Below are 57,671 nucleotides of genomic sequence, written 5' to 3' on the forward strand. Positions count from 1 at the left end.
CGGCGACAAAGACCCGACACCCAACACCCCCCCCCCCCCCCCCCCCCGCACCCCCCCCCCCCCCCCCCCCCCCCCCCCCCCCCCCCGCCGTCCGCTCCCCCGGCGACCCGCCGGCCGCGGCCCCCTGGGGCCCGCCGGGCGACCCTCCCGGGCCCGTGGGCACCCCCTCCGGCCCGGCCCGCGCCGGGCCCGCGGAGGGGCCGTCACGGGCCGTCCGCGAGCACACGGCCGGTGACCCCGCTTCCACTTGCGAGCCGTCCGACGTCGTAACCAAGTCGTGTCTTTGCGAAATTCGCGCGACATCTTGCGGACATCTATCGGGTTAAGTACGTTGAGCCAACCCGAAACGGCGGCGTGCAACTGCGCCGAGCATCACGTGCACCATGTGCCGCGGGGGTCCCAGATCGCAGTCCAACGACGCGCAGTGGTTCAGGGGAAAGGGTTTTGAACATGAGCAGAATCGGCTACCGCAGACTGGTGGCGGTCGCGCTGGTCGCGGGCATCGGATTGTCCGCTGCCGCGTGTTCCAGCAGCGACGACAAGAAGGATGACCCGGGAACGAAGGCCAGCAGCAGCTCCAGCAGCGCCGGCACCCCCTTGGACCCGAAGACCAAGGTGTCGATCACGGTCGACTGTGAGCCGCCGACCACGAAGAAGGCCGAGCGCCAGCAGTGGATCGACGACGTCGCCGAGTTCAACAAGACGTACCCGAACGTCACGGTCAACAGCAAGGACGCGTTCCCTTGCGAGGACCCGGCCAAGTTCACCGCCCAGCTCCAGGGCGGTAGCCAGACCGACGCGTTCTACACGTACATGACCGACCTCCAGCAGGTGCTGGACGCCGGCCAGGCGGCCGACATCACGGAATACGTCAACGACAAGACGGTCCCGAACCTCAAGGACATCGACCCCGGTGTCCTCGACGTCCTCAAGGACGGCGGCAAGCTGTACGGTCTGCCCACCTCGAACTACCAGATGGGCCTGATCTACAACCGGAAGATCTTCAAGGACGCCGGTCTGGACCCGAACAACCCGCCCACCACGTGGGAAGGCGTCCGCGCCGCCTCCAAGCAGATCGAGGACAAGCTCGGCAGCAAGGGCATCCACGGCTTCATCGAGAACGCCGGCGGCAACCAGGGCGGCTGGCACTTCACGTCCGAGCTGTACGGCCTCGGCGGCACCATGGTGTCCGAGGACGGCAAGAAGGCGACGTTCAACGACGACAGCGCCAAGACCCTGCTGACCACGCTGCACGACATGCGCTGGACGGACAACAGCATGCCCGCCACCCCGGGCAAGGAGTGGGGCGACGTCCAGAAGGCGATGGGCACCGGCGTCGTCGGCATGTACGTCGGCGCTCCCGACGACATCCCGCTGGTCGTCCAGCAGTACAAGGCCAAGTTCGAGGACCTCGGCATGGCCCCGATCCCCGGCGGCAAGACCTCGCTGTTCGGCGGCGCCGACTACATGTTCAAGAAGTCGGCCTCCCCGGACCAGATCAAGGCCGGCATCGCCTGGATCAACTTCAAGTACCTGACCCTCGAGAAGGGCCAGTTCAACTACCCGCGGAACAAGACGGACGGCCTGCCCGTCGGTCTCCCGCAGCCCTTCTTCTTCACCGGCGCGTCGAAGGAGAAGGACAACTCCACCAAGGCCGCGAACGCGACCGTCCCGGTCGAGAACTTCAAGACGTACGTCGACGCCCAGGTGCCCGTGAAGCCCGAGCCGCCGAACGCCCAGAAGATCTACACCGTGCTCGACACGGTGATGTCCGGTGTTCTGACCAACAAGAACGCTGACATCTCCAAGCTGCTCTCCACTGCCGAGTCCCAGGTCAACAGCCTCCTGGCCGCCTCTCAGTAACGACAGCCCGCGGGGGCCGGTCCGGCGACCGGCCCCCGCTCAGCGGTACCGGCCCGACGCATCACTTCAGTCGAGGAGCACCCATGGCGGCGACAACCGTCCCCGAGAAATCGAGTAGGCGCCACGCCGGGCGTCCCGTTGGTCAGCCCGATGGAACGCAGCGCCGTTCCGGCCTGAGCCGTAAAGTCCGGCAGAACGTCCAGGCGTACGGCTTCCTGATCGGCGCGGTCCTCTGCTTCGGGTTCTTCTCGTGGTACCCGATGGTCCGCGAGTTCATCATGAGCTTCCAGAAGACCAAGCGCGGTGTCACCACCTGGGTGGGCTTCGACAATCTCAAGCAGGTCTACCACGACCCGTATTTCTGGACGGCCTGGCGCAACACCCTGCAATTCACGGTGTACGCGCTGGTGATCGGCTTCATCGTGCCGTTCTTCGTGGCGATCCTGCTCAATGAACTGCGGCACGCACAGGCGTACCTGCGCATTCTGGTGTACCTGCCGGTGATGCTTCCGCCGGTCGCCGGTGTGCTGCTGTTCAAGTACTTCTACAACCCGGAGTACGGGCTCTTCAACCACATTCTGAAGACCCTGCACCTGCCGACCTCCGCATGGCTGGACTCGTCGCACACGGCGATGATCTCGGTGGTGATCGCGGCCACCTGGATGAGCATGGGAAGCGCCACGCTGATCTATCTGGCCGCGCTCCAGAACATCCCCGGCGAGCTGTACGAGGCCGCCGACCTGGACGGAGCCGGGCTGTTCAGCAAGATCTGGCACGTCACGATCCCGCAGACCCGCATGGTGCTCTCACTCATGCTGCTGCTCCAGATCGTGGCGACCATGCAGGAGTTCACCAACGTCTATCTGCTGACCGGCGGCAACGGCCCGGAGAACTCCACCACGACGGTCGTGTACATGGTCTACCAGTACGCGTTCCGCTACAACAATTTCGGAAGCGCCGCGGCGCTGGGCCTTTTCCTGCTGCTGGTGCTGGCCGGATTCTCCGGTGTGTACGCGCGGCTGAGCCGGAACAGCGACTAGGACGGAAGACGGACATGGCAGCGTTCACCCAGCAAAACCGGACCCTGATCTCGTCGGCCGCTTTGAGCCGACCGCGGGCGAAATTCGTCTACTGGACCGTGCTGAGCCTGGTCATCCTGGTCTTCACCCTGGTGTTCCTCGGCCCGCTCTACTGGATGGTGACCGGCGGCTTCAAGTCGGCCCAGGAAGTCCTGGCGAATCCGCCGACGCTCTTCCCGAAACACCCGAAGGCGAGCAACTACTCGGACGCCTGGAGCGAGCTGAAGATCGCCCGGCTGCTCTTCAACACCTTCTATTACGCGTTCGGCGCGCTGCTGCTGCAACTCGTCTTCGACGTGGCGGCGGCGTACGCGATCTCCAAGCTCCGGCCGGTGCTCGGCAATCTGATCCTCGGCATGATGCTCGCCACGCTGATGATCCCGGCGGCGGTGCTGATCGTGCCGCAGTACATGACGGTCCTCGACCTGCCGCTGCTGCACGTGAACCTGATCGGCACCCCGTGGGCGATCTGGCTGCCCACGGTGGCCAACGGCTTCAACATCTTCCTGCTGAAGCGATTCTTCGACTCGATTCCCGAGGACCTGATGTCCGCGGCGAAGATCGACGGCGCCGGGCCGCTGCGCACGCTGTGGTCGATCGTGCTGCCGATGTCGCGTCCGATCCTCGGCGTCGTGTCGATCTTCGCAGTGGTCAACGTCTGGAAGGACTTCCTCTGGCCGATGCTGGTGGAGCCCGACCCGAAGAACCAGCCGATCAACATCGGCATCAACTCGCTCTCGCAGGGCGTACCGCAGAACGTGCTGATCGCCGCGCTGGCCATCTCCGCGGTGCCGACCCTGCTGATCTTCCTGCTCTTCCAGCGCAACATCATGTCCGGCCTGACCGCGGGCAGCCTCAAGGGCTGACGGGTCACCGGACCGCAAGCCTTCCGTAACGCACCCCCAAGCACTCCGCCGCCGGCCTCTATGCCCACATCCCCGCCTCCGGGGCCGGCGGCGGGGTCCCACCTGCCCGAAAGGACGTTGACGTGGCAGACACCCCTCAGCCCGAGGCCGACGAGAACTGGTGGCGCGGCGCGGTCATCTACCAGGTCTATCCGCGGAGCTTCGCCGACAGCAACGGCGACGGCACCGGAGACCTCGCCGGGGTGCGTTCCCGGCTGCCCTACCTGGCCGAGCTGGGCGTCAACGCCCTCTGGTTCAACCCCTGGTACCCGTCGCCGATGGCCGACGGCGGATATGACGTGGCCGACTACCGGGACATCGACCCGGTCTTCGGCACGCTCGCCGAGGCCGAGAAGCTGATCTCCGAGGGCCTGGCGCTGGGCATCAGGACGATCATCGACATCGTGCCGAACCACATATCGGCGGCCCACCCGTGGTTCCGCGAGGCGCTGGCGGCCGGTCCCGGATCGCCCGCGCGCGACCGCTTCTGGTTCCGCCCCGGCCGCGGTGACGACGGCGAGCTGCCGCCGAACAACTGGCCTTCGCAGTTCGGCGGCCCGGCCTGGACGAGGACGACCGACCCGGACGGCACGCCCGGCGACTGGTTCCTGAACCTCTTCGACTCCGAGCAGCCCGACCTCAACTGGAACCACCCGGACGTCCGGGCCGAGCACGAGGACATCCTGCGGTTCTGGTTCGACCGCGGCGCGGGCGGCGTACGGATCGACTCCGCCGCGATGGTCGCCAAGGACCCGGAGCTGCCCGACCTGAGCAGCGACCCGGCCGCCCCGCACCCGTACATCGACCGGGACGACCTGCACGAGATCTACCGCGGCTGGCGGCGGATCGCCGACGGATACGACAACACGCGGATCCTGGTCGGCGAGGTGTGGCTGCCGGACGCGGTGCGTTTCGCGCACTATCTGCGGCCGGACGAGATGCACACCGCGTTCAACTTCGACTTCCTCGCCTGCCCCTGGGCGCCGGAGCAGCTCCGCAAGTCCATCGAGACGACGCTGGCCGCGCACGAGCCGGTGGGCGCGCCCGCCACGTGGGTGCTGTGCAACCACGACGTGACGCGTACGGTCACCCGCTACGGGCGGGTCGACACCGGCTTCGACTTCGCGACCAAGGCGTTCGGCATCCCGACCGACCTGGAGCTGGGCACCCGCAGGGCGCGGGCCGCCGCGCTGCTGACCCTGGCGCTGCCCGGATCCGTCTACCTCTACCAGGGCGAGGAGCTGGGGCTGCCCGAGGTCGAGGACATTCCGGCGGCCAAGCTCCAGGACCCGATGTACCTGCGGTCCGGCGGCACCGACCCCGGCCGGGACGGCTGCCGTGTGCCGCTGCCCTGGTCCGGTGACTCCTCGCCGTTCGGCTTCAGCCCCGAGGGTTCGGCGGAGCCGTGGCTTCCGCAGCCGGCCGACTGGGCGGGGCGCACCGCCGAGATCCAGTCCGCCGACCCGGCGTCGATGCTCTCGCTGTACCGGGCGGCGCTGCGGATTCGCAGCGCGGAGGCCGGTCTGGGCGACGGTCCCATGCACTGGCTCGACTCCGACCCGGGCGTCCTCGCCTTCAGCCGCACCGACGCGTTCGTCTGCGTCGTCAACCTGGCCGACACCCCCGCGGAGCTGCCCGCGCACAGTGAGCTCCTGCTCACCAGCGGACCTCTCCTCGACGGCCGTATCCCCGCCGACACCGCCGTCTGGCTGCGCCGCTGAAACGATTTTCTTGCGAGGGACGGTAAGCCGATCTTCTCCGGGGCGCGGCCCCGGCCGGTTCCCTGACCGGGGCGGTACGCCGAATTTTTGAGGGGCGCGGGGGAACCGCGCGGCCAGCCACCAACGGGCCGGTGGCCCGGAGACAACCGATCCGCCCCGCGGGGGCCGGTGGTGACCTGCGGGAGCACGGTGGCTGAGCGCGCGGTTCCCCGCGCCCCTTGGGGCCTGCCCTGCACCGCGAGGTGGCCGGGCGGTGGCCGCGCGGTTCCCCGCGCCCCTTCGGGGCCGACCCCCTGGGCACGGGCACCCCGGGCGACATCTCGTCGCATTGACGATTAAGATGAGGCCATGCCTCAACTACGCCTCGCCCTGAATCAGATCGACTCCCGCGTCGGCGACATCGCCGGGAACACCGAGACCGTCGTGCGCTGGGCCCATCACGCGTCCGCGCGCGGAGCGCACCTGGCGGCGTTTCCCGAGATGATGCTCACCGGGTACCCGGTGGAGGATCTGGCGCTGCGCGCCTCGTTCGTGGACGCGAGCCGCGCGGCCCTGGTGGCGCTGGCGAAGCGGCTGGCGGACGAGGGCCTGGGCGAGCTGCCGGTGGTCGTGGGCTATCTGGGCCGCAGCGAGAACGCGCGGCCGAGGTTCGGGCAGCCCGCGGGGGCGCCGCAGAACTGCGCGGCGGTGCTGCACGGCGGCGAGGTGGCGCTGCGCTTCGCCAAGCACCACCTGCCCAACTACGGGGTCTTCGACGAATTCCGGTACTTCGTGCCGGGCGACACCATGCCGGTGATCCGGGTGCGGGGCGTGGACGTGGCGCTGGCGATCTGCGAGGACCTGTGGCAGGACGGCGGCCGGGTCCCGGCGGCCCGCGCGGCCGGCGCCGGTCTGCTGCTGTCGGTCAACGCGTCGCCGTACGAGCGGGACAAGGACGACACGCGTCTGGACCTGGTGCGCAGGCGCGCGCGGGAGGCGGGCTGCACGCTGGCGTATCTGGCGATGGTCGGCGGCCAGGACGAGCTGGTCTTCGACGGTGACACGATCGTCGTCGGCGAGGACGGCGAGGTGATCGCGCGGGCCCCGCAGTTCGCCGAGGAGTGCGTGCTGCTCGACCTCGACCTGCCCGCCGCGCCCGGGCGGGCGCCGTCCGGGCGGGTGGCCGACGGCCTGGAGATCCGCCATGTGACGCTCTCCGAGGCGCCGGTCGAACCGTATCCGGCGGAGTTCACCGGCGGCGAGGCCGAGCGGCTGACCGACGACGCCGAGATCTACGGCGCGCTGGTCACCGGCCTGCGCGCGTACGTCGAGAAGAACGGCTTCCGCTCGGTGCTGATCGGTCTGTCCGGCGGCATCGACTCGGCCCTGGTGGCCGCCATCGCGGTCGACGCGATCGGCGCGGCGAACGTGTACGGCGTGTCGATGCCGTCGGCGTACTCCTCGGACCACTCCAAGGGCGACGCGGCGGAGCTGGCCCGCAGGACCGGCCTCAATCTCCGTACGGTGTCGATCGCCCCGATGTTCGACGCCTACATGGCGTCGCTGTCGCTGACCGGCCTCGCCGAGGAGAACCTCCAATCGCGGCTGCGCGGCGTCACGCTGATGGGGATCTCCAACCAGGAGGGCCAGATCGTGCTCGCGCCGGGCAACAAGAGCGAGCTGGCGGTGGGGTACTCGACGCTGTACGGCGACTCGGTCGGCGCGTACGGCCCGATCAAGGACGTCTACAAGACGACCGTCTTCCGGCTGGCGCGCTGGCGCAACGCCGACGCCGAGGCGCGCGGCGAGACCCCGCCGATCCCGGAGAACTCGATCGCGAAGCCGCCGAGCGCGGAGCTGCGCCCCGGCCAGGTCGACACCGACTCGCTGCCGGACTACGACGTCCTCGACCGGGTCCTGGAGATGTACGTCGACCGGGACCAGGGCCGCGAGGCGATCATCGCGGCGGGCTTCGACGCCGAGTTGGTGACGCGTATCCTCAAGCTGACCGACACCGCCGAGTACAAGCGGCGGCAGTACCCGCCGGGCACGAAGATCTCCGCGAAGGGCTTCGGCAAGGACCGCAGGCTGCCGATCACCAACCGCTGGCGCGAGGGCGAGCAGAGCTGACCAACACCGCCCGGTGACCGCCGCGTTCGGCGCGCCGGAGCCGCGGGCGGCCGGATCACGCGCAGGATCGTCCTGACGGAGCCGAGCCGCGCCCCAGCGCCCGGCGCACCGGGAAGGGGACGCGGAAGTGGACGACGAACGCGAGCACCCGGCCGCGAAGGGCCCGGCGCCCCAGCCGGGCGCCCAGGGCCCGCCGCCCGGCCCGTACGCCCGTCCCGCGGACGACGGCGCGCCGCCCGGTCCGGCCCGGCGGCGCGTGCTCCACGCGGCCGTCGCCGGGGTGGTCGGCGCGGCGGCGGCCGGGTGCGACAGCGGCTCCGCCGCGGTGCGCCGCACCCCCACCAGCGGCCCCACCGCCGTCCGGCGGGCGGGCACCGACGACTGGCGGATCCGCTCGCTGGGACCGCCGGACGCGATCGAGGGGTACGCCGACAGGGTCAGCGTCCGGCCCGGTGAGCGCGTAGGGCTGTACGTGTCGACGACCGCGCCCGGCTTCCGCGTCGCCGCCTACCGGGTCGGCTGGTACGGCGGGTCGCAGGCCACGCGGGTATGGACGTCGCCGCGGACGGCGGGGCACCGGCAGCCGGGGCCCAGGACGTCCGGGTCCACCAGGACCGTGACGGCGGGCTGGGAGCGCGGCCTCGACGTCCCCACCGACGGCTGGCCCGAGGGCGCCTATCTGCTGCTGCTCACCTCCGACGACGGCCATCAGCGGTACGTCCCGCTCGTGGTCCGCTCGGCCGCGGCCACCGGCCGGACCCTGATCATGCACGCGCCCGCGACCTGGCAGGCGTACAACGACTGGGGCGGCTACAGCCTCTACAACGGCCGGGACGGCGGCTACGGAGACCGGTCGCTTGCCGTGTCGTTCGACCGGCCGTACGCGAAGAACGGCGCCGAGAAGTTCCTGGTGTACGAACGCGCCCTGGTGGTCCTCGCCGAGCGGCTCGGGCTGCCGCTGGCGTACACGACGGGGATCGACGTCCACCGCGACCCCGGCGTGCTGCGCGGCGCGACCACGGCCGTGGCGCTCGGCCACGACGAGTACTGGACGCCGGAGCAGCGCGCGCACGTCACGGCGGCGCGGGACGCGGGCACCAATCTGGTCTTCCTCGGCGCGAACACCTGCTTCCGGCGGGTCCGCCTCGAAGCCGTCCGGGGCGGCGAACCACGCACCGTGGTCTGCTACAAGACCGATTATCAGAGCGACCCCGGCCTCGCGCGCGACCCGGCGAAGCCGACCAACGACTTCCGCGCCCGGCCCGCCCCCGACCCCGAGTCCTCGCTGACCGGCGTCATCTACGAGGGGTATCCGACCGACGCCCCGTACGTGGTGGAGAGCGCCGACCACTGGCTCTTCGCGGGCACCGGCGCCGCGCGGGGCGACCGCTTCGCGCACCTGGTCGGCGTCGAGTACGACCGGGTGGACCCCGGCTACCCGACCCCGGCGCCGATCGAGGTCGTCGCCCACTCGCCGCTGGTGTGCGACGGCCGCGCCAGCCACTCGGACTCGGCGTACTACACGGTGCCCGGCGGCGCGGGCGTCTTCGCCACCGGGACGATGCGCTGGGTCGAGGGGCTGATGGCGGGCACCGGTCTGATGGGCCGCGACCACGGCATGGACGAGCGCACCCGGACGTTCGTCACCAAGGTCACGGAGAATCTGCTGACCGGCTTCGCCGCGGGGCGGGCCGCCGCTTCCCGGCCCGCCCCGCGGGCGAACGTGAGCCGGCTGTACGGGACCTGAGGCGGGCTCCGCGGGAGCGCGCCGCGCGGGCCGGGGGCGGGGACTCGGTACGCAGCGCCGTGGTCACCACGCGGCCCGCGACGGTGAGGAAGGCGAGCCCGGCCAGCGGGTAGCAGGCCGCGAGGAGCATCTGGGCGGGGTTCTCGCGCAGTTCGGGGCGTCCCCGGCCGTGCGGGAGGGCCCAGAGCGCGTACGAGCAGAACACCAGGACGGCCGCCGCCGCGCCCCAGACCCACCGCCGGTCGTGGCGGCGTACCCCCTCGGCGACGAGCAGCACGGCCATGGGCACCGCCCAGACCCAGTGGTGGGTCCACGACACCGGGCTGACCAGGAGGGCCGTCACACCGCAGGAGACCGCGGCCCACGCGGCGGCGAACGGCAGCCGGTCCCCGGCCGTGAGCGCGCCCACCGCGACGGCCAGTCCCGCGAGGGCGACGGCGAGCGCGACGCAGAGCCAGAGCGTGCCGGGGTCGCCGCTGTGCGTCAGCCGGGCCAGGACGCCGCGCAGCGACTGGTTGGCGACCTCTTCGGCGTAACCGGCGCGGTCGGGCGAGAAGACGTCCTGGGTCCAGTAGCGGACCGAGTCGTGCGGGAGGGCCAGCGCGGCGACTCCGACGGTGGCCGCGAAGGTCCCGGCCGCGACCGACGCGCGGCGCAGATACGGGGTGCCGCGCCCGCGGGTGGTGAAGGCGGCCAGGGCGAGCAGCGCGACGAACAGCACCGGGGTGAGCTTGATGCCCGCGGCGATGCCGATGCCGACCCCCGCCCACCTGCGGTCGGCCCGGCAGGTGAGGTCGGCCAGCACCAGCACGGCGAGCAGCAGATTGACCTGCCCGTAGCGCAGGGTCGCCCAGACCGGCTCGCACCACACCACCAGCGCGGTCAGGAGCAGCGCGGACGCCACGGTCGGCCGCCGGTCGACCAGCCGCAGCGACAGGGCGGCGAAGGCCACCGCGAGGAGCAGATTCGCCACGGTCGCGGCGGTGCGCATGGCGCCCACGTCCAGCCAGGTCAGCGGGACGAACAGCAGTCCCGCGAACGGCGGATACGTCATCGGCAGTCCGTCGGCGCGCAGCGAGTACAGGTCGCCGCCGGTGCGTACCGTCCAGCCCGCCGCCCGGTAGACCATCACGTCGATCATCGAGACCCGCACCAGGCGCTGCACCAGCCACACGCCCGCGACGGACAGCAGGCACCACCCGGCGGCGACGGCGGCCCGGGCGGGGGAAAGCCACTCACGCCACCCGCGTCTGCGCGCGGCGGCGGACATCGGTTCTTGCATGGCGACACCCTCACGGCAGCGGACCGGGCGCCGGCGACGAGCACCTGCGGGTCACGCTCGCGCAACCGCCGCCGGGCCGCCACCTCGGTGCGCCATCCGGCGGAGCGCGCCGAGTCGCGGGAAAGCCGTGTGCGGAGGGCTACGGCACCTGGAGGCGGGCGGCGACCGGGAGGTGGTCACTGCCGGTCTTCGGCAGGGTCCAGGACGCCTTGGGCTCGATGCCCTTGACCATGATCTGGTCGATCCTGGCCATCGGGAAGGACGCGGGCCAGCTGAAGCCGAAGCCGTTGCCCGCCGCGCCCTGCGTGGAGCGCATCTGCGAGGTGACCGAGGCCAGCGCCCGGTCGTTCATGGTGCCGTTGAGGTCGCCGAGCAGCACCACGCTGTGCAGGTTCTCGCCCGCGATGGCCCGGCCGAGCGCGTCGGCCGCGTTGTCGCGCTGTCCCGCGGTGAATCCGGCGTTGAACTTCACCCGCACGGACGGCAGATGCGCCACGTACACCGCGACCTGGCCGTCCGGGGTCTTCACCGCGGCCCGCATGGCGCGGGTCCACCCCATCTTGATGTCCACCGTGCGCACCCCGGACAGCGGGTACTTGCTCCACAGTCCGACCGTGCCCTGCACCGAGTGGTACGGGTAGGCGGCGGCGAGGTCGCGGGCGTAGCGGGGCGCCTGGCTCTCGGCCAGTTCCTCCAGGGCGACGATGTCGGCGCCGGCCGCGATGACGTCCTTGGCGGTGCCGTCGGGGTCCGGGTTCTCGGCGTTCACATTGTGGGTGAGCACCGTCAGATCGCCGCCGGAGGACGTCTTGTCGGTGACCAGGCCGCCGAAGAGGTTGAGCCAGATCACCGACGGCAGCAGCAGGGCGATCAGCGCGGTCGTGGAGCGCCGCAGCACGGCGGCCACCAGCAGCACCGGCACGGCCAGGCCGATCCAGGGCAGGAAGGTCTCCAGCAGACTGCCGAGGTTGCCGATCCGGTTGGGCAGGTCGGCGTGCACGAGCAGCAGGACGGCCACGAGGACGGCGACGACGGCGAGAATGACGCCGCGCCGCCACATGCCTTCGGGCTGCCACCAGTGACGGAACCGGGCGCGGGCTCCGGAGGCGTTCCTGGGCGGCATGGCGCTGCCGTCCGTGGTCGCGTCCGTGCCGCTCTGCGCCTGGGTCATGAGGGTCCTCACTGCCTTGCCGGGTGCTCTGCCGACCTTAGGGGATCGTTATGAGAACCGACGGACAGCGGGGTGCGGCGGGTTCCTTCACCCACCGCATCGGCCCCACCTGTGACACGACGGGGACACGCAGGACATATGTGGGGGGCGCGGTGGAGATCCCCCGCGCCCCCGTGTACTCCCGTACGCCCCGCCGCTGGTCAGCCGCGTGGGCGCATCCCGTCGAGCAGCAGATCGACCAGCCGTTCGGTGAGGTCGGGCGACAGTTCGGCGTCCGGCCGGAGCGTGGAGCGCGCCAGCATCGGTCCGGTCACGAAGTCGACCAGCAGCTCGACGTCCCTGCCCAGTTCCGGCCGGATGTCGCCGTCGGCCATGCCGCGCCGCAGCAGTTGGGCCAGCGCCTCACGGCGGGTGGCGATGACCGTGTCGTGGTAGCAGCGCCACAGATCGGGGCTGCTCTGCGCCTCGGTCAGCATCGTCCGCATCAGCGCGGACTCCCGCTTGGCCACACCGCGCCGCCGTATCGACTCGACCGCGACGATCAGATCGTCACGGAAGGACGTGCCGGGCAGTTCGGGCAGCGGGTGGGAGTCGACCGTGGCGAGCACGTCGATCAGCAGCGCCTCCTTGCCCGGCCAGCGGCGGTAGACCGTGGCCTTGCCGACCCCGGCCTCCCGCGCGATGCCCTCCATGGACAGCTCGGACAGCGAGGTGCCCTCGGCGATCAGCCGCAGCACGGTCTCGATGACCGCGCCGTCGACGGCCGCGGAGCGCGGGCGACCGCGCCGCGCGGCCGACGTACTGGGAGGGTCGATCACTGCTCGGCACCCACCTTCTCCGGCTCCGCCGCGGCGTCGGGCGCCTGTCCGACCCGCTCCTTGGCGGGCAGGAAGACCAGGGTGACGACGGCGCCGACCAAGGCGACGGCGGCCGAGCACGCGGCGGTGATGTGCATGGCGTGGATGAAGGCGTCGTTCGCGGGCTGGATCAGCGACTGGCCCTTGGGGCCGAGCTTCTCCGCGATCCCGATGGTGGCCTGGATGGACTCCCCCGCCGAGTGCCGCGCGCCGGCGGGCAGGACGTCGAGGTGGTCGTCGATGCCGTTGCGGTAGACGGTGGACAGCACCGAGCCGAGGACCGCGACGCCGATCGCCCCGCCGACCTGCCGGAAGGTGTTGTTGACCGCGGACCCGGAGCCCGCCTTCTCGCGCGGCAGCGACGACATGATCATGACGGTGGCGGGCGGCATGACGTGCGCCATCGCCGTACCCATCAGGAAGAACAGCACTTCCAGAACCCAGATCGGCGTGGACTGGCCGAGCAGCAGGAAGCCGAGGAAGGAGATCGCGGTGAGGGTCAGGCCCGCGGTGCACACCGCGCGCGCCCCGAAGCGGTCGACCACCAGCCGGGCGCGCGGCGCGAAGACCATCTGCGCGGCGGCCAGCGGGAGCAGCAGCAGACCGGTCTTGAGCGGGCTGTAGCCGCGCACGGTCTGGGTGTAGAAGACGATGAAGAAGGTGACGCCCATCAGGGCGAAGAAGACCAGGCCGATGGCCGCGACGGAGGCGGAGAAGCGGCGGTCCTTGAAGTAGGTGACGTCGAAGGCCGGGTGGTCGCTGCGCTTCTCGAACAGCACGAAGGCGCCGAGGACGACGAGGCCGCCGGCGATCGTGGCCCACACCTCGGGCTTGGTGAAGTCGCCGAACTGGCCGCCCTTGATGATGCCGTAGATCAGCAGGACCAGGCCGACGATGGAGAGCACCACACCGACCGGGTCGAGGCGGCCGGGGCGCGGGTCGCGCGAGTCGGGCACCAGGATGAACATGGCGATGAGCGCGGCGATCACGATCGGCACGTTGATCAGGAAGACCGAGCCCCACCAGAAGTGTTCGAGCAGCGCGCCGCCGGTGATCGGGCCGATGGCGATGGCGAGGCCGACCACGCCGGTCCAGATGCCGATCGCCTTGGGCTGCTCCTTGCGCTCGAAGACGTTCATGATGATCGCCAGGGTGGCGGGCATGATGAAGGCGCCGCCGAGGCCCATCACCGCGCGGTAGCCGATCAGTTCGCCCGCGGAGCCGGAGAACGCGGACAGCGCGGACCCGGCGCCGAACACGACCATGCCGAAGAGCAGGACCTTCTTGCGGCCGAGGCGGTCGCCGAGCAGGCCGGCGGTGAACAGCAGGCCCGCGAAGACCAGGGTGTAGGAGTTGATCGCCCATTCGAGCTGGCTCTGCGAGGCGCCGAGGCCGGTGGGTGAGGGCTGGGCGATGGTCTTCATCGCCACGTTGAGGATCGAGTTGTCCAGCACCACCACGAGGAGGCTGAACAGCAGCACGGTGAGAATCGCCCAGCGGCGGCGGTGGATCGCCTCCGGCACGTGGGACGGCGGGGCGGTTATCGAGTTGTCGGCCATGGAGGTCAGCCTAAGGTCTTATTCGATACGATCCCGTCTCGTATCGTAAAGGGGCGGCAAAAACGTGCCCCCTCTTTCCGGACCGGGCGAGCCGTGCCAGCATGGAAGGGATCCGGGGACGCCGTCAGGGCGCCTCGAGATGACTGAAGGAGCCGTCACCATGACGCAGCTTTCGGCTGCCCCCGCGCAGGGCCGTGACTCCCAGGCCGGCCAGGGCACGACCGCGACCGGCACGCCCGGCGCCCAGCCCGCCGACCACCCCAAGGCGCTCTACGGGGGCACCGGCACCCGTCGTATCACCGTCCGCGACCTGGCCCTGGCCAAGGAGCGCGGCGAGAAGTGGCCCATGCTCACCGCCTACGACGCGATGACCGCGTCGGTCTTCGACGAGGCCGGCATCCCGGTCATGCTGGTCGGCGACTCGATGGGCAACTGTCACCTCGGCTACGAGACCACCGTCCCGGTCACCATGGACGAGATGACGATCCTGGCCTCCGCCGTCGTACGCGGCACCAGCCGCGCGCTGATCGTCGGCGACCTGACCTTCGGCGCGTACCAGGAAGGTCCCGTGCAGGCCCTGCGCAGCGCCACCCGGCTGATCAAGGAGGCCGGGGTCGGCGCGGTCAAGCTGGAGGGCGGCGAGCGCTCCCTGGCCCAGACCGAGGCGATCGTCCGGGCCGGTATCCCGGTCATGGCGCACCTGGGCCTGACCCCGCAGTCCGTGAACACCATGGGCTACCGCGTGCAGGGCCGCGGCGACGAGGCCGCCCACCGGCTCGTCCAGGACGCCAAGGCCGCGCAGGAGGCCGGCGCCTTCGCCGTCGTCCTCGAACTCGTCCCCGCCGAGGTGGCGGCCGAGGTCACCCGCTCGCTCCAGATCCCCACCATCGGCATCGGAGCGGGCCCCGACACCGACGCCCAGGTGCTGGTCTGGACCGACATGGCCGGGCTCACCGGCGGCAAGGTGCCGCGCTTCACCAAGCAGTACGCCGATCTGCGCCGCGTGCTCGGCGACGCCGCCAAGTCCTTCGCCGAGGACGTCGTGGGCGGCGCCTTCCCCGCCGAGGAGCACACCTTCCACTGATCCCCTTCCCCTGATCCCCGCGCCCGTCAGCGCAGGGCGGCGCCCCGGTTCTCCCGGGTGCGCCGCCCTTCTCGTTCCCGTCCGAAAACCTGTCCGCGTTCTTGCCCGCGTTCTTGCCCGCGTTCCCGTCCGGAACGGTTTTGTCCGGAACGGCCTGAGTCATCCGGGCCCGGCGTCCGTATACGGGGAGGGGAGCGGCGCGGAACGGGAGGAGGTCGGCATGGGTCCCGGCACGGGCGAACTCGACCCACGGCAGCGGGTACGGCAGGATGCCGCCGTGGACGGACCACCTCCCGGCGCCCCCGGGCCGCCGGAACCGCCGGAACCGCCGGTGTCGGCTCCGGAGGAGGAGCTGATGCGGGCGCTGTACCGCGAGCACGCGGGCGCGCTCTACGCCTATGTGCTGCGGCTCGTCGCGGGCGACCGGTTCCTGGCCGAGGACGTCGTGCAGGAGACGCTGCTGCGGGCCTGGAAGAGCGCGGCCAAGCTCGACCCGGCGGCCCGTTCACTGCGGCCCTGGCTGGTGACGGTGGCCCGGCGGATCGTGATCGACGGCCACCGCAGCCGCGGCTCCCGGCCGCCGGAGACCTCGCCCGCCGCGCTCGACCTGCTCCCCGCCAGGGACGAGCTGGAACGGTCGCTGCGGCTGATGACCATCTCCGACGCCCTGCGGGACCTGTCGGACGCGCACCGCGAGGTGCTGGTCGAGACCTACTTCCGCGGCCGTACGGTCAACGAGGCGGCGGACGAACTGGGACTGCCGCAGGGCACCGTACGGTCGCGGGTGTTCTACGCGCTGCGGGCCCTGCGGAACGCGCTGGAGGAGAGAGGGGTGACCACTTCATGACACCGCACGTCGATGTGGGCGCCTATCTGCTCGGGGCGCTGGACGAAGCGGAGATGACCCGCTTCGAGGAGCACCTGGCCGAGTGCGAGAGCTGCGGCCGGGAGCTGGACGAGCTGAGCGGGCTGCTGCCGGTGCTCCACGAGATGCGCGAGGACGGCGTCGCCTTCGCGCACCCGCCCGGCGGTGACGCGATGCTCGGGCGGCTGCTGGACCAGGTGGCGCGCGAGCGCGGGGCGCGCAAGCGGCGGCGGCTGGCCGCGGTGGCCGCCGTGGCGGTGCTGGTGGTCGGCGGACCGCTGGTCGCGGTGCTGGCCACCGACGACGGCGGCGGGCGCCCGGCCGCCGGGGCCTTCGCGTCCGACCAGCGCTCCGCGACCAACCCGGAGACCGGCGTCAGGGCGACCGTCGGCATCGCGGACAAGGGCTGGGGCAGCGTGGTGGACCTGCGGCTGACGGGCGTGCGCGGCCCGCAGACGTGCCGCCTGGTCGCGGTCGCGCTGGACGGCAACGGCCAGACGGTGGCCACCTGGGCGGTGCCGGAGACCGGTTACGGCACGGACGCCCAGCCGCGACCGCTGACCGTGCACGGCGCCGCAGGACTGCACAAGGACTCGATCAGCCGCTTCGAGATCCGGGCGGCGGACGGAACACTGCTGGTCAGCGTGCCGCTCTAGCGTTACCGACCGATCGGTGACCGGTCGCTGACAGGTCGCTGACACGCCACCGATACGGTCGGTCCCCGGCTGTCGGCGCGATGTCGGCGCGGTGTCAGCGGCGCCCGCCATTGTTGTCGGCATGACGAAGCGACTGACTGACGGCGGCGGGCACTCCGCCGTAGAGGTACGGGGTCTGGTCAAGCACTACGGTGAGACCAAGGCCCTCGACGGGGTGGACCTCGATGTCCGCCAGGGCACCGTACTCGGCGTGCTCGGCCCGAACGGAGCGGGCAAGACCACCCTGGTGCGCGTGCTGTCCACGCTGGTCCAGCCCGACGCGGGCTCGGCGTGGGTCGCCGGATACGACGTGCTCAAGCAGCCCCGGCAGCTCCGCCGGGTGATCGGCCTGACCGGCCAGTACGCCTCGGTGGACGAGAAGCTGTCCGGCCGGGAGAACCTGTACATGATCGGGCGGCTGCTCGACCTGTCCGGCAAGGACGCCAAGGCCCGCGCCAACGAGCTGCTGGAGCGCTTCTCGCTCACCGAGGCCGCCAAGCGCCCGGCCCAGGAGTACTCGGGCGGCATGCGCCGCCGCCTCGACCTGGCGGCCAGCATGATCGGCAACCCGGCGGTGCTCTACCTGGACGAGCCGACCACCGGCCTGGACCCCCGCACCCGCAACGAGGTGTGGGCCGAGGTCCAGCGGATGGTCTCCGAGGGCGCGACCGTCCTGCTCACCACCCAGTACATGGAGGAGGCCGAGCAGCTCGCCGACGAGCTGACGGTCATCGACCGCGGCCGGGTGATCGCCAACGGCCGGGTGGAGGAGCTGAAGGCGAAGGTCGGCGGGCGCACCCTGGTGATCCGGCCGAGCGAGCCCTCGGTGGTGGCGGCGATGGCCGAGGCCATCTCCGGCGCCGGACTCGACGGGGTGGCGGGCGCCACCGCCGACCGCGAGGACGGCGTGGTGAGCGTGCCGATCCTCAGCGACGAGCAACTGACCGCCGTGGTCGGCCTGCTGGGCACCCGCGGTTTCTCCATCGCGCACATCGGCACCCACCTGCCCAGCCTGGACGAGGTCTTCCTCGCCATCACCGGCAAGAAGTCCGACGACGGCGCGGGCCAGCCCGACGCCCGGCCGGACGAGGACACCCGGATCGACGACAAGAACGAAGTGGAGGTCGCGGCATGAGCGCGGCTACGGCGACGGTCACCGCGCCCGCGAAGGCAGCGGCCACCGGCGAGGGACGGATCGGCCTGCGGGCCAACCTCCGGCACATCGGCGCGCTCGCGCGCCGCAACATGCTCCAGATCAAGCAGGACCCGGAGTCGATGTTCGACGCGGTCCTGATGCCCGTCATCTTCACCCTGCTGTTCGTGTACGTCTTCGGCGGCGCGGTGGCGGGCAAGGGCAACCAGCAGGAGTACGTGAACTACGTGATCCCCGGCCTGATGGCCATGATGGGCATGAACATCTCCATGGCCGTCGGCAGCGGGGTCAACGACGACTTCCGCAAGGGGGTCATGGACCGCTTCCGCACGATGCCGATCGCGCGGTCCTCGGTGCTCATCGCGAAGATCGTCGTCGAGATGGGCCGGATGATGATCGCCATCGCGATCCTGCTGGGCATGGGCTTCGCGCTCGGCCTGTCCATCCACACCGATGTCCTGCACCTGTTCGGGGCCATCGCCCTGTCGGCGGTGTTCGGCGCCTCCCTGATGTGGATCTTCATCCTGCTGGGCCTGGCCATGAAGACGCCCCAGGCGGTCCAGGGCGTCGCCATGCTGGTGCTGATGCCCCTTCAGTTCGGCAGCTCGATCTTCGCGCCGCCGACCACCATGCCCGGCTGGCTGGAGGGCTTCACCAAGGTCAACCCGCTGTCCAACCTGGCCGACGCGGCCCGCGGGCTGATCAACGGCGGCTCGGTCACCCACCCGGTGCTGATCACGCTGGCCTGGTCGGTCGGCATCACCGCGGTGACGATGCCGCTGGCGGTGGCGCGCTTCCGCAAGAAGACCTGACCCGGCCGCCGGGCCGCCCGGCACCGGTTCGCGTCAGTCCACGTCACGCATGAGAGCGACGGCCTCCTCCAGGGTGAGGCCGTCGCTCTCCGCGTGCGCGGCCTCGTACCCGGCGTCGGTGAGCAACTCCCGCAGCCGACCCTCCGCCTGCTCCATGTCCTGCCGCTCGGCCGGGGCCATCACGGACGGCCGCAGGCGGCCGTTGGCGTTGAGCAGCGCCACCGCGCGGCGCGCCCTGCGCACCGCGCGCTCCTGGTCGGCACCGTCCGCGGTGGCGAGCATCGTCAGCAGATCCACCACCCCGGGCGAGAGCATGATCGCCAGCCGCGGGGTGATGACGGTGGCCAGCGGGTGGCGGCTGAGCTCCGCGACACCGTCGTCGATCAGCCGCAGCCCGGTCTCCGGGTCGCCGGCCCGGCCGATCAGGGAGCCGCGCATGGCGTGCAGCAGCCCCTTGATGAAGCCGGGCACACCGTTGGCGTGGCGCACCGTCGCGTCGAGGGCGTCGTCGATCAGCTCCAGCGCCTCGTCGAACCTGCCGCGGCGGCTGAGCACCTGGGCGAGCAGCACCCGGCCGAAGAAGCCTGCGCCCTCGCTGGCCGCCGCGTACTTGTCGGCGTCCGCGACCCCCTCGCGCAGCAGCCGCTCGCCCTCATCCTCCTCGCCCGAGTGGAACAGCGCCTCGCCCATCCGGACGGTGAGCACCGGTACGTGCTGGTGGGAGCCGATCTTGCGGGCCAGCGCGATGCCCTCGCGGCAGCATTGCGCGGCGCGCGCCCACTCACCGCCGTTGGAGGCCGCCTCCGCCTCGGCGGACAGCGTCTCCGCGGTGCCCCACTCGTCACCGAGCCGCTGGAAGAGCCCGCGGCTCTCCGCGATGTCGGCCAGCGCGTCGGCGAGCCGTTCACTGATGTCGTTGTTGATCTTCGCGCGCAGTTGCAGCGCGAAGGCCAGCTCCCACTGCCGCCCGTGGACGCGGCAGCTCTCCACGGTCTCGTCCATCAGCGGGCCGAGCCGGGAGAAGTCGCCGGAGAAGAAGGCGCCGTAGGGCCGCAGGATGCCGGGGAAGCGGGCGGACTGCGGCAGATGCGGCGGGTAGGTCTCTATCAGCGCGCGGCCGATACGGGCCAGCTTCGGGTGCTCCCACCAGTCGGTCTCGCCCTGCATGGACGCCATGTCCTCGATCCGCACCCAGCGCCTGGCCTCCAGCAGCCGCTCGCCCTCCAGCGGCGGCGGATCGTCCAGCGGACCGCGGTCCAGCGGTTCGAGGGCGGGCGGCGTCTCGAACGGGTCGGGACCCATCGCGGCCACCGCCGCGGGCCAATGGCGGCGCTCCGACTGGTAGTTGCGGACCTCCCAGAACCAGCAGCAGCTCAGCACCAGCAGCAGCGCGTCCTGCTCGTCGCCGGTCTCCACCGCCCGGCGCAGCGCGGCCCGCAGATTCTCGTGCTCGCGCTCCAGCCGTTCCAGCCATACGAGTTGGCCCACGCCCTCCTCGCCCGCGCCCCGGTGCTGACCGCGCCCCGCGCCGCGCAGCATCGGGTCGGCGGTGCGCACGTACTCCCTGAAGTACGTGAGGTGCCGCCGCTCGACGGCCGCGCGCTCGCCGGATTCCTCCAGGCGCTCGGTCGCGTACTCCGAGATCGTCTCCAGCATCCGGTGGCGTACGCCGTCGTCGGTGAGGTCGGCCAGCACGAGGGACTTGTCGACCAGGGAGGCGAGCAGCGCCGCGGCGTCGAGGGCGTCGATGCGGACGCCCTCGCGGGCGCCGTCCGCCGCTTTCGCCGGGTCGGCTTCGTCGGGGTCGGTCCCTTCGGGGTCCGGGCAGATCGCCTCGACGGCCTCCAAGGTCCAGCCGCCGCGGAAGACCGCCAGGCGGCGGAGCAGCACGCGTTCGGCCGGGTCCAGCAGGTCCCAGCTCCAGTCCACGACGGCGCGCAGCGTCTGCTGGCGGGGCAGCAGCGTACGGCTGCCGCCGGTCAGGAGGCGGAAGCGGTCGTCGAGGCGGTCGGCGAGCTGGCGCGGCGAGAGGCTGCGCAGCCGGGCCGCGGCCAGCTCGATGGCCAGCGGCAGCCCGTCCAGGCGGCGGCACAGCTCGGCGCAGGCCACCGGGTCCTCGTCCACCGAGAAGCCGGGCCTGGCCGCCGCGCCCCGGTCGGCGAGCAGCCGCAGCGCCGTGGGGTCCGGCAGCGGGTCCAGCGGCCGTACCAACTCGCCCGGTACGCCCAGGGGTTCGCGGCTGGTGGCGAGCACCGAGACGCCCGGGCAGTGCGCGAGGAGCTGTTCGGTCAGGGTCGCGGCAGCGCCGATCACGTGCTCGCAGTTGTCCAGCACCAGCAGCAGCTCGCGGCTCGCACAGTAGTCGGTGAGCTGCCGGGCCGGGTCCTTGGTCTTGGTCTCGACGGACAGCGCGGCCTCGGTGGCGCTGCCGGAGTGCAGCAGCGTCTCGCGCAGCCCCAGCGAGCTGATCACCGCCTCGGGCACCGTCCGCGGATCGCTGACCGGCGCCAGTTCGACGTACCAGACGCCGTCCTTCCAGCGCGGCGCCACCAGGTCACCGGCCTCCTGCGACAGCCGCGTCTTGCCCGTGCCGCCGGGTCCGGTGAGCGTGACGAGCCGGGCGCGCGACAGGTCGCCGCGCACCGCGGCCAGGTCGGCCTCGCGGCCGACGAAGCTGGTCAGCCGCGCGCGGGCGTTCCCCGGTACGGGCCGGGCCCCGCCCGCAACGGCCGCGCCCCGACGCCCGAACGCACCGCCGTCAGCCGCCTCGCCCGCGGCGGCGCCCATGACGGCCCCGCCGGGGCCGTACTCGGCCGGGCCGCCCTGCCCGTCTCCGCCCGAAGCGGGTCCGGTCCGGTGGTCCTGGCCGACCTGTCCGTGATCGGCCGGGCGTGGGCCGGGGGCCGCGGTCGGGCCGCGGGTGTCGGATCCGGGGGTGGGCGGGCGGGTGCCGCGGGCCCGGCTCTGCGCCCTTCCGGCCGCGGAACCGCCCGGGCCGGGCGGAGCCCCGACCGGACGGTCACCCGGCAGCGGCGGGGGGTTCAGCAGTTCCGCGTGCAGGGCGCGCAGTTCGGGGCTGGGGTCGGCGCCGAGCTGGTCGGCGAGGTCACGGCGGACCGCCTCGTACGCGGCCAGGGCGTCGGCGGTACGGCCCGCGGCGCGCAGGGCGCGGATGTGGAGGGCGCGCAGCGGCTCGTCCAGGGGGTGCGCGGCGGCCAGCTCCGCCAGCTCGGGGAGGATCGGACCTGCCCTGCCGAGGGCCAGTTCCGCGGTGAGCCGCTGCCGCTGGGCGTCCCGGCGCAGCGCCTCGCTGCGGACGGCGGCCGTGCCCCGGTCGGGCAGGTCCGCGAGCGCGGCCCCGCGCCACAGCGCGAGCGCGTCGCCGAGCAGCCCGGCGGCCTTGACCGGGTCGCCGTCGGCCAGCGCCCGCGCCCCCTCGTCGGCCAGCCGCTCGAACCGGTACAGATCCACGTCCTCGGGCGCCGCCTCCAGCCGGTAGCCGCCGTCGACCGAGCCGACCGCGTCATGGCCGATGGCCCGGCGCAGCCGACCGATCAGCGCTTGCAGCGCGCCGGTCGCCCCGGCGGGCGGGTCGCCGTCCCACACCTCGTCGATGAGCGCGTCCGCGCCGATCACCCGGCCGGGCCGCAGTGCGAGCGCCGTCAGCAGCGCGCGCAGCCGACCGCCCGCCAGTGCGGCGGGCGTGCCGTCGTCGCGCAGAGCCTGGGTGGTGCCGAGAATCGCGTATCGCACGGCCCCATTGTTACGGAGCCCGCACGGTCACCGCGCCCCGGTCGGCCCCGGTCCGCCCGCGGCGGCGAGGGCGTACGGTCCACGCGGGGGGCGGAGGCGTGGCGTCCGCTCGCGCGCCTCCGTACAGCGGTGGCCCGGCGTGACGCGGCGTTGGAACCTGGTCACGCCGCCGGACGTTTCCCGGGCACGGCCTGTGTCGTTTCCGTCCCGGATGGCATGATCGGGCGGCTGCCTCAGGCCGCGTCCGTCCCCACCACCGTCGGTCCCCCACCGTCGGGCCGCCGGGCCCGCGCACGACCTCCCGTAGCCTCAGCGCCCCACCGCCCACGCCAGGAGCCCGTCCATGAGCGTCACATCGATCCGCAGGGCCGACCGTCGCGGCGACAGCGACCGGAGGATCAGCCCGGTCTTCCTCGCCATCGTCGCGGTGATGGCCGTGTCCGGCTGGGCGGTGTGGAGCCAGTTCGCCTCCGACCACGGCTTCGCGGTCTTCCTGTTCGTGGTGTCCGGCTGGGTCGTCTCCCTGTGCCTGCACGAATACGCGCACGCCCGCAGCGCCCTGCACAGCGGTGACATCTCCATCGGCGCGAAGGGCTATCTGACCCTCAACCCGCTGAAGTACACGCACGCGCTGCTGTCCATCGTGCTGCCGGTGGTCTTCGTGATCCTGGGCGGCATCGGCCTGCCCGGCGGGGCCGTCTTCATCGAGCGCGGCCGCATCCAGGGGCGCTGGCGGCACAGCCTCATCTCGGCGGCGGGCCCGCTGGTCAACGTCGCCTTCGCGGTGCTGCTGATGCTGCCGTTCGCGCTCGGCGCGCTGGACTCCTGGCCGACCGAGTTCCTGTGCGCGCTCGCCTTCCTGGCGATGCTCCAGGTGACCGCCGCGATCCTGAACCTGCTGCCGGTCCCGGGCCTGGACGGCTACGGCATCATCGAGCCGTGGCTCTCGCCCGCCGCCCGCCGCCAGTTCGAGCCCTTCTCACAGTTCGGCCTGCTGGCGGTCTTCGGTGTGCTGTGGATTCCGGCGGTGAACGTGAAGTTCTTCCACGCCATCGACACCGTGATGGGCTGGCTGCACGTGCCGCGCGACTACGTGGACTACGGCTACACGCTGTTCCAGTTCTGGCGGAAGTGACGTCAGCTCTGCGGCTGGCCCGTCGCGTCGGCGGCAGCGGCGGCGTCCATCTTCGCCTTGCGGAAGTAGTACCAGCACATGTTGCTGGTCAGCCCGGCGAGCAGCACCCACACGATGCCCAGGAAGCTGCCGTGCGCGAAGGACACCACCGCGGCGGCGACGGCGAGCAGGCACGCGATGAGGGCGTAGAGGGCGAGGCGGGGCATGGGGTGCGGCTCCTGTCCGGGCGGACGCGTACGGTCGTCCGCCATTGTCCCCCATGCCCCGGACCGCTCGGGACGGGCTCGTACGTCTCGGACGTACGGCCCGGGTGGCCGGCCCGGGTGGCCGGCTCGGCTACGGCTCGGATGCGGCGCGGCTACGGCTCGATGCGGCTCAGACGTCGGTGAGGCGCAGGCCCGCGTGGGCCTTGTAACGGCGGTTGACCGAGATGAGGTTGGCGACCAGCGACTCGACCTGGTGGGCGTTGCGCAGCCGGCCCGCGAAGACACCGCGCATGCCGGGGATACGGGCGGCGAGCGCCTGGACGATGTCGGTGTCGGCGCGGGCCTCGCCGAGGACCATCACATCGGTGTCGATCTCCGCGATCTCCGGGTCCTGGAGCAGCACCGCCGACAGGTGGTGGAAGGCGGCGGTGACCCGCGAGTCCGGGAGCAGGGCGGCGGCCTGCTGGGCGGCGCTGCCCTCGTCGGGCTTGAGGGCGTACGCGCCCTGCTTGTCGAAACCGAGCGGGTTGACGCAGTCCACGACGAGCTTGCCCGCCAGTTCCTCGCGCAGTGACTCCAGGGTCTTGGCGTGGCCGTCCCACGGCACCGCGACGATCACGATGTCGCTGCGGCGGGCGCACTCCGCGTTGTCCGCGCCCTCGACGCCGAGGCCGAGTTCGGCGGCGGCGGTCTGCGCGCGCTCGGCGTTGCGGGAGCCGATGACGACCTTCTGGCCCGACCTGGCCAGCCGGTAGGCGAGCCCGCGGCCCTGGTCACCGGTGCCGCCGAGTACTCCCACCACCAGGCCCGACACGTCGGGCAGCTCCCAGGGGTCCTTGGCCGGTGCCTTGGCCGGGGTCTTCACGTCCTCAGGGGTAGTCATACCGGCGATCCTGCCAGGTGCGGGCGGTGTTCGACGGCGTTCGGTGGCGCGGATCACTCCGGGGGCGCAAGGATGCCGTGCCATGGACGCCGTACGGGTCGCGCTGCTGCGCGAAGTGCTCGCCGGAACGGAGTGGCCGCGCGCCGCCCGCGCCTTCGGCGGGACGCTCAGAACCGCGGTCCAGCGCGGGCCGGGACCGCTGTTGCTCGTCGGCACCGACGCGTACGAGCCGTGGCATCTCGCCGCGCACCTCGACGACGAGGCCGCCTGGAGCGGGGTGCCCGAACTCTCCCCCACGCTCCTGCGGTTCCGCGTGCCGCCGGGCGCGCCGCCGCATCTCGCCGTCGGTCTGCGGCGGCTGGCCGCCGCCGGGCGCGGCGAGACCGTGCTGCTCGTCGCCCCCGACCGGCCGGGGGCCGGCATCCTCGAACGCGTCCACGACGCCAGGCGCTCCGGCGCCACCGTCCTCGCCCTGTCCGCTTCCGCGGAGGGTCACCCTTTCGACGGCGTCGCCCACGACGTCCTGAGCCTGCCCTCGCCCGACGCGCCCGCGCTCTCCCTCGACGTCCTCCAGCACCTTGTCAGCTCCGCTGCGGGTGAGGCCACGGCCCCTCGCCGTCCCCCTTTCCGCGACCCCCTCTCCCGCCTGGCCGACCACCTCTCCACCCCTCCTCCCCGCTGGTAACCCCACCCCCCGTTCACCTCGCCCAGGTGGGTGCCCCCGGGGGCGCGGCCCCGGTGCGGTTCTCGGCTGCCGCCGCGTGGGCGCCCCCAGCCACCGCGCTCCCGCACGACACCACCCGCCCCGGCGGGCAATTCGGCTGTCGCCGGGCCACCGGCCCGGTGGGGGGCGGGTCGGGCGGGGGAAAAAGGCTTTGCGGGGGGAGGCCGGGCCGGGGAGCATCGCCCTACGTGACAGTGACCGTGACCGATGACCCCCCACCCCCGCGGAAGCGGAAGAGGGCGTTGCTCCCCGACATGACGCCGTGGCGCACCTCGGCGGACTTCCGGAGAATGTGGCTGGCGGGAGCCATCACGACGTTCGGAAGCTTCCTGACGTTCGTGGCCCTGCCGGTGCAGATCAAGGAGCTGACGGGCTCGGCCGTCGCGGTGGGAGCGATCGGCGCGGTGGAGCTGGTGCCGCTGATCGTGTTCGGGCTGTACGGCGGGGCGCTCGCGGACGCGATGGACCGGAAGCTGCTGATCAACGCGACCGAGGCGGCGCAGGGCCTGCTGGCGTTGGGGCTGCTGGTCAACACGGTGGTGCCGCACCCGGTGGTGTGGCCGCTGTACGTGGTGGCGGCACTGTCGAGCGCGCTGACGGGACTCCAGCGGCCCGCCCTGGACGCGATCGTGCCCAGGATCGTCCGGCGCGACCAACTCGCCGCCGCTGCGGCGCTCAACGCGCTGCGCTGGCAGGTCGGGGCCATCGCGGGCCCGTCCGTCGCGGGCCTGGTGATCGCGTACGCGGGCCTTTCGTGGGCGTACGCGGCCGACGCGGCGACCTTCGCGCTCTCCGTCGCGCTCGGCCTGGGCCTGAGCCGTTCACCGGCCGCGCACGACGCGAAGCCGCCCTCGCTGCGCTCGATCGCGGAGGGCGCGCGCTACGCGTGGAGCCGTAAGGAACTCCTCGGCACGTACGCGATCGACCTGGCGGCGATGTTCTTCGCGTACCCGGCGGCGATCTTCCCGTTCCTCGCGGACGACCTGCACGCGCCGTGGTCGCTCGGCCTGATGTACGCGGCCGGGTCGGTCGGCTCCCTCGCGGTCAGCCTGACCAGCGGCTGGACCACCCGGATCCACCGGCACGGCCGGATGGTCGTGTACGCGGCCGTGGGCTGGGGCCTGGCCATGGCCGCGGCGGGCTGGACCGGCCGGATCTGGCTCGTACTGCTGTGCCTGGCGGCGGCGGGCGGCTGCGACATGATCAGCGGCGTCGGCCGCTCCACGATGTGGAATCAGACGATCCCCGACGAGCTGCGCGGACGCCTGGCGGGGATCGAGCTGCTGTCGTACTCGGTCGGCCCGCAGCTCGGTCAGCTCCGCAGCGGCGGCGTGGCCGCCCTCACCACCGCCCGTACCTCCGTCTGGACCGGCGGTGTCGCGTGCGCGGCGGCGGTCGTCGCCCTGGCCGCCGCTCTCCCGAAGCTGATGTCGTACGACGCGCGGCAGCACCCGGCGGCGGCGGAGACGGAGAGCGGAGCGGAAGGCGGTACGGAAACGGCACCCGCGACCGCGTCCTGACGACCGGCCCCGCCCGACTGCTCCGTCAGGAGCCCCCCGGCCTGTCGTTCCCGGCGTCCTGGCCGTCACCGTCGGCGGTGTCGTGCCACTTCGGGTCGGTGTCCCACTGGAGATTGCGCTCGGCGGCGGTGTCCATCGCCCGCTGCGCCTCCTCGCGGGTGGAGTAAGGGCCGAAGCGGTCCTTGGCGGGGCATTCGGGCCCCTCCTCGACCTTGTGGTGTTCGATGCAGTAGAACCATTCGCCGGGCTTTCCGGCCGGCTTCTTCGCCCTGAACAGCGCCATGATCGTCTCCTGTGGTCGGGGGTGCCGCGGGTGGCCGCCTGCGGCCATGTTCCCCGATCGGGCGCGGATACACTCGTCGGCATGTCTGGTCAGTCGCTGCTCGTTCCCGGCAAGCTCTCCCCCACCCGGCACGTGCCGGCCTCGATCCCGCGCCCCGAGTACGTGGGCAGGCCGGGGCCGGCGCCGTACACCGGGCCCGAGGTGCAGGACGCGGAGACGGTCGAGAAGATGCGGACCGCCTCGCGGATCGCGGCGCGCGCGATGGAGGAGGCCGCGAAGGCCATCGCCCCCGGGGTGACGACCGACGAGCTGGACCGGATCGCGCACGCGTACATGGTGGACCATCAGGCGTACCCCTCTGACCTGGGCTACCGCGGCTTCCCCAAGTCGCTGTGCACGTCGGTGAACGAGGTGATCTGCCACGGCATCCCGGACTCGACGGTGCTGCGCGACGGCGACATCGTGAACCTGGACGTGACCGCGTTCATCCACGGGGTGCACGGGGACTGCAACGCCACGTACTTCGTGGGCGACGTCGCCGAGGAGTCGCGGCTGCTGGTGGAGCGCACACGGGAGTCGCTCGACCGGGCGATCAAGGCGGTACGTCCCGGGCGGCAGATCAATGTGATCGGCCGGGTCATCGAGTCGTACGCGAAGCGCTTCGGGTACGGCGTGGTGCGGGACTTCACCGGGCACGGCATCCACACCGCGTTCCACTCGGGGCTGATCATCCCGCACTACGACGACCCGCGGGCGACGACGGTGATGCGCCCCGGCATGACGTTCACCATCGAGCCGATGCTGACGCTGGGCACGCACGAGTACGACATGTGGGACGACGGCTGGACCGTGGTCACCAAGGACCGCAAGCGCACCGCCCAGTTCGAGCACACGCTGGTGGTCACGGCGGACGGCGCGGAGGTGCTGACCCTGCCATGAACCGTCGGAGCCTGTGTCTGGCGGCGGCGGCGACCGCGCTGGCGGTGCCGTTGGCCGGTTGTGTCACCGTGCACGGTGAGCGCGCGGACATCGCGTCGGTGCGGCCCGCGGAGGCGGCCGAGGTGCTGGCGAATTTCGCGAAGGTCAACAACGCGGCGACGAAGGCGTACGACGAGTCGCTGGTCGCCGAGATCGAGTCGGGCGCGCTGGGCGCCATCGACGAGGCGGGGGTGCGGGCCAAGCACGCCAACCACCCCGAGGGCAACGCGTCGTTCACGCCGCTGGCCTTCTCCGACTCACGCTTCCTGGTGCCGAGGCAGCGCGGCTGGCCGAAGTTCTTCGTGGCGGACACCGCGACCAACCGCGGCGGCGACTCGCGGTGGCTGCTGGTCTTCCGCCGGTTCACCGCGGGCGACCCGTGGAAGGCGTCCTTCCTTGCCGTCATGGCACCGGACGCGCTGCCCGCCCTCGCCACCGACAAGGACGGTCTGGTCGAGGCGTTGCCGGCCGCGGGCACCGATCTGCTCGTGCAGCCGGGCCGGTTGAGCACGGCGTACACCTCGTATCTCCAACAGGCTCCCGCCGCACCGGCGTTCGCCGACGGTCCGGCGACCTCCGAGCTGCTGGCCGGGCGCGACAAGAACCGGCGTACGGCCAACTCCGTGACGCAGTACGCCGATCAGCCCGCCGACGGCGGCGACTTCACCCCGGTCGCGCTGCGTACCAGGTCCGGCGGCGCGCTCGTGCTGTTCGCCAGTCGCCATCAGACCCGCGCCACGTACCGCGAGGGCTACCAGCTCAGCATCGACCAGGACACCAAGGCCCTGATGACCGGCACCCCCCGCACCTCCGTCACCCTCTCCCGCATGTCCCAGCAGGCCGCCACGGTCCCCGCCCGCAGCGCGGGACCGGACGCGAAAACGGCGGTCCTCAGCCGCCTGGCGGGCCTGGTCTCGGCGACGGGCGCGTAGGGACTCAGCGGGGACGGGTTCTGCGGGGACGGGCCTCAGCGGAAACGGCCTCTGCGGGAACGGGCTCAGCGCGTGCGGGCGACCGGTTCCGGCTCGGGTTCGTAGGCGAACTGGGCGCAGGCGTCGGTGAGGATGTCGAGGACGGGAAGCGGGTCGGGCAGCGGGAGGTCGGGGCCGAGGTCGGGGAGCCAGACGACCGTGCCGCCGGACGGCAGCCGGGCCGGGGGCAGCAGCACATAGCTGCCGCGGCAGTGCCAGCGGATGCCCGGGTGCTCGTCGGCGGTCTCCGGGTTGCAGTCGAGGGCGCAGGGCCACCACTCGTCCTCGTCGGCGGGGGTGCCGCGGGTGGCGGTGAAGAACAGCATCCGGTCCTCGCCCTGGAGGGCGACCGGGCCGATGGTGGCGCCGTCGGCGGTCAGCCGTTCCAGCGCGACGCGGCCCGCTTCCGCGGGGACGTCGAGGACGTCGTGGTTGAGCCCGGTGGCGGTGATGAAGTTGGCGAGCGGCTGGCCGCTGAGCCACTGGGCGACCCGCTGCGGGTCGGTGCTCGCCTGGGTCTGCCACGCCTGCGAGACGGGGTGCACACCGGGGATGTGACAGCCGATCCGGTCGCACGAACAGCCGAAGCCCTCGGGGTGCACGGCCGGTGCGACGGGATACGAGGCGGCGACGGCCGCCTGGATCAGCTCGTCACGGCGCAGGTCGTCGGCGGCAGCGGCGGCTGCCGCCCTGGCCGCCCGGCTGTTGCCCGAAGCGCTCTCCGTACGGCGGCGCAACCAGTCGGACACCCTGCTCTTGCCTGCCATCGGGCTCCTTTCCTCGCCACTCCCGTCCCGCGGACCACGGTACGCGGACGGTGGAGCACATCCTCCCTCTTGCCAGGAATGAACACCCACCCGGGGTGGAAGTGTTCCCGTGGCGGCCGTTTCCGACATCATGTCGGCAACCTATTGACTTAGGTAAGCCTAAGTTGGGAGGATCGAGGTCGGCGCACAGCCTTGACCAGGAGGTTCCTTTGACCACGTCGATTCCGTCGGCCACTTCGGACACGTCGGCCACTCCGGACGCACCGTCCGCCGCATCCCCCTTCTCCGCCGCGATCCGCGCCGCGACCCGGGCCCAGCACCAGGAGGCGCACGACTCGACCTTCATGGACGACCTGCTCGGCGGGCGGCTCGGCGTGGACGCGTACGCGCGCTACACCGAGCAGCTCTGGTTCGTGTACCGGGCGCTGGAGGAGGGCGCGCACCTGCTGGCCGACGACTCGGTGGCCGCGCCCTTCACCCGCACCGAGCTGCTGCGCGTCGCCTCCCTCGAACAGGACCTCGACCACCTGCTCGGCGAGGGCTGGAAGGACCGCGCGACCGCGCTGCCCGCCACCGCCCGGTACGCGGCCCGGGTGGCCGAGGTCGCCCGCGAGTGGCCCGCCGGTTATGTCGCGCACCACTACACCCGCTACCTCGGCGACCTCTCCGGCGGCCAAGTCGTCCGCGGTGTCGCGGAGAAGACCTGGGGCTTCGCCCGCAAGGGCGACGGTGTCCGCTTCTACGTCTTCGAGGGCATCGACAACCCGGCCGCCTTCAAGCGCGAGTACCGCGAACTGCTGGACGGCCTCGCGGTCGACGACCTGGAGAAGCAGCGGGTGGTCGAGGAGTGCAGGACCGCCTTCGCGCTGAACATCGCGGTCTTCCGGGAGCTGGGGGACGCCTTCCCGCTCTCCGCGTGAGGGCGCGCTGTCCGTACGACCCCCGCGAAGCCGGGCGGCCCACCTGAACTCACGGTGGGCCGCCCGGCTTTCGGCTGTGCCTGAGGTCTTCGTGGCAGACGGTGCCGCGTCGGACGGTGTTGCGTCAGACGGTGTTGCGGCGGCGGGCCACAGTGACGGTCGCGGCGGCGCCGGTCACCAGCAGGGCGCCCGCGGCGGCGAGCAGCGCGGCGGACGGGGTGCCAGAGCCGGTGGAGGCCAGCTCGCCGTCGGTGGTGAAGTCGTTGCCGGTGCCGCCGACCGTGCTGCCGGAACCGCCGGTCGTACCGCCGCTGGTGGAGCCGCCGGTCGTACCGCCGTCGGAGGAACCGCCCGACGAACCGGCCGACGGGCTCGGCGAACCGGTCGGCAGGGTGGCGCTGTCGTCCAGCGAGACGGCGACCGTCACCGGGTCGAGCGCGTCGCCCGCCTTGTAGAAGCCGCTGAACGCCTTCGCGCCGTCCTCGGTGAGCACGGCGGAGGCGCCGGAGACCGTGACGACGTCGCCGTCGGCGGTCGGCGCGACACCGCTCAGGGTGGCCACGGCGATGCCCTTGTAGTCGGTGACCTTGCCCGAGGCCATGTCCTTGGCCGACACGTCGGCGGTGAGGGTGCCGGTGGCGCCCTTGGTGGCCACCGCGAAGTTGCCGAACTTCAGGTCGAGCGCGTACGTGCCCTGCTGGAGGTGGCCGAGGAAGCGGACGCCGCCGGAGAAGGAGGCGTTGAGGGTCTTGGTGTCGGCGTCGTAGGTGCCGGCGCCCTTGGGGAAGCGGTAGCCGGAGGCGGTGCCGGTGGCGCCGTCGGTGAGCTCCACCTTGCCGTCGGCGATCGGTCCTGTGACGTAGGAGCGGAAGGACTGCTTGACGCCCCAGTCGAGGTTGCCGTCCACGACGGCGGCGGGCCCGCCGGGCGCGGTCGTGGTGGGCGTGGCGGTCGGCTCGCCCGTGGGCTCACCGGTCGGCTCGCCGGTCGGCGGGTTGGTGGTCGGCGGGGTGGTGGTCGGCGGCGTGGTGGGGGCGGTGGTCGGCGGGGTGGTGGGCGGCGTCGTCGTCGGGGCGGCGCCCGGAGTGACGGACAGGTCCGCGGCGTCCAGCGCCGTACCGGGCTGGTACATGCCGTTGAAGGCGCTCGACCCGTCGGCGGTCAGCGTGGCCGGGATGCCGTTGAAGGTCATCGCGCCGCCCGCGCCGCCGCCGGGCCTGACGTTCGACAGGTCGAGCGTGGCGAATTCCACGTCGTTCGACGTGCTGCCCGCGGCGGTCACGTCGGCGGTGATCCTGCCCGTGGTGCCGACGGTGACGACCTTGAGGTCGGCCAGCTTGATGTCGAAGCCGTGCAGCGTGGACGCGAACTCGACGCTGCCGTCGAAGCCGACGGTCACGCCGTGCGTCGACGTGTCGTACGAGCCTTGGCCGTTGGTGAAGTGGAAGGTGCCGTTGGAGTTGGCGGTCGCGCCGTCCGCGGTGGTGATGGTGCCCCCCGCGGGGCCGGTCACGTACGAGCGGAACGACTGCTTGACGCCCCAGTCGAAGGTGCCGCCGGTGAGCGGTACGGCCGGGGACGACGGCGAGTCGGCGGCGGCGAACGCCGGGACCAGCAGGGCGGTGGCCGCCCCCGCGGTGGCGGTGGCTATGGCCAGGGCGAGCGCGCGGGAGCTGAGGCGGGCGGTCATGGGGTGGTGTGCTCCTTGTGTTCCTCGGAAGGTGGTGCTCGGTGCGGTGGTGCCCGGTGCGGGCATGCGGCCGTACGGAGGGCGTACGGACCCTGCGGCCGCACGCTGCGTGCGGCCGTACGCGTCCTGCGGTGCTGCGGTTCGAGCGGGTGGTGCGAGGTGCGGGGGGAGGTGACGCTCCGTCAGTCGACGTCCGGGTGACGCGCCGTCAGCCACCGTCTTCGGTACGGCGTTTGCGCCGTACGACGGTGAAGACGACCGCCGCCGCGGCGAGGACCGCGGCCGACCCGCCGGCCAGCAGGCCGACCGGCGCGCCGTCGTGCGAGCTGTCCGCGGCGGACTCGGTGCTCGGCGCGGCGGGTGCGGTGCTCGGCGCCGGGGACGCCGCCGGGGTGGCGGACGCCGTGGGGTCGGAGCCGATGTCGGGCAGCGCGGGCAGGGCCGCCGCCTTGTCGAGGGCGACGGAGAGGGTGAGCGGGTCCATCGAAGTACCCGCGGTGTAGAGGCCGTTGAACGCCTTGGCGCCCTGCGCCGTCAGCGTGGTCGGGACCTCGGTCAGGGAGATCAGGCCGTTCTTCGGCGCGAGCGCGGCGGGCGCGGCGAAGGTGATGAACGGCTCGCCGTCCGCGTAGAGCGTGCCCTTGCCGTCGGTGACCGTGACGCGGACCGCGCTGATCGACAGGTCGAGCCCGTACGTGCCGTCCGCCGCCTTCATCCCGACGAAGCGCACCGTCCCGCCGAACCGGGCGTCCAGCGAGTGGTGCGAGGCGTCGTACGTGCCGCGGCCCGCGCCGAAGCGGAACAGGGCGCCGCCGTCCCGTGCGCCGTCGGCCACCGTCCAGCGGCCCTTGGCGATGTCGCCGGTCACGTACTCGCGGAAGGTGCGGCGTACGCCCCAGTCGGCGGCGGCGTCAACGACCGTGCCGGGCACGGCCGTGGAGGTGGCGGTCGGCTTCCCCGACGCCTTGTCGCTCGCGCCGCCGGTCGGGGTCCGCGGCGGGGCGGTGGTCGGCGAGGCGGGTGCGCGCAGGTCGACCGAGAGGCTGACCGGGTCCAGCGGGGTGCCGGTGGTGTAGTAGCCCGCGAAGGCGCGGGCGCCCTGCGAGGTGAGGGTGGCCGGGATGCCGCTGAGGGTGATCTGCGACCCGGTGACCCCGCGGGTGTTGACGCCGCCGACGGCGAGCGAGGCGAGCGGCACCTGGGCGGTGGTGGTGACCCGACCGGTGTTCTTGTCCTTGCTGCGCATGTCGGCGTAGAGCGTGCCGTGGCCGCCGGAGATCTTGACGGTGGGACGGCTGATGGTGAGGTCGAGTTGATAGGCGCCGCTGGCCTGCCGGTGCCCCAGGAAGTGGACGCCGCCCGCGAAGGCGGCGGTCAGCGCGCCGCTGCCCGGATCGTACGAGCCCCGCGCCGAAGGGAAGCGGAACTGGTTGCTGCCGAAGGTGCCCGCGCCGCCGGTCATCGCCCAACTGCCTTTCGCGATGGGCCCGGTGACATAGCTCTGGAACGACGCCTTGATTCCCCAGTCCAGCCGTCCCCCGGCGACCGTACGGCTCGTCGCGGCGTCCGCCCTTGACGCGGGCAGTACCGCGGTCAGCGCGGTCAGCGCGACCGCGCCGAGCAGCGCGGTGCTCACGGCCGTGAGCGAGACGGCCCGGCCGCCGGTACGGCGCACGCGGGCATGACGGAGCAACGGCATGGACCCCTCCAGGACTGGCAAACTCAGGTAAGGCTAACCTAAGCTAATCACCGACCGGCGGGGAACCCTCCCGCGACGTCGCCGAACGCGCTGGCGCGCGGGCACAGCGGCATCACGACATGACGGCACCACGGCAAGGGACGGGTTGGCAGTGCGAACAGGTTCCGAACGACGTCCCGACCGAGCGGATGCCGAGCCGCATGCCGCGGGCTTCCCGACGACGGGCTCGCAGGCCGGGCGCTTCTTGGACGCCCCGGACGCCGACACTCCGCAACGCGGGCATGCCCAGGCCGACTTGGGCGACCGCACCGCGCCGGAACCCAACCGTCCACCGGCCGCCGGTCCACAGCCGACCGCCGTCCGGGCCGCCCCGGACCTCGCCGCGTCACCAACCCCGCGTTCGTCCCCTGCCCGTTCACAGCCGATCAGCCTCCGGGCCGCCCCGGACCTCGCCGCGTCACCAACCCCGCCTTCGTCCCCCGCCGGTTCACCACCGACCGCCGTCCGGGCCGCCCCGGAAGCCGGCGGCTCGGGGGGCGGTCGCTCGCGGCGCCGCGCTTCCGTGCGGCGGAACGCGTGCGCCGCGCGGGGCGTGGCGTTCTCGCTGCTCGGCGGGCTGCTGGCACTCGCGCTCACCGCGTGCGGCGGCTCGGCGGGGAAGGCGGGGCCGTCCGCGAGCGGTTCGGGGGCGACGTCGAGCGCGGGAGCGGACGCCGACCGGATCGAACCGCTGGCCGGTGCGGCGCCCGTGCCCGTACTGCCCGCCACCGTCACCTCGGCGGACGGCCGGAAGGTCACCGTCACCGCCGCCGACCGGATCGTGCCGCTCACCGGCGGGCTGTCCGAGATCGTCTTCACGCTGGGCCTCGGCAAGAACGTCGTCGCGCGCGACATCACGGCGACCTTCGCGCAGGCGGCGAAGCTGCCGGTGGTGACCCGCGCCCACGACGTCTCCGCCGAGGGCGTCCTGTCCCTGCACCCCACCCTCGTCCTCGCCGAGGACACCACGGGCCCGGCCGAGGCGATCCGCCAGATCCGCGACGCGGGCGTCCCGCTCGTCGTCGTCAAGACGGCGACCTCGCTCGACGACGTGGGCCCGCGGATCGACGCCGTGGCCGCCGCGCTCGGCGTGAAGGCCGCGGGTGACACGCTGCGCGCGCGTACGGCGCAACGGATCGACGCCGTCCGCGCGACGATTCCGAGCACGTCCGACAAACCGCGCGTCGCCTTCCTCTACCTGCGCGGCACCGCGTCGGTCTATCTGATCGGCGGGCGCGGCTCCGGCGCCGACTCCCTCATCGCGGCGGCGGGCGGCGTCGACGCCGGGACCGCCTCCGGCCTCGACAAGGACTTCACCCCCATCACCAGCGAGGCCCTGGTGAAGGCCGCGCCCGACGTCATCCTCGTCATGACCAAGGGGCTCGACTCCGTCGGCGGGGTCAGCGGCCTCGAAAAGGTCCCGGGCGTCGCCCAGACGCCCGCCGGTCTCGACCACCGTGTCGTCGCCATCGACGACGGCACCCTCCTCAACTTCGGCCCCCGCACCGACTCCGTCCTGCGCCGGCTCACCACCGGCATCCACCAAAAGGCCCGGTGACCCGGCCCATGACGACCACGGCCTCCCCGAACGAGGAACACACCGCGCCCGCCGGGACGGACGACGACACCCGGCCGACCACGACTGCGGCTCCCGCTCGGGACGTCGGCCCAGGAGCCCAGGACTCCGTACCGGCGCACGATGACGCGGCGCATACGCACACGGGGCCCAAGGAAGCGAGCGGGCCCGGGGGGATCGCGGACGACGGGCCGCGACCGACCGGCCGTCAGGCCAACCGGCGTGGCCGGGCAACCGTGTTGATCGGGGTGCTGGCCGCGGGGCTGGTCGTGCTGAGCGTCGTGTCGGCCGGGATCGGGGCGTACGGGATTCCGGCGGGGGACGTGCTGGCGTCGGTGGCGCACCGCTGCGGCCTCGGGGGCCACCGGCTGGACCGGGTGGCGGAGTCGGTGCTGTGGGACGTACGGCTGCCGCGCATCGTGCTGGCGCTGCTGGTCGGCGGCTCGCTGGGGTGCGCGGGGGCGCTGATGCAGGGCGTGTTCGGGAATCCGCTGGCCGAGCCGGGGGTGATCGGGATCTCGTCCGGCGCCGCGGTGGGCGCCGTCGGGTCGATCGCGCTCGGCCTGACCTTCGCGGGCACCTGGTCGGTGACGGTGTGCGCCTTCGTCGCCGGGCTGCTGACCGTCCTCGTCGTGTACGGCCTGTCCCGGTCCGGCGGCCGGACGGAGGTCGTCACCCTCGTCCTCACCGGCATCGCGGTGAACGCCTTCGCGGGCGCCCTCATCGGCCTGTTCGTCTTCTTCGCGGACAACTCGCAGCTCACCCAGATCACCTTCTGGCAGCTCGGTTCGCTGGCCCAGGCGAGCTGGCCGAAGGTGCTCGCGGTGCTGCCCTGCGCGCTGGCCGGTCTCGCCGTGGCGCCGTTCTTCTCCCGCCGCCTGGACCTGCTGGCGCTCGGCGAACGCCAGGCCAAGCACCTCGGCGTGGACGTCGAACGGATGCGGATCGCGGTGATCCTGATCGTGGCGCTGCTGACGGCGGCGGCCGTCGCGGTCGCGGGGATCGTCGCCTTCGTCGGGCTCGTCGTGCCGCACCTGCTGCGGATGGCCGCGGGGCCGGGACACCGTTTCCTGGTGCCGGGCAGCGCTCTCGGCGGCGCGCTCGTCCTGGTCGCGGCCGACCTCGCCGCCCGTACGCTCGCCTCGCCCGCGGAGCTGCCGCTGGGCGTGCTGACCGCCCTCGTCGGCAGCCCCTTCTTCTTCTGGCTGCTGCGCAGGACCCGCGGCCGGCAGGGGGGTTGGGCATGAGGCCGCTCGCGGTACGACGCCGCGCCCGTACGTCCCTCCCGCCGCCGCCCGCCCCCGGCGACGTCCTGGCCGAGGCCCACGACCTGGTCGTACGGCTCGGCGGGCGCCCCGTGCTCGACGGGGTCGGCGTCGCCGTCCACGCGGGCGAAGTGCTCGCCCTGGTCGGGCCCAACGGCGCGGGCAAGTCCACGCTGCTGGGGGCGCTGGCCGGTGACGTGCCCGCCGACTCCGGTGAGGTGCGGGTCGGCGGCGCGCCCCTCGGCCGCTGGACCGCCCGGCAGCTCGCCCTGCGCCGGGCCGTGCTCCCGCAGTCCTCGCCGCTCGCCTTCCCCTTCACCGCCGACGAGGTCGTACGGATGGGGCGCGCGCCGTGGGCCGGGACCGTCCTCGCCCACGAGGACGAGGCCGCGGTGGCGGCGGCCATGCGCGCCACCGAGGTCACGGGCTTCGCCGAGCGGGCCTATCCCGCGCTCTCGGGCGGCGAGCGGGCCCGCGTCGCGCTCGCGCGGGTGCTCGCCCAACGCGCGCCGCTGCTTCTGCTCGACGAGCCGACCGCCGCCCTTGACCTTCACCACCAGGAGCTCGTCCTGCGCGTCTGCCGCGAGCAGGCCGCTCTCGGGCGCGGGGTCGTCGTCGTCCTCCACGACCTCGGTCTCGCCGCCGCCCATGCCGACCGTGTCGCCGTCCTGTCCTCCGGCCGCGTCACCGCCAACGGTTCGCCTGCGGCGGTGCTCACCGCCGAACGGCTCTCCGCCGTCTACCGCCACCCCGTCGAAGTCCTCCCCCACCCCCGCAGCGGCACCCCCCTGATCCTCCCCCTCCGCTGACCCCCCACCCACCGGGCCCGGTGGTCCGGAGACAACCGAACTGCCCCACCGGGACCGGTGGTGACCCGCAGGAGCGTCATGGCTGAGCACGCAGTTCCCCGCGCCCCTGAAAAGACCGGCTCGCCGCCCGGACGAGAGACGGTGCCCCGTCAGGGGCGCGGGGAACTGCGCGAGCAACCCACCACAGGCCGGTGGGCCGAACACCACCGAACCGCCCCGCCGGGGCCGGTGGGGACCCGCAGGAGCGTCATGGCTGAGCGCGCAGTTCCCCGCGCCCCTAAAAGGATCGGCGCGCCGCCCGACGCGAAGGAACCGTAGGGGGGGAAAGGGGGGAACCCTTTGGGGTACTTGGTGGTGCGGGACCCCAGCGGGAGGCGCAGAATCGGGGCGTACGTACGAACTCCGGGGGGCCGACCGTCCGCCGGAGGCGGCCCTTCACCACCCCCCGAGGAGCCCTCTTTGCGCACTGCGACACCCCGCCGGTACCTGATGTGTCCACCGGCGCACTTCCGAGTGACGTACTCGATCAACCCGTGGATGGACCCGACGAAGCCGGTGGACCCGGCACTGGCCCTGTTCCAGTGGGAGGACCTGCGCGACAGGTACCGGGCGCTGGGCCACACCGTGGAGCTGCTGGACGCGGTGGAGGACCTGCCGGACATGGTGTTCGCGGCGAACGGCGCGACCGTCGTGGACGGGAAGGTGCTGGGCGCGAGGTTCGCGAACCCCGAGCGCGAGGCCGAGGCCCCGGCGCACCTGGCGTGGTTCAGGAGCAACGGCTTTCCCGATCCGCGCGAGCCGGTGCACATCAACGAGGCGGAGGGCGACTTCGCGGTCACGGCGACGTGGATCCTGGCGGGCCAGGGCTTCCGGAGCAGCCCGCTGTCGCACTCGGAGGCGCAGGAGTTCTTCGGCCGTCCGGTGATCGGCCTGGAGCTGACCGACCCGCGCTACTACCACCTGGACACGGCGCTGGCCGTGCTCGACGACGCGCGGGACGAGATCATGTACTACCCCGGCGCCTTCTCCCCCGGCAGCCGCGCCGTGCTGGCCCGGCTCTTCCCCGACGCGCTGCTGGCGACGGCGCAGGACGCCGCCGCGCTCGGCCTCAACGCGGTCAGCGACGGCCGCAACGTCCTGCTGCCGCGTACCGCCACCGGCCTGCTCGGGCCGTTGCGCGACCGGGGCTTCGAGCCGGTCCCGGTGGACATGTCGGAGCTGCACAAGGCCGGCGGCAGCGTGAAGTGCTGCACGATGGAGCTGCGCCCGGCCGTCGGCTGACCAGCGCGCGGCCCGAGCCCGCGCGAGCCACGCCGCGGGTCCTCCCGGCCGGGGGCCTCGGCGTGGTGGCGGCTCGGCCGCCGACCAGCTGAACCGCCCGGTCCCGACCGCCCCATGCCGTGCGCCGCCGCGTCATAGGGTGCGGGGATGGACGTTTCGAGCGGGGCACGGCATGACGTGGTGATCGTCGGCGGCGGCCACAACGGGCTGGTCGCCGCCGCCTATCTGGCCCGCGCGGGCCGCCGGGTGCTGCTGCTCGAACGGCTGCCCGCGACGGGCGGCGCGGCCGTGTCGACCCGGGCCTTCGCCGGGGTGGACGCACGGCTGTCGCGCTACTCCTACCTGGTGAGCCTGCTGCCCGCGCGGATCACCGACGAGCTGGGGCTGCGGTTCGCGGTGCGCCGCCGCCGGATCTCCTCGTACACCCCGCGCGGCACCGGCGGCCTGCTGGTGGACGCGGGCGACGCGGCCCGTACGCGGGAGCAGTTCGCCGCGCTGACCGGCGACGACCGGGACTTCGAGGCGTGGCAGCGGTTCTACGCGATGACCGGGCGGGTCGCGGAGGCGGTGTTCCCGACGCTGACCGAGCCGCTGCCCTCGCGGGCCGCGCTGGAGAGCGCGATCGGCGACTCCGCGGCCTGGGAGGCGCTGTTCGAGCGGCCGCTGGGCGAGACGGTGGAGGCGGCCTTCGCGGACGACCTGGTGCGGGGCGTGGTCCTCACCGACGCGCTGATCGGCACCTTCACGCACGCCCACGACCCGTCGCTGCGGCAGAACCGCTGTTTCCTGTACCACGTGATCGGCGGCGGGACCGGCGACTGGGACGTGCCGGTGGGCGGGATGGGCGCGTTCACCGACGCGCTGGCGGACGCGGCCCGCGCGGCGGGCGCCGAGATCGTCACCGGCGCCGAGGTCACGGGCATCGCGGCGGACGGCGTACGCGCGGAGGTGACGTACGAGCGCGAGGGGCGGCAGGTGACGGTCGGGGCGCGTGACGTGCTGGTCAACGCGGCGCCGCACACGCTGGCCGGGCTGCTGGGCGAGGCGGCGCCGGGTCCGGCCCCCGAGGGCGCGCAGCTCAAGGTCAACATGCTGCTGCGCAGGCTGCCGCGGCTGCGCGACACCTCGGTGGACCCGCGCGAGGCGTTCGCCGGGACCTTCCACATCGCCGAGGGCTACGAGCAGTTGGCGACCGCGTACGAGCAGGCCGCCGCGGGGCGCCTGCCGGACGCGCCGCCGTCGGAGATCTACTGCCACAGCCTGACCGACCCGTCGATCCTCTCGCCGGAACTGGCCGGGCGGGGCGTCCACACGCTGACCCTGTTCGGACTGCACACGCCCGCGCGGCTGTTCGCGGCGGACCCGGCGGGGGCGAAGGACGCGCTGCTGGAGGCGACGCTGGCGCAGCTCGACGCGGTGCTCGCCGAGCCGCTGGCGGACTGCCTGCTGCTGGACGGCGACGGCAGGCCGTGTCTGGAGGCGAAGTCGCCGCTGGACCTGGAGCGCGAGGTGGGCCTGCCCGGCGGCCACATCTTCCACCGCGACCTGTCGTGGCCGTACGCCGCGCCGGACGCGGACCAGGTGACGCACGCCACAGGCCGCTGGGGCGTCGGCACCCCGCATGAGAACGTCTTCCTCTGCGGCGCGGGCGCGGCCCGCGGCGGCGGGGTGAGCGGTGTTCCCGGGCACAACGCGGCCATGGCGGTACTGGAGAAGGCACGATGACCACCGACGAACGCGGCATCACCCCTGGCCGGCGTCTGGACCCGCGGCTGATCGACCCCAGGCGGCTCGCCCGCCGCACGGGCGGCCGCAGGCAGTGGCGGCGCGGCGGCACCTGGCACACCCTCGGCGAGGACGGCACGGTGCCCGAGCAGCGCCGCCGCACCGCGGACGTGGTGGTCGACTGCGCGGTGTACGCGGACGGCTCGCGGGTGGCGTCGCTGCCGCCGCGCGAGGCGCTGGCGGAGGCCAGGAAGCACACCGGCGGCTTCGCCTGGATCGGGCTGCACGAACCGGAGGCGGAGCATCTGACCGAGATCGCCGAGGTGTTCGGGCTGCATCCGCTGGCGGTCGAGGACGCGGTGACCGCGCACCAGCGGCCCAAGCTGGAGCGGTACGGCGACTCGCTGTTCATGGTGGTCAAGACGATCGTCTTCGTCGAGCACGAGAAGCTGACCGCGACCAGCGAGGTGGTCGACACCGGTGAGCTGATGATCTTCCTCGGCGCGGACTTCGTCGTGGTGGTGCGGCACGGCAGCGCGCCGGGGCTGACCCGCGTACGGCACGCCCTCGAAAGCAGCCCGGAGATGCTGGCGCACGGACCCTCGGCGGTCCTGCACGCCATCGTCGACCAGGTCGTGGACGACTACCTGGACGTCGCCGACGAGGTCGAGCTGGACGTGGACGACCTGGAGGCCGACGTCTTCGCCGACTCGCACCGCGACGACGCCGAGCGGATCTACCAGCTCAAGCGGGAGCTCATCGAGTTCAAGCGGGCCGTGCACCCGATGGCCAGGCCCTTGCAGCGGCTGAGCGAGGAGCCGGACCGGCTCATCGGCGCCGAGGTCGCCCGCTATCTGCGCGACGTCGCCGACCACCTGACCCACGTCCGCGAGCGGCTGGTGGGCTACGGCGAGCTGGTCGACGGTCTGCTGGCGGCCAATCTCAGCCAACTCGCCGTGCAACAGAACGTCGACATGCGGCGGATCAGCGCGGGCGCCGCGATCCTCGCCGTCCCGACGATGATCGCGGGCTTCTACGGCATGAACTTCGACCACATGCCCGAGCTGCGCTGGTCCTTCGGCTACCCGCTGATGGTGGGCGTGATGGCCACGCTGTCCTTCCTGTGCTACCGCGCCTTCCACCGCTACGGCTGGCTGTAGGGCGCTAGCTCCAGGGGTCGCCCCAGGAGGCGTCGCGGGCCGCTCGGTAGGTGTCGCCGTGCCGTTTGCTGACGGCGTCGCGGACCAGGCCGCGGTCGGCGGTGCACAGGTCGAGCAGGACCAGACCCTTGCGGATCTGCGGGTGGCGCACGACGCGGCCGGGGGCGGGGGCCGCGGGGAACCGCGCGGCGGCCACGTAGCTGAACTTCTCGTCCTCGTAGGGCAGTGAGCCGCCCTTGACCTGCCGGTGCAGCGAGCTGCGCTGGACGCGGGCGGCGAAGTGGCACCAGTCGTCGCCCGTGACCGGGCAGGCCGCGTCGTGCGGGCAGGGCGCGAGGACGGTGAGCCCGGCGGCGAGCAGCCGGTCGCGGGCGGCGATCGTGCGCGCGTACCCCTCGGGGGTGCCGGGCTCGACGACGAGCACCGCCCCGGTGGCCGCCAGCGCGGCCGCGTCGATCAGCGCGGTGCGGTCGGCGGCGGTCAACTCCCCGATCACGTACGAGACGGTGACCAGGTCGGCGGCGGGCAGCGCGGGTCCGCCGCCGAGCGGCGACCGGGTCCAGCGCGCGGCGCGCAGGGCGGGCGACTCGGCGGTGCGCGCCAGTTCACTTCCCAGGTCGAGGGCGGACTGCGACCAGTCGAGGACGGTGGAGGTGTGCGCGCTCGCCGAAGGATCGCCCGGGAACGCGTCGGCCACCGCCCACGTCGCCGCGCCGGTCCCGCCGCCGAGGTCGAGATGGGTCGCGGGCGACCACTGCCCGGCCTGCAAACGGAATGCCTCGAGCGCGGCCCTGACGGCCGCGTACGTGGCGGGCATACGGTAGGCCGCGTAAGCCGCCACCGACGCCGCGTCCCGCAGAATGGGCGCTGACGTCGGCGACTTGCCACGATATGTTTCGATGAGGCGTTCCACCTCGGCGGAAGCCCTGGTGGGGGCCGTGGCGCTCAGTCGCGCCGACAGGGCTGTACGCAGGTCGTCGGGTAGGTGCACAGTGGACACAAGTCCCAAGGGTAAGGGTCGTGCACACCCGTAACGGCCTCCTTACACTCTGTGGCCATTCGATATCCATACTTGTGTTAACTCGGTCATAACAACGGCTCGAATCTGCGTAAACCGCAGCGGAAAGCCCTCGTGTTGGCCTAGCGTTCGCTCTTATCCAGGCGCACTACCCCTTGGGGAAGTGGTAGAGCGCCTCGTCGGTCGCGATGTGCCAGGGGGGTCCATGCGGCGTGTCGAAGCAAACCGGGTTCTACCGGTCATACCCATGAGTGCCGATACGAGACCCGTGCGCGCGAAAGCCGCGCACGCGTTCGGCAGGAGGGCATCGGGTTCCACCGGTGCCCTCGCTGTGCCCGGCCCTTACGGCGGGCACGGCAGGTTCAGTGACAAGGCGCGGTGGTATCTGCCGCTCGCGCTCACCGTCGACGTGCTCGGGATCGCGTTCCCGGTCGCGGCGATCTTCCATGCCACCGGCCAGCCGCACCCGCTGGTCTGCGCCGCCGTGGCGGCGCTCGCCTGGGTCGGTGTCCAGGCGGTCAGGCGGCGCTACGCGGCGGACGTCCTCGGCGAGCATCGCGGCGCCGGGGCGGTGCTCCGGGACTGGCTGATGCTGCTCGGGGTGCTCGCCGTGCTCAGGACCGCCTTCGATCAGGTGGCGGAACCGTCGTACGCGCTGGCCGGGCTGACCGCCGGTCCCGTGCTGACGGCGGCCTGCCGGATGCTCACCCACCACCACCTGATCGCCGCCCGGCGCGAGGCCCACGCCGTGCGCAGGGTGCTGGTCATCGGCGAGCCGAGCTCCGCCGACCATGTGGTGGGCCACCTCGCGGCCCGTACCGAACACGCGTATGTGGTGGTCGGGGTGGTCCCGGTGGGCAACGCCAAGCTGGAGTGCGGGGCCCCGGTCACCGCACGGCTCGGCGCGGTCGCGCCGTCCGGTCTCGCCGAGGACGCGGGCATCGTGCTCGGCGCCGCCCGTGACCACGGGGCGGAGCTGGTCCTGGTGGCGCCGGGACCGCGGCTGTCCGCGGAACGGCTGCGCAGGCTGTCCTGGTCGCTGCACGACGCGGGCCTGCCGCTCGCGGTGCTGCCGGGGCTGATCGATGTGGCCGTGCGCCGGGTGCAGTTGGACGCGCCCGCGGGCCTGGCCATGCTGCACATCGCCCCGCCGTCCAGGCGCGGCGTCCAGCCGGTGCTCAAGTCGGCCCTCGACCGGGTCGGCGCGGGGCTCGGACTCCTGCTGCTCTCCCCGGTCTTCGGCCTGGTGGCGGCGGCGGTCCGGCTGACCTCGCAGGGCCCGGCCTTCCACCGCCAGATCCGGTACGGGCAGGGCTGCGTGCCGTTCACCATGTGGAAATTCCGCACGATGGTGGTCGACGCGGAGCAGCGCAAGCCCGATCTGCACGGGTCGAACGAGAACGACGGCCTGATGTTCAAGATGCGCCGTGACCCCCGGGTCACCCGCGTCGGGCGGCTGCTGCGGCGGCTGTCGCTGGACGAGCTGCCGCAGCTCGTGAACGTGCTGCGCGGCGAGATGTCGATGGTCGGCCCGCGTCCGCCGCTGCCCGACGAGGTGGCGCGGTACAACGAGGTGGAGGTCAGGCGCCTCGCGGTCAAGCCGGGCATCACGGGTCTGTGGCAGGTCAGCGGCAGGTCGGAGCTGTCCTGGGACGAGACCCTCGCGATCGATCTGCGGTATGTCGACAACTGGTCGCTCTCGGGCGACGCGGATGTGATGGCCCGCACCCTGCGGGCCGTGGTCGACGGACGCGGGGCGTACTAGTGAGTCACTGTTCCGGCCACAGACCCGGCGGTCGCCCGCCAGTCCGCGTACACCGCGGCGATCCCGTCCCGCAGCGCGATCTCCGGCCGCCAGCCGAGCGCCTGAAGACGGGACACGTCGAGCAGCTTGCGCGGCGTGCCGTCGGGTTTTGTGGTGTCCCAGCCGATCGTGCCGCGGTAGCCGACGACGTCCCTGACGGTCTCGGCCAGTTCGCGGATGGTCAGGTCCTCGCCGCAGCCGACGTTGACCGGCTCGGCGCCGTCGTAGACCCGCAGCAGCAGCGCGCAGGCCGCCGCGAGGTCGTCCACGTGCAGGAATTCGCGCCGCGGTGTGCCGCTGCCCCACAGGGTCAGTTCGGCCGCGCCGTCCCGCTCGGCCTCGTGGAAGCGGCGGATGAGGGCGGGCAGCACGTGCGAGGTGGCGAGGTCGAAGTTGTCGCCGGGGCCGTAGAGGTTGGTGGGCATCGCGGAGATGTACGAGGCGCCGTACTGCTTGCGGTAGGACTGCACCTGGACGATGCCGGCGATCTTGGCGAGCGCGTACGCCTCGTTGGTCGGCTCCAGGGGGCCGGTGAGCAGCGCGTCCTCGTGGATCGGCTGCGGGGCCAGCTTGGGGTAGATGCACGAGGAGCCGAGGAAGAGCAGGCGGGCGACGCCCGCCTCGTGGGCCCCGGCGACGACGCTGAGCTGGATCCGGAGATTGTCCTCCAGGAACTGCACGGGGTAGGTCGAGTTGGCCATGATCCCCCCGACCTTGGCGGCGGCGAGCACCACCGCGTCGGGCCGGATGTCGCGCAGATACGCGGCGGTCGCCGCCGCGTCCCGCAGGTCCAGTTCCGCGCGGCCCCGGGTGAGCACCTGGTGGCCGTCGGCGGTGAGGCGGCGGGCCACGGCGGAGCCGACGAGGCCGCGGTGGCCCGCGACGAAGATCCGGGCCGCGTCCGGCAGTAGGTCTGTCATGGAACGGCATTCTGCCAGCACACTTCACCCGATCGGGTGCCAACCCATCTTTACGTACGAAATACAGCACAACCCGACCAGTTGGGGGGACTCACATGGGCAAGACCGCGCTCATCACCGGCGTCACCGGCCAGGACGGCTCGTATCTCGCGGAGCTGCTGCTGTCCAAGGGCTACACCGTGCACGGCCTCGTGCGCCGCTCGTCGACGTTCAACACCGAACGGATCGACCACATCTACCAGGACCCCCAGGAGAAGAACCGCTCCTTCGTGCTGCATCACGCGGATCTCACCGACGGCATCGCGCTGGTGAGCCTGCTGCGTGACCTGCGGCCGGACGAGATCTACAACCTGGGCGCGCAGTCCCATGTGCGGGTCTCCTTCGACGCGCCGCTGTACACCGGGGACGTCACCGGCCTGTCCGCGCTGCGGCTGCTGGAGGCGCTGCGGGCGAGCGGCATCGAGGCGCGGATCTACCAGGCGTCGTCCTCGGAGATGTTCGGCGCCGCCCCGCCGCCGCAGAACGAGCGCACCCCGTTCCACCCGCGCAGCCCGTACGGCTGCGCGAAGGTCTTCGCCTACTGGGCGACGGTGAACTATCGCGAGGCGTACGGGATGTACGCCGTCAACGGCATCCTGTTCAACCACGAGTCCCCGCGCCGCGGTGAGACCTTCGTCACCCGCAAGATCACCCGCGCCATCGCGCGTATCCAGGCCGGCCTCCAGGACCGGCTCTACCTGGGCAATCTGGACGCGGTGCGCGACTGGGGCTACGCGCCGGAGTACGTGGACGCGATGTGGCGGATGCTCCAGCGCGACGAGCCGGAGGACTACGTGGTGGCGACCGGCGAGGCCGCGACCGTGCGGCAGTTCCTCGAGGTGGCCTTCGAGCACGCGGGTCTGGACTGGGCCGAGCATGTCCGGTACGACCCGAAATACGAGCGGCCCAGCGAGGTCGACGCGCTCATCGGCGACGCGAGCAAGGCACGGGACCTGCTGGACTGGAAGGCGCAGGTCAGGGTGGCGGAGCTGGCCCGGATCATGGTCGACGCGGACATCCGACAGGTGGCGGACCAGTTGTCGGGGGCCACGATTCGCATCGACAGATGATGTGATGTCACTTTATTCGTCAAAAAGGCAGACCGGGCTAAGCGGAACCCCCTACTCTGCCGTGCATCACGACGGCCGTATCGGCCGTTGCAACACATCAGGGGCCTGGGGGGCAACTCATGCGTAAATTGCCGGTGTTCTCGGCTGCCATATTGCTGGCAGCCGCGACGCTGGGAGTGATGTCGTCGCCATCGGCGACCGCGCTCCAACCACCGGTCGGCATCACCGCCGACAATCTCAGCACGTACCAGACCAACGGGATCGTGTGGGCCATGGCCCAGGCGAACGGCGTGGTCTACACAGGGGGCACCTTCTCCGCGATCCGGCCCGCCGGGTCCGCGGCCGGGACCAACGAGACGTCCGTCGCGAACTTCGCGGCCTTCGACGCCGCGACCGGCGCGCCCACCGGCTGCCAGCTCAACTTCACGGTGGGCTCCAACAACGCCACCGTGCGCGCGCTGGCCGTCTCGCCCGACGGCCAGACGCTCTACGCGGGCGGCTTCTTCGGCGCGGTCAACGGCGTCGGGGTGAGCAGCCTGGCCGCGATCAACCTGGCCACCTGCGCGGTCAGCACGACCTTCCACCCGGCGGCCTCGGGCACGGTGCGCACCATCGCCGCGACCTCGGACGCCGTGTACTTCGGCGGCGACTTCACGTCGGTCGGCGGCCAGTCCCGTGGCAAGTTCGCCGCGGTGAACACCGCGGGCGCCCTGCTGCCGTGGTCGCCCAACGCCGACCTGCCGGGCCGGGCGCTGGCGATCACCCCGGACGGCCAGAACGCCATCATCGGCGGTGACTTCAACTACGTCGGCGGCACCTACTCGCACTCGCTCGCCGTGGTCGACACCACGACCGGCGCGCTGACCAAGGCGTACCCGCCCGGGTTCCTCGACGCGACCTCGGTGACGAAGTCGATCATCGTGGACCCGGCGAGCAACGCCTTCTACACCGCCAACGAGGGCACCGGCGGCGGCGTGTTCGACGGCCGGGTGGCGCTCAGCCTCACCGACTTCAACCAGATCTGGCGGGACACCTGCCTGGGCGCCACGCAGAGCCTGGTGGTCCACGGCACCGTGCTCTACAGCGGCTCGCACGCCCACGACTGCTCCAGCATGGGCGAATTCCCCAACTCGACGCGCAAGCACCTGGTCGCCGAGTCGGTCACCGACCCGCACCTGCTGTCGTGGTACCCCGACACCAACGACGGGATCGGCGAGAAGATCGGCCCGCGCGTGATGGCGATCTCGTCGTCCGGCGGCCACGACTACATGTGGGTCGGCGGCGAGTTCACCACCGTCAACGGCGGCGCGCAGCAGGGCCTGACCCGCTTCGCCGACGGCCCCGACACCGGCGCCCCGACGCTGCCGCAGACCGCGGTGAGCAGCATCGACCCCAGTGCGGTGAAGGTGACCTGGCAGTCGAGCACCGACAACGACGACGGCACGCTGATCTACAACGTGTACCGCAACGGCGCCGCCACCCCCGTCTACACGGTCAGCGGCGACTCCAAGCCCTGGATCCGCCCGCAGATCACGTTCACCGACACCAATGTCACGCCCGGCGTGAAGTACACCTACCGGGTGTCGGCCAGTGACGGCGTCAACACCAGCGCCCAGTCGCCGAACGCGGCGGCCACCGTCCCGGCCACGGCCGAGCCGTACGCCACGCAGGTCCTCGCCGACGGCGCGAATCTGTACTGGCGCTACGACGCCGCCGCCGGTTCGTACAACGCGGACGCCTCCGCGGCCGACGACAGCGGGATCAGCGTCGGCGGCCCGGTGCACGCCGTCTCGCCGGGCGCGGTGCCCGGCTCGAAGGCGTACACCTTCAACGGCTCCACCCAGTGGACGTACAGCGACCGCTCGCACCCCACACCGTCCGCGTACAGCGTCGAGACGTGGTTCAAGACCACCACGACCTCCGGCGGCAAGCTGATCGGCTTCGGGAACCTGGCGACCGAGACCAGCGGCAACTACGACAAGCACGTCTACATGACCGACAGCGGTCAGCTCATCTTCGGCGCCTACACCGGCAGCACCCGCATCGTCTCCACGCCCACCGGCGGCTACAACGACGGCAACTGGCACCAGGTCGTCGCCACGCAGGGGGCGAACGGGATGCGGCTGTACGTGGACGGCGCCCTCAAGGGCAGTGACGCCACCGTCACCACCAGCCAGAACTACGACGGTTTCTGGCGGGTCGGCGGCGACAACCTGAACGGCTGGCCTTCCCAGCCGAAGAGCCAGTTCTTCGCGGGCTCGATCGACGAGGCGGCCGTCTTCCCGACGGTCCTCAGCCCGGCCCAGATCGCGAACCAGTACGCGCTCGGGACCGCCGGGTGACCCGGAAACACCGCTCCGCCACTGCCGCCGCCGTCCTCGTGACGGCGGCGGCGGTGCTGCTCGGCGCCTGCGGCGGCGGGGGTGGCGGAGGCGGTCACGACACGGCGAGGAACGACGCGAAGGCGTCGCCCGGCGTCTCCGCGACGGTCACGGGCGGCACTTCGGGACCGTCCGCGACCACGAGCCCCGACGCCGGTGCCGGTTCGGACGACAGCACCGAGGCGCCGGGTTCCGCGGCCGACGCCCCGAAGGTGCCGGACGCGCAGCTCACCCCGCCCGGCGGCGGGACCTTCAGCAAGCCCCAGAAGTCGTATCTGTCGGGGCGGGTGCCCAAGGGCACCGACCCGGTGGCCGTCCTCGAGGGCGGCCAAGAGATCTGCGACCGGCTGACCCGTACGGCGAAGATCGACAAGGACGCGGCGGCCGGGGCGATCGTCACCGGCGACATCAGCGGGTCCGGCGCGGCAGCGGCCGTCCGCAGCCTCTGCCCCGACCAGCGGTCGGTGATCGACGCCGCCGCGCGGGGCTTCGCCGACGGGACGTTCACAGTGGCGGCGAAGGCCGTCCCCGGCACGTCGGTCGCGCCCGGCACCTACCGCGCGCCGCACCCGTCGACGCACTGCACCTGGCGGGTGACCAGCTCGAACGGCACCCTGTCGGCCGGCAGCGGCGCCCGGATGACCGTCCCCGCCGCCGCGCGCGGCGTCACCTCCAGCGGCTGCTACGTGTGGCTCGCGGGCACGGGGTGAGCGATGCGCCGTGAGCCGCAGGACGAGACCGAGATGGACGGAGGGACCGCATGAGCAAGCTCCCGATCGTGGTGGCGATACCGACCAAGAACGAGGCGGAGAACATCGCCCGTACGGTGTCGTCGGTCATCGACCACGTCGAGGCCGTGGTGGTGGTCGACTCGGCCAGCACCGACGACACCTGCAAGATCGCCGAGGGCCTCGGCGCGGAGATCGTCGAGTACGCGTGGGACGGCAAGTACCCCAAGAAGAAGCAGTGGTGTCTGGACCATGTGCGCACCGAGATCCCCTGGCTGCTCTTCCTCGACGGCGACGAGACGCCGAGCCCCGAGCTGCTGGCCGAGCTGAAGGCCGCCTTCGCGGCCGGGCCGCCGTCGGTGGCCGCCTTCGACATCCCGCTGGGCTACTGGTTCGCGGGGCGGCGGCTGCGGCACGGCTACACCATCGTCAAGCGCGCGCTGCTGGACCGCACGCGCTGCCACTTTCCCGAGGTCGGCGACCTCGAAGCGCCCGGCATGGGCGAGCAGGAGGGCCACTATCAGCCGGTCGCGCCGTCGGCCGCCCGGCTGCGCTCACCGATCGAGCACGAGGATCTCGACCCGGTGCGCACCTGGTTCGAGCGGCACAACCGCTACTCCGACTGGGAGGCGTGGCTGGAGCTGAACCCCCGGGTGAAGGAGGAGATCCGGCAGGTCAAGACCCGCCAGGGCCAGCTCTTCCACAAGGCGCCGTTCAAGCCGCTGGTGTCCTTCACCTACGCCTACGTCTACAAGCGCGGCTTCCTCGACGGCCGGGCGGGCTTCGACTACGCGCTCGCCATGAGCTTCTACCGCTGGCAGATCGGCCTCAAGACGCGGGAGGGGCGCAAGCCCTGACCCGCGGTCGGCCGTGACCCGCGGTCGGCCGTGACCCGCGGTCGCTGATCGCGCCGCCCGAGGCCGGCCCCGGTCCTCCCGGGGCCGGCCCGCGGACCGCGCTCCGGGACCCGGGGTCCGGAAGCGCACGCGGGGGCGTCACCCGGCGCGGGTGACGCCCCCGTACACCTCCATGAGCGTGTCGACGACGGCGCCGATGGAGAAGCGGTCGCGGATGAGCCGCCAGGCGGCGTCCGACGCCTCCTCGTTGGCGGCCGGGTCGAGCAGTTCCAGGATCGCCTGGCCGACCAGCGGGCCGTTGTCCGCGTCGGGGTCGCTGTCGGTGATCCGCCCCGCGCCCGCCGCCTCGACGTCGGGCGACAGGCCGCCGGTCCGGGTCACCACCACGGGCAGGCCGACCGACATCGCCTCCAGGATCGAGACGGCGAACGGCTCGACCACCGACGGCAGCACGTACACATCGGACTTCCTGAGCTGCTCCAGCACCTGCTCGTGGCCGAGCGCGCCGACGCACTCCAGCGAGTCCGCCACGCCCAGCTTCGCCGCCAGCTCCCGCATGGGGCCGGTCAGATCGCCGGTGTCGGGGCCCGCCAGCACGAAGCGCGCGTCCGGGTACTTGGCCAGCACCACGGGCATCGCCGACACGAAGTCCTCGGGGCGCTTGCGCTTCTGCACCCGCGCCAGATAGAGCACGGTCGGCGGGCGGTCGGCCCGCGCGGGCCTGCGGTCCTGCAACGTCACGCCGTTGACCAGCCGGTGGAAGGTGGTCAGCGGAGTGTCGGGCACCACCGCCTGCACACCGTCGCGTTCCATCCGCGTCAGGTGCAAGATCGCGTCCGCCTTGCGCAGCACCCGCTTCATGCCCAGGACGTCGACGGCCTTCGCGAACAGCTTCTCCGTCGGGTCGATCATGCCGTGCGTCTGGATCACCAGCGGCACCCCGGCCTCCAGCGCGACCAGCGCGAACGGCAGCGTGATCAGGTCCCGCATCAGGTGCACATGGACCACGTCCGCCGACTTCACCATCCGGCGCGCCTTCGCCAGCAGCCCCGGCGACGTGATGCCGCTCACCTCGAACGGCAGCACGTGGCGCGCCTGGTGCACGAACGACGGCACGCCCTCCAGCTCCGTCGGCAGCGGGCCCGTGAAGCCGTCGCCCAGCGTCGCGATCCGGGCGTCGACACCCTGGGCCCGCAGGCCCTTGGACAGATTCAGCGCCACCCGTGTCGGGCCGCCGAAGTCGTTCGTCGGCGTATGCAGCGTGACGACATGCAGCACCTTCATATGACTCCCCACCCCTGTTTTTCGGCGCCCCCGCGCCTCGGGTTCACATTATCGACACCGAACCCTCATCGGGGCACTTCCGGCCCCGGACGCCCTGATCCTCCCGGCCGGAGGCCATAGACTCGGCGCGGGGAGCATGAAGGGGGTGGGCCATGGCCCTGGACGTGGCACAGGACCAGGCCGGTGCGGGCGGGCCGCTGGAGCGGCCCGGCCCGGACGAGGCGCAGGCCACGACGTCGGTGCCGCGTGCGGCGCTGTCGCGGGCGCTGGCGGTGCCGCTGGTCATCGCGTTGGTGGGATTCCTGCCCGCGTACGTGGCGGCCCAGCCCGGCACGGGCGTGCGGGACACCGCGTACTGGCTCCAGTTGACGCTGACGGTGTACGGCGGCGGCCGGCTGGCGGCGATGGTGCTGACCCGGCGACGGCGGCTGATCCAGGGCGCGTTCTGGCTGTTCGTGTACGTGGCGATGGGCGTGGCCCCGCTGGCGCAGGCGGTCATCGGGCAGGTCCCGACGCCGGTGGTGGGCCCGCGCTCCGACACGACGACGGCGATCACGCTCGTCCTGATCGGCTGCGTGGCCTTCGACGTCGGCGCGCTGCTGGCCCGGCACCGCCCGGCGGCCCGTATCCGCAAGGCCCGCCCGCAGGCGTCCGTGTCGCGGCGCCGCCTGTGGCTGCTGATCGTGGTCGCGTACCTCGGCAGCGCGCTGTGCATCATGAAGCTCGGCGGCCCGACCGTGTTCTTCTCCAGCCGTCAGGGCATCAGCGAATCGGTGCAGGCCAGCGGTCTCGCGGGCAGCGGGGGCGACAGCCATGTCGGCTCGGCCTTCATCCGCGGCTTCGGCACCGTACCGGCGCTGCTGGCCATGCTCTTCCTGATCCGCTGGATGATCACGTCCCGGATCGCCCGCCGCAGGCCGCTGGCCATCGCCGCGCTCACCGGCCTGGTGCTGATCAACGTGATCGTGAACAACCCGATCTCCAACCCGCGGTACTGGTTCCTGACCGTCGTGTTCTCGCTGCTGTTCACGGCCTTCCCCAAGAGCCCGGTGATGTACCGCACGGCCCTGGTGACGGGCGTGGTGGCGGCCCTGCTGCTCTTCCCGTTCCTCGACCGCTTCCGGTACGACTCGGGCGGCTACCACCCGGTGGAGACGACGTCGGCGCTGGAGCCGCTGACGCTCAAGGACTACGACCAGATCGGGATGTTCGCGAACACCATCACCTTCGTGCAGTCCGGCGAGGGCCACTCCCACGGGCGGCAGCTCGCGGCGGACGTCTTCTTCTTCGTGCCGCGTTCGATCTGGCACGGCAAGCCGCTGGACTCCGGTGTGCAGGTCGGCCAGTGGATGGGCATGACCAACACCAACCTGTCGTCGCCGCTGTGGGCGGAGCTGTGGCTGGACTTCGGCCCGGTCGGCATGACCGGCGGCTTCCTGCTGCTGGGCTACTTCTGCGCCCGCGGCGACCGCAGATACGCCCAGCGCACGCTGGAGGACGGCCGCCCCGGCACGGTGATGGCCGTGGTGATCCCGCTGGTGTGCGGCTACTCCTTCATCCTGCTGCGCGGCCCGCTGCTCCAGGCGTCGGGCCGGATCGGCATCGCGGCGGTGTGCCTGCTGCTGGTGACGACCTTCAGCGCGGACCGGCGGAAGATCCTGCGGTGACGCCCTCGGCGGAGGCGTCCGGCGCCTGAGGGTCGGTGGCGGCGGCGGGCGCGCGCTTGACGGCGACGATCCGCAGCCACAGCGCCACCGCCTTGAGCGCGGAGCCCAGGGCCAGGCCCCAGGCGGCGCCCATCACGCCGTCCCACTGGTAGCCGGCGAGCATGAAGACCACGGACGCGAGCGAGAAGACCACCTGGATCGGCAGCGTGGCGCGGGGCCGCAGCACGCGCAGCGTCAGCAGGGCGCTGGTGCCCAGCGCGATGCACGCGTACTGGCTGCCGGAGGCGGCCAGCAGCGCGGACGACGACGCCCAGGTGTCACCGAGCAGTTGGCGGCCCACATGGGCGGGCAGCAGCATCAGCACGACCGTCCAGGACACCGCGATCCAGGCGAGGACGGTGGCGAGGACGGCGGTCGCGCGCACCTTGTCGTCGGAGCCGCGGACCCGGTTGAGCAGCGGCGGCCCGAAGGCGGTCGCGGAGTTGAAGAGCACGTTCATCGGGCCGAAGAGCGTGGTGGCGCCGCGCAGGGCGCCGACGGCCAGCGGCGCGGCGAACAGGCCGAGGCCGACGACCGCGAGCTGACTGGTGGCGTTGCCGACGCCGAACTCGATGACGAAGCGCTGCCCGAGGTGCCCGCGGCGGACGAATTTGCGCAGGTCCACGGGCGCGCCCTTGACCTTCGGCCACAGCAGGGCGGCACCCACGAGCAGCGCGGGCACGGCGGACACGCCCCAGACGGCGACGAGCCGGACCGCGCCCGCGCCGTGCGGCTGCATGGCCAGCGCCGGTACGGCGACGGCCAGTCGTACGGTGTCGGCGGCGAGCGCGTAGTGCGGCAGCCGCAGGGCGGAGAAGCAGTACCGCATGCCGTCCTGGGTGAGCACGATCGGCAGCACCAGGCCGAGGACCGCCAGGCCCCGCGCGGTGCCGCCGGGCACGAAGGCGAGCCCCGCGGCCATCGAGAAGCCGATCACGGTGGACGCCACGGCGGTGAAGGTGGCCGCGCTGCGGCAGGCCGCCCGCACCTGCGCGGCGCCGCGCTCCAGCACCAGCGCCTGTCCCACGTAGGAGACGCCGACGCCCAGCAGCACCGTGAACACCATGTAGACCATGGAGAACACGGAGAATCCGGCGGCGCTGGACAGCCGGGCGGCCACGACGAGCACGATGATGTTGGTGAAGGCGGCGACGCCCTGGTCGGCCACCGAGCTGATGATGGCGGCCTTGGTGCCGGGCCCGCCCTTGGACGTGCCGGACCCGGCCGGGTCGCCGGACTCGTCCTCGCCGTCCGCCGACGCGTCGGTCGGGCCGGACGGCGCTGAGGCGCCCGGGGGATCGGGCGGGCCGCCGTACGCGAACTCGGCCCCGGGGCCCACGGCCGCCGTCGTGACCGGGTGGGTGACGGGGCGCCGCGGGTCGGGGCCCGTCAAGGGACCGGGTGTCGTTCCGGAGCGGCCGGGCTGTGGGACTGGGCGGACGGCTCCCCGTCGTGGTGCCGGGGCTGCTGCGGTATCCCGCCGCCACCGCCGGAACCGCCGCTCCCGGTGCGGCCGGTGGCGGCCCTGCGGCGGCCGAGGCGGAAGCGGCGCCCGCCGCCGGTCTCCGCGGCCGAGTGCAGGACCACGCCGAGCACGGCGCCGCCCGCCGCGTTGACCAGCTCGCGGACGCGGACGAGGTCGGCGCGGTGCACCTCGCGCGGGTCGCAGACCACGACCACGCCGTCGACCCGGTCGGCGAGCGCCAGCGCGTCGGCGTAGGCGAGGACCGCGGGGGCCAGTACGACCACGGCGGCGCCGGGGGTGTCGGCCTCGGAGAAGAGCCTGGTGGCCGGGGCCGAGGTGAGCGCGCGGGCCACATTGCGCACCCGGCGGCCGGGCACGAGGTCGAAGGAGCCGGACTCGCCCGCGTCGATGGAGACTTGCAGCCCGGCGGGCCAGCCGCCCTCGCCGAGGCCCGGCGAGCGGGCCCAGCCGGGGCGCGCGCCGCCGTCGGCGGTGCGCAGCCGGGCCGACAGCGACGGGGTGCGCAGGTCGGCCTCGACCAGCAGCACCTCCATGCCCATCTCGGCGAAGGACGCGGACAGGTTGACCGCGACGCCCGCCGCGGTGTCGCTGCTGCCGCGCGGGGCGACGACCAGCAGCCGCCGCCGGTCGGCGAAGCGCTTGTCGTGGGCGAGCCGGAAGCCGACCGCGCGGTACTCCTCGGCGAGCCGTCCGCCGCTCTGCCCCTCGGCGAGCAGCGACGCGGGGCCGCTGCCGCGCCGGCGGCGGCCGCGCGGCAGCGTGCCGAGCACCGGGGCGCCGAGCGTGCGCGTGACCTCGCCCTCGGAGCGGACGGTCGGGTCGAAGACCAGCCTGACCCAGGCGCCCAGCAGGCCGAGCGCGATACCGACGCCGCCGCCGAGGCCGAGCATCATCGGCAGTCCGGGACCCGCGGGGGCCTTGGGCGCCACACCGGGCCTGATGATCGAGCCGGGCGTGGTGTCCAGGGCGCGCAGGCCGCTGATGTTGCCGTTGAGTTCGAGGATGCGCGAGAGCAGGTTGGTCTGCTGGGTGGTCAGGGCGCTGATCACCTGGGCGTTGACGGTGTTGTCGATCTGCTTGAGCAAGTCGTCGCGCTGCTTGTTGAGCGGGTCGAGCTGGGCCTTGTAGCCGTTGACCATCGTGTTGATGGTGGACTTGGTCTGCGCCTGCCGGTTCTCCAGATACGCCTTGGTGAAGGCGTTGACCCACAGCGCGGACTTGGCCGCGTTCCCGGTGCTGCACGTGAAGCGCAGCACGAGGGTGTTGGGCGGGTTGGTGACCTGGAGGCAGTGCTCCATGGCGTCGGCCGGCGCCTTGACGATCTTCGCCGCCGCGTCGGAGACGGTGCTGCTGACCGCGGTCTGCCGCTCGGAGCCGATGTCGATGCCCTTGTCGGCGGAGGCGCCGGTGGCGAACGGGTCGACGGTGGCGGCCCTGATCCGTACCTCGCTGGTGGCCGCGTAGGAGTCGGCGCCGGTCAGCGCGAGCCAGGCGCCGCCGAGGAGGCCGACCAGCACACCGGCCACGATCAGCGCCCGGTAGCGGATGAGCTGGCGGAACTGGTCGCGGAGCAGATCCGGTTCGTCCTGCGCCTCGGTGGCGCGCGTCGTGTCGCTCACTTGCCCACTGCCCCCTCGATCTCCCCGGTTCCCCCGGCCGTCCCGGGCTCCCGGGCCTCCCCGTCCTCAGGAGGCGTCTCGCGGGGCGCCCCCAGCGCCTCCGCGAGCAGTGCGTCGATCCGCGCGAGACCCGCCTCGCGGCTGAGATGCGCGTCCACGTACTCGGGCCCGCGCGCCCCCAGCGCGTCGGCCCTACCAGGATCATCGGCCAGAGCGCGTACTACGTCCAGCAGTGCACGCGGATCCTCCGGCGGGACGACGATTCCCGCCTCCGAGCGTTCCACTTCCTGGGCGGTGCCGCCCTCGGCCGCGACGGAGGCGACGACCGGCCGCCCGGCGGCGAAGTAGGAGGTGAGCTTGGAGGGGATGCTCATGTCGAGCACGGAGGCGCGCTGGGTGACCGCGAGCGCGTCGGCGGCGGCCAGCATGTCGGGGAAGTCGTCGTCATCGGCGGGGGGCGCGAATTCCAGGTT

The 57,671-nt window shown here is 72.5% G+C and carries 46 protein-coding genes (1 of these 46 cut by a window edge); 29 read left to right on the forward strand and 17 right to left on the reverse strand.

Annotated features, from left to right (window positions below; genetic code table 11):
* Window positions 1–450: 450 nt before the first annotated feature.
* The 6 genes from ACZ37P_RS02015 (at window position 451) to ACZ37P_RS02040 (ending at window position 9,424) form a co-directional block, all read left to right on the forward strand.
* Complete coding sequence (locus ACZ37P_RS02015; protein WP_355334468.1) at window positions 451–1,863, forward strand: ABC transporter substrate-binding protein; 1,413 nt, start codon at window positions 451–453, stop codon at window positions 1,861–1,863.
* Between the two features lie 83 nt (window positions 1,864–1,946).
* Window positions 1,947–2,903, forward strand: a complete 957-nt coding sequence (locus tag ACZ37P_RS02020) for a carbohydrate ABC transporter permease (protein WP_355334470.1) — start codon at window positions 1,947–1,949, stop codon at window positions 2,901–2,903.
* Between the two features lie 14 nt (window positions 2,904–2,917).
* Window positions 2,918–3,808: a carbohydrate ABC transporter permease gene (locus tag ACZ37P_RS02025; protein WP_355334473.1), complete on the forward strand. Its 891-nt coding sequence runs from the start codon at window positions 2,918–2,920 to the stop codon at window positions 3,806–3,808.
* A gap of 122 nt (window positions 3,809–3,930) precedes the next feature.
* Window positions 3,931–5,568, forward strand: a complete 1,638-nt coding sequence (locus tag ACZ37P_RS02030) for a glycoside hydrolase family 13 protein (RefSeq protein WP_355334474.1) — start codon at window positions 3,931–3,933, stop codon at window positions 5,566–5,568.
* Between the two features lie 348 nt (window positions 5,569–5,916).
* Window positions 5,917–7,677 (forward strand): NAD+ synthase, encoded by a 1,761-nt coding sequence (locus ACZ37P_RS02035; protein WP_391043735.1) that lies wholly within the window; start codon window positions 5,917–5,919, stop codon window positions 7,675–7,677.
* Between the two features lie 256 nt (window positions 7,678–7,933).
* Complete coding sequence (locus tag ACZ37P_RS02040) at window positions 7,934–9,424, forward strand: N,N-dimethylformamidase beta subunit family domain-containing protein (RefSeq protein WP_467344620.1); 1,491 nt, start codon at window positions 7,934–7,936, stop codon at window positions 9,422–9,424.
* Here the strand turns inward: ACZ37P_RS02040 and ACZ37P_RS02045 are convergent.
* The 4 genes from ACZ37P_RS02045 to ACZ37P_RS02060 form a co-directional block, all read right to left on the reverse strand.
* Window positions 9,330–10,694, reverse strand: coding sequence for a glycosyltransferase 87 family protein (locus ACZ37P_RS02045; protein ID WP_467344622.1), 1,365 nt, complete (start codon window positions 10,692–10,694; stop codon window positions 9,330–9,332). The two genes, ACZ37P_RS02040 and ACZ37P_RS02045, sit on opposite strands and share 95 nt — an antisense overlap.
* A 151-nt stretch (window positions 10,695–10,845) precedes the next feature.
* On the reverse strand, window positions 10,846–11,829 hold the full coding sequence (locus ACZ37P_RS02050; protein WP_467344624.1) for an endonuclease/exonuclease/phosphatase family protein: 984 nt from the start codon (window positions 11,827–11,829) through the stop codon (window positions 10,846–10,848).
* Between the two features lie 248 nt (window positions 11,830–12,077).
* Complete coding sequence (locus tag ACZ37P_RS02055) at window positions 12,078–12,695, reverse strand: TetR/AcrR family transcriptional regulator (RefSeq protein ID WP_355334485.1); 618 nt, start codon at window positions 12,693–12,695, stop codon at window positions 12,078–12,080.
* Window positions 12,692–14,293: an MFS transporter gene (locus ACZ37P_RS02060; protein ID WP_467344349.1), complete on the reverse strand. Its 1,602-nt coding sequence runs from the start codon at window positions 14,291–14,293 to the stop codon at window positions 12,692–12,694. The genes ACZ37P_RS02055 and ACZ37P_RS02060 overlap by 4 nt, the downstream gene beginning before the upstream one ends.
* A gap of 160 nt (window positions 14,294–14,453) precedes the next feature.
* On the opposite strand from ACZ37P_RS02060, the gene panB reads away from it, so the two are divergent.
* The 5 genes from panB (at window position 14,454) to ACZ37P_RS02085 (ending at window position 18,902) form a co-directional block, all read left to right on the forward strand.
* Complete coding sequence (gene panB, locus ACZ37P_RS02065) at window positions 14,454–15,377, forward strand: 3-methyl-2-oxobutanoate hydroxymethyltransferase (protein WP_467344350.1); 924 nt, start codon at window positions 14,454–14,456, stop codon at window positions 15,375–15,377.
* Between the two features lie 220 nt (window positions 15,378–15,597).
* Window positions 15,598–16,224 carry a sigma-70 family RNA polymerase sigma factor gene (locus ACZ37P_RS02070; protein ID WP_355334493.1) on the forward strand — a complete coding sequence of 209 codons (627 nt, stop codon included), beginning with the start codon at window positions 15,598–15,600 and terminating at the stop codon, window positions 16,222–16,224.
* Window positions 16,221–16,898, forward strand: coding sequence for a zf-HC2 domain-containing protein (locus tag ACZ37P_RS02075; RefSeq protein WP_355334496.1), 678 nt, complete (start codon window positions 16,221–16,223; stop codon window positions 16,896–16,898). The genes ACZ37P_RS02070 and ACZ37P_RS02075 overlap by 4 nt, the downstream gene beginning before the upstream one ends.
* Before the next feature lie 121 nt (window positions 16,899–17,019).
* Window positions 17,020–18,072 (forward strand): ATP-binding cassette domain-containing protein, encoded by a 1,053-nt coding sequence (locus ACZ37P_RS02080; protein WP_467344352.1) that lies wholly within the window; start codon window positions 17,020–17,022, stop codon window positions 18,070–18,072.
* Window positions 18,069–18,902 carry an ABC transporter permease gene (locus ACZ37P_RS02085; RefSeq protein WP_188280623.1) on the forward strand — a complete coding sequence of 278 codons (834 nt, stop codon included), beginning with the start codon at window positions 18,069–18,071 and terminating at the stop codon, window positions 18,900–18,902. Before ACZ37P_RS02080 ends, ACZ37P_RS02085 begins: the two co-directional genes overlap by 4 nt.
* Window positions 18,903–18,935: 33 nt before the next feature.
* Here the strand turns inward: ACZ37P_RS02085 and ACZ37P_RS02090 are convergent, their stop codons facing one another.
* On the reverse strand, window positions 18,936–22,655 hold the full coding sequence (locus ACZ37P_RS02090) for an AfsR/SARP family transcriptional regulator (RefSeq protein ID WP_467344355.1): 3,720 nt from the start codon (window positions 22,653–22,655) through the stop codon (window positions 18,936–18,938).
* A gap of 343 nt (window positions 22,656–22,998) precedes the next feature.
* Here ACZ37P_RS02090 and ACZ37P_RS02095 point away from each other — a divergent pair, with 343 nt between their 5' ends.
* Window positions 22,999–23,790: a site-2 protease family protein gene (locus ACZ37P_RS02095; RefSeq protein WP_391160037.1), complete on the forward strand. Its 792-nt coding sequence runs from the start codon at window positions 22,999–23,001 to the stop codon at window positions 23,788–23,790.
* A 2-nt stretch (window positions 23,791–23,792) separates the two neighbouring features.
* On the opposite strand, the gene ACZ37P_RS02100 is transcribed toward ACZ37P_RS02095, so the two are convergent.
* Complete coding sequence (locus tag ACZ37P_RS02100; protein WP_355334509.1) at window positions 23,793–23,996, reverse strand: hypothetical protein; 204 nt, start codon at window positions 23,994–23,996, stop codon at window positions 23,793–23,795.
* Window positions 23,997–24,165: 169 nt separating this feature from the next.
* Window positions 24,166–24,879, reverse strand: coding sequence for an NADPH-dependent F420 reductase (npdG, locus tag ACZ37P_RS02105; protein ID WP_355334512.1), 714 nt, complete (start codon window positions 24,877–24,879; stop codon window positions 24,166–24,168).
* An 82-nt stretch (window positions 24,880–24,961) separates the two neighbouring features.
* Between npdG and ACZ37P_RS02110 the strand changes: the two genes are divergently transcribed.
* Window positions 24,962–25,564 (forward strand): hypothetical protein, encoded by a 603-nt coding sequence (locus tag ACZ37P_RS02110; RefSeq protein ID WP_467344358.1) that lies wholly within the window; start codon window positions 24,962–24,964, stop codon window positions 25,562–25,564.
* A gap of 293 nt (window positions 25,565–25,857) precedes the next feature.
* The gene (locus ACZ37P_RS02115; protein WP_467344360.1) at window positions 25,858–27,123 is read left to right on the forward strand and encodes an MFS transporter; all 1,266 of its coding nucleotides are present in this window, start codon (window positions 25,858–25,860) and stop codon (window positions 27,121–27,123) included.
* A gap of 25 nt (window positions 27,124–27,148) precedes the next feature.
* Here the strand turns inward: ACZ37P_RS02115 and ACZ37P_RS02120 are convergent, their stop codons facing one another.
* Entirely contained in the window at window positions 27,149–27,406 is a 258-nt protein-coding gene (locus ACZ37P_RS02120; RefSeq protein ID WP_355334518.1) for a hypothetical protein, read from the reverse strand.
* Between the two features lie 81 nt (window positions 27,407–27,487).
* On the opposite strand from ACZ37P_RS02120, the gene map reads away from it, so the two are divergent.
* Window positions 27,488–28,345 (forward strand): type I methionyl aminopeptidase, encoded by an 858-nt coding sequence (gene map / locus ACZ37P_RS02125; RefSeq protein ID WP_355334521.1) that lies wholly within the window; start codon window positions 27,488–27,490, stop codon window positions 28,343–28,345.
* Window positions 28,342–29,316 (forward strand): SCO2278 family lipoprotein, encoded by a 975-nt coding sequence (locus tag ACZ37P_RS02130; RefSeq protein WP_391043704.1) that lies wholly within the window; start codon window positions 28,342–28,344, stop codon window positions 29,314–29,316. Before map ends, ACZ37P_RS02130 begins: the two co-directional genes overlap by 4 nt.
* A gap of 65 nt (window positions 29,317–29,381) precedes the next feature.
* Here ACZ37P_RS02130 and ACZ37P_RS02135 read toward each other — a convergent pair whose 3' ends face one another.
* Window positions 29,382–30,122, reverse strand: a complete 741-nt coding sequence (locus ACZ37P_RS02135) for a bifunctional DNA primase/polymerase (protein ID WP_355334526.1) — start codon at window positions 30,120–30,122, stop codon at window positions 29,382–29,384.
* Window positions 30,123–30,343: 221 nt separating this feature from the next.
* On the opposite strand from ACZ37P_RS02135, the gene ACZ37P_RS02140 reads away from it, so the two are divergent.
* Complete coding sequence (locus ACZ37P_RS02140; protein ID WP_401305010.1) at window positions 30,344–31,042, forward strand: biliverdin-producing heme oxygenase; 699 nt, start codon at window positions 30,344–30,346, stop codon at window positions 31,040–31,042.
* Between the two features lie 124 nt (window positions 31,043–31,166).
* On the opposite strand, the gene ACZ37P_RS02145 is transcribed toward ACZ37P_RS02140, so the two are convergent.
* Entirely contained in the window at window positions 31,167–32,732 is a 1,566-nt protein-coding gene (locus ACZ37P_RS02145; protein WP_467344361.1) for an HtaA domain-containing protein, read from the reverse strand.
* A gap of 208 nt (window positions 32,733–32,940) precedes the next feature.
* Window positions 32,941–34,431, reverse strand: a complete 1,491-nt coding sequence (locus tag ACZ37P_RS02150; RefSeq protein WP_467344362.1) for an HtaA domain-containing protein — start codon at window positions 34,429–34,431, stop codon at window positions 32,941–32,943.
* 562 nt (window positions 34,432–34,993) lie between these two features.
* On the opposite strand from ACZ37P_RS02150, the gene ACZ37P_RS02155 reads away from it, so the two are divergent.
* From ACZ37P_RS02155 to corA, 6 genes are all read left to right on the forward strand, one after another.
* On the forward strand, window positions 34,994–36,028 hold the full coding sequence (locus ACZ37P_RS02155; protein WP_401304064.1) for a heme/hemin ABC transporter substrate-binding protein: 1,035 nt from the start codon (window positions 34,994–34,996) through the stop codon (window positions 36,026–36,028).
* Window positions 36,029–36,036: 8 nt separating this feature from the next.
* Window positions 36,037–37,293, forward strand: a complete 1,257-nt coding sequence (locus ACZ37P_RS02160; RefSeq protein WP_467344364.1) for a FecCD family ABC transporter permease — start codon at window positions 36,037–36,039, stop codon at window positions 37,291–37,293.
* Window positions 37,290–38,120, forward strand: coding sequence for a heme ABC transporter ATP-binding protein (locus ACZ37P_RS02165; protein WP_355334538.1), 831 nt, complete (start codon window positions 37,290–37,292; stop codon window positions 38,118–38,120). The genes ACZ37P_RS02160 and ACZ37P_RS02165 overlap by 4 nt, the downstream gene beginning before the upstream one ends.
* 459 nt (window positions 38,121–38,579) lie before the next feature.
* Complete coding sequence (ddaH, locus tag ACZ37P_RS02170) at window positions 38,580–39,401, forward strand: dimethylargininase (protein WP_391043693.1); 822 nt, start codon at window positions 38,580–38,582, stop codon at window positions 39,399–39,401.
* 147 nt (window positions 39,402–39,548) lie between these two features.
* Window positions 39,549–41,126: a phytoene desaturase family protein gene (locus ACZ37P_RS02175; protein ID WP_467344365.1), complete on the forward strand. Its 1,578-nt coding sequence runs from the start codon at window positions 39,549–39,551 to the stop codon at window positions 41,124–41,126.
* Entirely contained in the window at window positions 41,123–42,286 is a 1,164-nt protein-coding gene (gene corA, locus ACZ37P_RS02180) for a magnesium/cobalt transporter CorA (RefSeq protein ID WP_391043687.1), read from the forward strand. Before ACZ37P_RS02175 ends, corA begins: the two co-directional genes overlap by 4 nt.
* Before the next feature lie 4 nt (window positions 42,287–42,290).
* On the opposite strand, the gene ACZ37P_RS02185 is transcribed toward corA, so the two are convergent.
* Window positions 42,291–43,277: a small ribosomal subunit Rsm22 family protein gene (locus ACZ37P_RS02185; RefSeq protein ID WP_467344626.1), complete on the reverse strand. Its 987-nt coding sequence runs from the start codon at window positions 43,275–43,277 to the stop codon at window positions 42,291–42,293.
* Window positions 43,278–43,551: 274 nt separating this feature from the next.
* Here ACZ37P_RS02185 and ACZ37P_RS02190 point away from each other — a divergent pair, with 274 nt between their 5' ends.
* Window positions 43,552–45,069, forward strand: coding sequence for a sugar transferase (locus ACZ37P_RS02190; RefSeq protein ID WP_467344367.1), 1,518 nt, complete (start codon window positions 43,552–43,554; stop codon window positions 45,067–45,069).
* Here ACZ37P_RS02190 and ACZ37P_RS02195 read toward each other — a convergent pair.
* Window positions 45,066–46,028, reverse strand: coding sequence for a GDP-L-fucose synthase family protein (locus ACZ37P_RS02195; RefSeq protein WP_355334550.1), 963 nt, complete (start codon window positions 46,026–46,028; stop codon window positions 45,066–45,068). The genes ACZ37P_RS02190 and ACZ37P_RS02195 overlap by 4 nt on opposite strands.
* A gap of 95 nt (window positions 46,029–46,123) precedes the next feature.
* On the opposite strand from ACZ37P_RS02195, the gene gmd reads away from it, so the two are divergent.
* From gmd to ACZ37P_RS02215, 4 genes are all read left to right on the forward strand, one after another.
* A complete protein-coding gene (gmd, locus tag ACZ37P_RS02200; protein WP_188285703.1) occupies window positions 46,124–47,137 on the forward strand; it encodes a GDP-mannose 4,6-dehydratase in 1,014 nt (337 codons plus the stop codon).
* Window positions 47,138–47,256: 119 nt separating this feature from the next.
* The gene (locus ACZ37P_RS02205; protein ID WP_467344368.1) at window positions 47,257–49,479 is read left to right on the forward strand and encodes a LamG-like jellyroll fold domain-containing protein; all 2,223 of its coding nucleotides are present in this window, start codon (window positions 47,257–47,259) and stop codon (window positions 49,477–49,479) included.
* Window positions 49,476–50,228 (forward strand): hypothetical protein, encoded by a 753-nt coding sequence (locus ACZ37P_RS02210; RefSeq protein ID WP_467344369.1) that lies wholly within the window; start codon window positions 49,476–49,478, stop codon window positions 50,226–50,228. Before ACZ37P_RS02205 ends, ACZ37P_RS02210 begins: the two co-directional genes overlap by 4 nt.
* A gap of 50 nt (window positions 50,229–50,278) precedes the next feature.
* Complete coding sequence (locus tag ACZ37P_RS02215; RefSeq protein ID WP_355334560.1) at window positions 50,279–51,103, forward strand: glycosyltransferase family 2 protein; 825 nt, start codon at window positions 50,279–50,281, stop codon at window positions 51,101–51,103.
* A gap of 138 nt (window positions 51,104–51,241) precedes the next feature.
* On the opposite strand, the gene ACZ37P_RS02220 is transcribed toward ACZ37P_RS02215, so the two are convergent.
* Window positions 51,242–52,387 carry a glycosyltransferase gene (locus ACZ37P_RS02220; RefSeq protein ID WP_391043673.1) on the reverse strand — a complete coding sequence of 382 codons (1,146 nt, stop codon included), beginning with the start codon at window positions 52,385–52,387 and terminating at the stop codon, window positions 51,242–51,244.
* 152 nt (window positions 52,388–52,539) lie between these two features.
* On the opposite strand from ACZ37P_RS02220, the gene ACZ37P_RS02225 reads away from it, so the two are divergent.
* On the forward strand, window positions 52,540–54,054 hold the full coding sequence (locus ACZ37P_RS02225) for an O-antigen polymerase (RefSeq protein ID WP_355334566.1): 1,515 nt from the start codon (window positions 52,540–52,542) through the stop codon (window positions 54,052–54,054).
* Here the strand turns inward: ACZ37P_RS02225 and ACZ37P_RS02230 are convergent.
* The 3 genes from ACZ37P_RS02230 to ACZ37P_RS02240 all read right to left on the reverse strand — a co-directional run.
* Window positions 54,023–55,273: an MATE family efflux transporter gene (locus tag ACZ37P_RS02230; protein WP_355334747.1), complete on the reverse strand. Its 1,251-nt coding sequence runs from the start codon at window positions 55,271–55,273 to the stop codon at window positions 54,023–54,025. The genes ACZ37P_RS02225 and ACZ37P_RS02230 overlap by 32 nt on opposite strands.
* A 209-nt stretch (window positions 55,274–55,482) precedes the next feature.
* Window positions 55,483–57,198 carry a lipopolysaccharide biosynthesis protein gene (locus ACZ37P_RS02235; protein WP_391160063.1) on the reverse strand — a complete coding sequence of 572 codons (1,716 nt, stop codon included), beginning with the start codon at window positions 57,196–57,198 and terminating at the stop codon, window positions 55,483–55,485.
* A protein-coding gene (locus tag ACZ37P_RS02240; RefSeq protein ID WP_467344371.1) for a glycosyltransferase crosses the window boundary here: on the reverse strand, window positions 57,195–57,671 show its final stretch. The gene runs 840 nt beyond the window's last position; only the last 477 of its 1,317 coding nucleotides appear in the window; its start codon lies beyond the right edge, outside the window; the stop codon is at window positions 57,195–57,197. The genes ACZ37P_RS02235 and ACZ37P_RS02240 overlap by 4 nt, the downstream gene beginning before the upstream one ends.

It is taken from the genome of Streptomyces sp. NPDC024632 (assembly GCF_055559175.1).

What these genes read in the sequence shown, in the direction of transcription:
- ACZ37P_RS02015 (WP_355334468.1), top strand. Translation starts at nt 451, where the DNA reads ATGAGCAGAATCGGCTACCGCAGACTGGTGGCGGTCGCGCTGGTCGCG.
- ACZ37P_RS02020 (WP_355334470.1), top strand. Translation starts at nt 1,947, where the DNA reads ATGGCGGCGACAACCGTCCCCGAGAAATCGAGTAGGCGCCACGCCGGG.
- ACZ37P_RS02025 (WP_355334473.1), top strand. Translation starts at nt 2,918, where the DNA reads ATGGCAGCGTTCACCCAGCAAAACCGGACCCTGATCTCGTCGGCCGCT.
- ACZ37P_RS02035 (WP_391043735.1), top strand. Translation starts at nt 5,917, where the DNA reads ATGCCTCAACTACGCCTCGCCCTGAATCAGATCGACTCCCGCGTCGGC.
- ACZ37P_RS02045 (WP_467344622.1), bottom strand. Translation starts at nt 10,694, where the DNA reads ATGTCCGCCGCCGCGCGCAGACGCGGGTGGCGTGAGTGGCTTTCCCCC.
- ACZ37P_RS02050 (WP_467344624.1), bottom strand. Translation starts at nt 11,829, where the DNA reads ATGCCGCCCAGGAACGCCTCCGGAGCCCGCGCCCGGTTCCGTCACTGG.
- ACZ37P_RS02060 (WP_467344349.1), bottom strand. Translation starts at nt 14,293, where the DNA reads ATGGCCGACAACTCGATAACCGCCCCGCCGTCCCACGTGCCGGAGGCG.
- panB (WP_467344350.1), top strand. Translation starts at nt 14,454, where the DNA reads ATGACGCAGCTTTCGGCTGCCCCCGCGCAGGGCCGTGACTCCCAGGCC.
- ACZ37P_RS02070 (WP_355334493.1), top strand. Translation starts at nt 15,598, where the DNA reads ATGGGTCCCGGCACGGGCGAACTCGACCCACGGCAGCGGGTACGGCAG.
- ACZ37P_RS02075 (WP_355334496.1), top strand. Translation starts at nt 16,221, where the DNA reads ATGACACCGCACGTCGATGTGGGCGCCTATCTGCTCGGGGCGCTGGAC.
- ACZ37P_RS02080 (WP_467344352.1), top strand. Translation starts at nt 17,020, where the DNA reads ATGACGAAGCGACTGACTGACGGCGGCGGGCACTCCGCCGTAGAGGTA.
- ACZ37P_RS02085 (WP_188280623.1), top strand. Translation starts at nt 18,069, where the DNA reads ATGAGCGCGGCTACGGCGACGGTCACCGCGCCCGCGAAGGCAGCGGCC.
- ACZ37P_RS02095 (WP_391160037.1), top strand. Translation starts at nt 22,999, where the DNA reads ATGAGCGTCACATCGATCCGCAGGGCCGACCGTCGCGGCGACAGCGAC.
- ACZ37P_RS02100 (WP_355334509.1), bottom strand. Translation starts at nt 23,996, where the DNA reads ATGCCCCGCCTCGCCCTCTACGCCCTCATCGCGTGCCTGCTCGCCGTC.
- npdG (WP_355334512.1), bottom strand. Translation starts at nt 24,879, where the DNA reads ATGACTACCCCTGAGGACGTGAAGACCCCGGCCAAGGCACCGGCCAAG.
- ACZ37P_RS02110 (WP_467344358.1), top strand. Translation starts at nt 24,962, where the DNA reads ATGGACGCCGTACGGGTCGCGCTGCTGCGCGAAGTGCTCGCCGGAACG.
- ACZ37P_RS02115 (WP_467344360.1), top strand. Translation starts at nt 25,858, where the DNA reads ATGACGCCGTGGCGCACCTCGGCGGACTTCCGGAGAATGTGGCTGGCG.
- ACZ37P_RS02120 (WP_355334518.1), bottom strand. Translation starts at nt 27,406, where the DNA reads ATGGCGCTGTTCAGGGCGAAGAAGCCGGCCGGAAAGCCCGGCGAATGG.
- map (WP_355334521.1), top strand. Translation starts at nt 27,488, where the DNA reads ATGTCTGGTCAGTCGCTGCTCGTTCCCGGCAAGCTCTCCCCCACCCGG.
- ACZ37P_RS02130 (WP_391043704.1), top strand. Translation starts at nt 28,342, where the DNA reads ATGAACCGTCGGAGCCTGTGTCTGGCGGCGGCGGCGACCGCGCTGGCG.
- ACZ37P_RS02135 (WP_355334526.1), bottom strand. Translation starts at nt 30,122, where the DNA reads ATGGCAGGCAAGAGCAGGGTGTCCGACTGGTTGCGCCGCCGTACGGAG.
- ACZ37P_RS02145 (WP_467344361.1), bottom strand. Translation starts at nt 32,732, where the DNA reads ATGACCGCCCGCCTCAGCTCCCGCGCGCTCGCCCTGGCCATAGCCACC.
- ACZ37P_RS02150 (WP_467344362.1), bottom strand. Translation starts at nt 34,431, where the DNA reads ATGCCGTTGCTCCGTCATGCCCGCGTGCGCCGTACCGGCGGCCGGGCC.
- ACZ37P_RS02160 (WP_467344364.1), top strand. Translation starts at nt 36,037, where the DNA reads ATGACGACCACGGCCTCCCCGAACGAGGAACACACCGCGCCCGCCGGG.
- ACZ37P_RS02165 (WP_355334538.1), top strand. Translation starts at nt 37,290, where the DNA reads ATGAGGCCGCTCGCGGTACGACGCCGCGCCCGTACGTCCCTCCCGCCG.
- ACZ37P_RS02175 (WP_467344365.1), top strand. Translation starts at nt 39,549, where the DNA reads ATGGACGTTTCGAGCGGGGCACGGCATGACGTGGTGATCGTCGGCGGC.
- corA (WP_391043687.1), top strand. Translation starts at nt 41,123, where the DNA reads ATGACCACCGACGAACGCGGCATCACCCCTGGCCGGCGTCTGGACCCG.
- ACZ37P_RS02190 (WP_467344367.1), top strand. Translation starts at nt 43,552, where the DNA reads ATGAGTGCCGATACGAGACCCGTGCGCGCGAAAGCCGCGCACGCGTTC.
- ACZ37P_RS02195 (WP_355334550.1), bottom strand. Translation starts at nt 46,028, where the DNA reads ATGACAGACCTACTGCCGGACGCGGCCCGGATCTTCGTCGCGGGCCAC.
- gmd (WP_188285703.1), top strand. Translation starts at nt 46,124, where the DNA reads ATGGGCAAGACCGCGCTCATCACCGGCGTCACCGGCCAGGACGGCTCG.
- ACZ37P_RS02205 (WP_467344368.1), top strand. Translation starts at nt 47,257, where the DNA reads ATGCGTAAATTGCCGGTGTTCTCGGCTGCCATATTGCTGGCAGCCGCG.
- ACZ37P_RS02215 (WP_355334560.1), top strand. Translation starts at nt 50,279, where the DNA reads ATGAGCAAGCTCCCGATCGTGGTGGCGATACCGACCAAGAACGAGGCG.
- ACZ37P_RS02220 (WP_391043673.1), bottom strand. Translation starts at nt 52,387, where the DNA reads ATGAAGGTGCTGCATGTCGTCACGCTGCATACGCCGACGAACGACTTC.
- ACZ37P_RS02225 (WP_355334566.1), top strand. Translation starts at nt 52,540, where the DNA reads ATGGCCCTGGACGTGGCACAGGACCAGGCCGGTGCGGGCGGGCCGCTG.